Here is a 57671-nt window from a genome sequence, read left to right as displayed (position 1 = left end):
GGATGCAGAAGAGATGGGACAGGTCTACCGCTTTTTGGGCTTGACTGTTGGAGTTCCCTTGAAACAATCAGAAGACGAAGAATTAGATCCAGAAGTCAAACGGGAGATTTACCGGTCAGATGTCATTTATACGACCAATACCAGTCTAGGCTTTGACTATCTCACAGAGAACTTGACGGCTTCGGCAGATGGCCAGTTTTTGGCAGACTTCAATTACGCCATTGTCGATGAGATTGATTCGGTGCTTCTAGATAGTGCTCAGACTCCCTTGATTATTTCTGGTTCTCCTCGGGTCCAATCCAACCTATATGGGATTATTGATACCCTGATCCAAACCTTCAAAGAGGGGGAAGACTTCAAGTTTGATGAAGAAAAGAAACGGGTTTGGTTGACTCGAAAAGGAGCTCATGCAGCAGAAGCCTTTCTAGCCATTCCCAACCTCTATGATCCCCAATACCGTGACTTGGTCCGCCATATCAGCTTAGCCCTGCAGGCCAATAAAAACTTTATTAAGGATAAGGATTATGTCATCCATCCCAATGTCGAAGGGCAACCGGAGATTGTCTTACTAGACCAGGCGACGGGGCGCTTGATGGAAATGACCCGTTTGCAAGGAGGACTCCACCAGGCGATTGAAGCCAAAGAGGGTCTCAAGCTCACCCAAGAAACACGGGCCATGGCTTCTATTACTTACCAAAACCTCTTTAAGATGTTTCGGAAGTTGGGTGGCATGACTGGGACTGGGAAGGTCGCTGAGGCAGAGTTTCTTGATACCTATGCCATGTCAGTGATCAAGATCCCAACCAATCGCAAGAAGATCCGCAAGGATTTGCCAGATGAAATCTATCAGACCTTGCCAGAGAAAATCGTGGCTTCTCTGGATTATGTGAAGAAGGTCCATGAAAAGGGTAATCCGATTCTGGTCTTTGCCGGATCCGTTGAGATGTCGATTCTTTACTCGAATCTTCTTTTGCGCGAAGGGATTCCTCACAATCTTCTTAATGCCAACAATGCTCCTCGAGAGGCCCAGATCATTAAGGAATCAGGTCGCAAAGGAGCCGTGACGGTTGCGACCTCAATGGCCGGTCGGGGAACCGATATCAAGTTGGGACCAGGAGTCGCTGAGTTAGGTGGCTTGGTGGTTGTTGGGACTGAGCGGATGATGAACCAGCGGATTGACCTTCAAATTCGTGGACGTTCAGGTCGTCAAGGAGATCCCGGTTTGACCAAGTTCTTTGTCTCTTTAGAAGACGATTTGATGAAAAACTGGGGACCAGACTGGATCCAGGATACCTATCAAGACTATGATGTGGATGAGCGGATTGGTTCAGCCAAAGCTCTGACCAAGCGCAAGTATAGAAACTTGGTGGAACGGGCCCAAAATGCTAGTGAAAGTTCTGGTCAGGCCAGTCGTCGGATGACGTTAGAATTTGCGGAAAGCATGAACATTCAGCGTGCCATCGTCTACGAAGAGCGCGACCGCTTGATCAAACAAGAAGGACGCTTGGATGATATCGTTGAAAAAGTGCTTCGTTCCGTCTTTTCAAGTGTAGCCCATAAAAAAGAATACAAGGAACCGGTAGCTTTTTATCGCTATATGTTAGACAATGTTAGTTACCAAGTGGATCCGGAAAAGGCCCACCAAACCTTCCGTAGCAAGAAAACCAAAGAGAATTTCTTATGGGAGATTGCTAAAAGCGAGTTGGAAGCTAAGTATGAGATCTTAGGCACCGATGAGGTGATCGCCCAATTCCAACGCATGGCTATCCTAAAAGCTATCGATGAAAACTGGGTAGAGCAGGTAGACTATCTGCAACAATTGCGCATGGCGCTCTCTGGTCAGTACACCAGTCAGAAAAACCCTTTGGTAGAATTTTTCCAAGAAGCCTACCAATCCTTTGAACGAATGAAAGAGGCGGCCAAAGAACAAATGGTCCGCAATCTCTTACTAAGTCGAGTAGAAATCAATAAAAAAGGGGAAATTGTCTTGCATTTCCCATAAAAGAGGACATTATGACAGTATACAATATCAACCTTGGAATCGGTTGGGCCAGCAGTGGTGTTGAGTATGCCCAGGCCTATCGTGCCCAGTTGTTACGCAATATCCATCAACCAGCCAAGTTTGTCTTTATGGATATGATCCTAGCCGATAATATCCAGCATTTAACAGAAAATATCGGTTTTAAAAATGATGAAATCATCTGGCTCTATAGCCATTTTACAGATATAAAAATTGCGCCAACGACCTATACCATTGATCAGGTCTTAGCAGGATTTGCCGGAAAACCGACTCGGGAAGAAGTCGATGGTAAGATCAAACGCTTCTTTTATGAGGACCAGGACAACTTTTTGACCTGCTACCTGCGCGCAGAAAACAGTCCCTATGTTGAACGTTGCGAGTACGTGTCTAGAGGGATTTTGGTGAGAAAGGATTATTTCTCCTATACCCGCTATTGTACCGAGTATTTCATTCCTAAGAACAACCAAGCCAACTTGATTGAGCGCCGCTTTTACAATGAAGACGGGACGGTTGCCTACAGCATGCAGATGGCAGATGGCCGCGAAATTTATCGTTTCCCAGATCGCTACCTAGTTGGTCGCCAAGAATTGATCCGCTACTTCATGCAGACCCTTCAATTGACCAAACAAGATCTGGTGATTTTGGATCGGGAAACCAATATTGGTCAGCCTATCTTTGAAGAAGCGCAAAAAGCCCGTCTGGGTGTGGTCGTCCATGCCGAGCACTTCAGTGCCAATAATGTCGATGATCAGTATATCCTGTGGAATAACTACTACGAGTACCAATTTACCAATGCAGACAAGGTGGACTTCTTTATTGTTGCGACTGATCGCCAAAAAGAAATCTTGGCCGAGCAGTTTGCTAAATACACCAACCATCAGCCAGCTATCTATACCATTCCAGTTGGGAGTCTTGCAAGCTTGCCACAAAACGAAAATCGCACTCCATTTTCTATGATTACTGCCTCTCGTTTGGCGACAGAAAAGCATATTGACTGGTTGGTGCGAGCAGTGGTTCGGGCCAAAAAAGAATTACCAGAATTGTCCTTTGACATCTATGGAAAAGGTGGAGAAGAAGGGAAGCTTCGTTCTCTGATTGATGAATTGGGGGCGGCAGACTATATCTACCTCAAAGGGCATGCCAATCTGGAGGAAATTTATAAGAACTATGAAGTATACCTGTCAGCGTCAACCAGTGAAGGCTTTGGTTTGACCTTGATGGAGGCGATTGGTTCGGGTCTTCCCATTATCGGTTTTGACGTTCCTTATGGCAATCAAACCTTTGTCACAGAAGGTAAAAATGGCTACCTCATTCCACCTTCAGCAGATCAAGTGGTCGACCAGATTGCTTCTGCCTTTGCGGAGAAAATCATCCAGCTATACAAAAAGGATGATCTAGCCAGCATGCGTCAAGCATCTTATGCGCGTGCAGAAGACTTTTTGACCAGCCGAGTAGAAGAAGCTTGGGCACAATTGATAGAAGAGGTGACACATGCTGAACGTATTTGATAGTTATTCTCGTGAAAGCCAAGACTTGCTCCACTCCATGAAAGAGTCTGGCTTTGACCACCCGACCGTTGTTTTGGAGCCAAATGGTTTCTTACCAGACGGTGTCGAATCTCCCTTTATCTATTTCTTAGGACAAGCAAAAGGAGAGAAGCGCGGACGCTACTTTAATGAAGTTCCAGTGCCTGATTTCTGGGAAGTTTCTGGGGATAACAGTTCGGGAAAAGTGACCTACTATGGTCAGGAAAAGGCTCGAATTGTGTACCACGCTGCTTCCTATAAACGCATCGTTGAGCGCTTAGAGTGGTTAGATGATAAGGGACAAGTGGTCATGATTGAGCACTACGACCAACATGGTCGTAAGATTGCTGTAACGACTTGTGGCGATCAAGGTCAGCATTTGGTGACCACTTATTTTGAAGGGGATACCGAGCGCTTGACAGAGAATCACCAAACAGGGGATTTGATCTTGACCTTGGACCATCAACCCATGCGGATTTTCAAGAATCGCTTAGATTACTTTGTCTTTTATCTAGAGTATCGTGGTTTTGATTTAGATGGTTTGGTCTACAATACGCTGGCTACCTCCTTTAGCATTAGTCTCCAGTTGGGCAATAAAGGCATCAAAGGACGCGATGTCTTGGTGTGGCAAGAGCCTCTTCACGACAGCCTTCCGGGCAATATGCAGTTGATTCTAAAGAGCCCAGAAATCCGGACCAAGAAGATCTTGATTCCGCAAAACGCGACCTATCATCGTGCTTTGCAGTTGACCTCGCAAGACCAGCATAGCTATTTTGGTCCCCTTGGCTACCTGTATGATTTCAAGGTGAAAGACGATATCCGTAAAGACGCTTTTGTTTTGACCAATTCGGATCAGATCGAAGCCTTGACCTACCTAGTAGAGAACTTGCCGAACGTGACCTTCCGTGTAGCAGCTTTGACGGAGATGTCTGCGAGCCTCTTGTCTATGGTCCGCTATCCAAATGTAGTCTTGTACCAAAATATCAGTCAAGAGCGGATCAAAGAGTTGCTTAAGGTCTCTAGTATTTATCTGGATATCAACCACTATGCAGAGGTGCAAGGTATTGTTCGCAAGGCCTTCGAACACCAGCAAGTCATCCTTACCTTTAGCCATACCCTGCATGACCGCCACTTCCTCGCACAAGCCAATATCTTTGATCAAGGAAAAGAAGCAGATATGGTGGCCCGTATCCAGGAAATCTACCAATCTGTGGATAACTACAGAGAAGCCGTCGCACAACAAATTGCCCAATCAAGTAGCGTTGAGCCAGCTGTTTTCAAAGCTCGCTTGCAAGAAGGGATAGGTGGACACAGTGAGTGATCGTAAGAAAGATTTATTTTACAAAGAAGTAGAAGGACGGATGGAGTCTCTCAAACGCCGTCCTGCCGAAAAAGAAAAGACGACACGTTCTGAAAAGATCAATGTTACTTTTAATGTGATCATTGGTTTGGTGATTCTGCTGGGAGTTATTTTTACCCTCTTCAGAGTGTTAGGAGGATCCTAAGATGGAAATGGTATTTGCAATCGGGATCTCGATCTTATCCCTCGCTCTTGTGGTTCTGATCACCCTGCAGCCTCGCCAACAACAATCGCTTTCAACAGATGCGACCAGTAACCTAGGAAAACCAAGTTACTGGCGGTCTCACCGTGGACTCAAGCTAGCGACTCTTGTTGTTAGTATCGTCTTTCTCGTATCCTTATTTCTTTATATGATGGTCGTACAGGCCTAATTTCTAATAGAATGGATAAAAAGAAGTTGGAGAATACCAACTTCTTTCAAATTGTAGATAGAGTCATCTTAGAAACTTTCCTTAGGTGAGTACGGACGTCAGCGAACTTCGAGGAAGTTCCATGACTTAGTTTTGGACCTAAGGTTCCAAAACTCCCGAGTGCTAGAAACAAGAATGTTTCTAGCACTTATCTCACGGCGGAAAGTTTCAGTAGATGTCTGAGTGAGTCTAATAGTTGATATCTTTTTATTTTTTTTTAAGTATCATTTTTAGGTTGCATAATGTAAGAAACAGGTGGATTACATTCTAAAAGAAGTTGGGATTCTCCAACTTCTTTTTATCCTGCTTCCTTCTATTTTGTGGTATACTGAAATCGACAAAATGATTGGAGCTCCCGATGAAAAAGATCCCCTTAGTATTTTCAGGCTGTCTGTTAGGACTGGTTGGTGCTGGAAACCTTCTTGCAGACTCGCTACCCTTCCTTGCTCACGCCTTTAGTCTGACAGGTTTGTTCTTCTGGTTTTTCTTTGTCGTTTATCATGCGATTCGCTGGCAAGAAACCAAGATAGAACTCCAACAACCAGCCCTTTTATCTGGGATGGCGACCTTTCCCATGGCAGGGATGATTCTTTCCACCTATCTTTTGCGCCTCTTTCCCGCCTTTGGAGGTCTATCACAGTTGGTCTGGTGGTCTGCCTTTCTCTTGGATCTGGGCTTAATTCTCTATTTTACCAAGACCCATGTCCTAGGGCGACCAAGAGCCAATGCCACTCCCAGTTGGACCGTTCTCTATGTAGGCATTGCAGTAGCAGCTTTGACCTATCCTGTTGTGGGAATAAGAGAGATTGCTTATCTCGCTTTAGTGATTGGTTTTGGTTTGACCTTTCTTCTTTATCCCCTTATCTATCATGATTTGAAGCAGTCCCCTTTACCCAGTCATCTATTGGGCCAAGAAGGCATCTATTGTGCTCCCTTTTCCCTTCTTTTAGCAGCCCTGGTTCGTGTGGGTGGAGCAAGCCTTCCTGTCTGGTTCTTACTGATCATGGTGTTGGCCTCGCAAGGTTTTTATTTCTTTGTTTTGACGCGCCTACCGAGAATGATCACAGAAGGTTTTCAACCTGCTTTTTCAGCTCTGACCTTTCCAACAGTTATCACAGCGACCTCTTTGAAAATGGCCCAAGGCTTGTTGCAACTACCTTTCTTGACAGCTCTCGTATGGCTGGAAACTCTTCTTTGTCTCTTGATTTTAGTCGCTGTCCTAGGTGGTTATGTGGCCTATCTCAGAGAGTAGAAAGGCATCCTTTTTCATTGAAACCTTGTCACGATTATGGTAAGATGCACTATACGATTTGTCATACTTTATAGGAAAGGTATCTATGAAATTTATCAAAGGAAAGCTCTCACTGCTTTATCCCCTCTTTCTGCTCTTGTTTTATTTTTATGTTCGGCCTCAATTTCGCCCTTTGGCCCAGTATGTCTCCAATAGTGTAGCAAGCGCCAATAGCTATTATTGGACCTTATTTGGCCTAGAAGGCCTCTATGCAGTCTTTACAGGATTTTTGGTCTACCGTTTTTCTAAAAAAGCGCAGTTTAAGCTGGGGAAGAACCCCCTTCAAGCTCTGATAGAAGCCGTTTTTGCGGCCTGTTTGGTTTACTGGTTGGACTACTTCATTAGTGGTTTTGTCCAAGGACGAGCAGCCGTTTTGAGTCTCTTTCCACGGGAAATTAGCCCCACAGGAGTGCTTATCCTGGTGATCGCAATGGTCGTCATCCGGCCAGTGACAGAAGAGCTGATCTTTCGTGGAGCCTTGGTGAATGCCTACTTCAAAGGCTGGAAACTCTATGCTGAGATTTGGCTTCCAGCCCTCATCTACAGTGGCCTACATTTTCTCCACAATCCCTTTTCGCTGGGAGCTTCTATCATCTATCTCCTGCCAAGTGTGATTTTTGGAATCCTGTATTATCGGAGTAAGACGCTCCTTTCTCCTATTTTGGCTCATATCTTGCTCAATCTCTACTACACCTTGCCTTTACTTTTATCTGTATTTAAGTAGCAACCGATTTCCTGAGTGAGATTGGTTTTTTTTGAAAATATGGTATAATAGAATAAATTTAAAAGAGGGAGTTGAGGTTTGAAAAAAAGCTACCGCGTCAAACGTGACAAAGATTTTAATGCTATTTTTAAAAGTGGTCAAAATGTTGCCAATCGGAAATTCGTTGTTTACCGCTTGCGCAAAGACCAACCGCATTTTCGAGTCGGCCTGTCTGTTAGTAAGAAACTGGGAAATGCTGTGACCAGAAATCGCATCAAACGTTTGATTCGCCATGTTTTGATCAAACACCAAGCCTTCCTTACGACCGATGATTTTGTTGTCATTGCTCGTAAAGGAGTGGAGGAGCTCGACTTTCATCAAGTAGAGAAAAATCTTGTACATGTCTTAAAATTAGCGCATGTCTACCAAGAAAGGGAATAATGTGAAAAAGAAACTGAAGTTAACTGGATTATTAGGTGCGGCCTTATTGGTCTTGACAGCTTGTGGAACCTCTCAAGTGACAGCTCAGTCGACAGGTGGTTGGGAACGCTTCGTCTACTTCTTTGCAGAAGCCATCCGCTTCTTGTCCTTTGGCGGAAGTATCGGTGTAGGGATTATCGTCTTTACCATTGTGATCCGGACGGTCCTCTTGCCTCTCTTCCAATATCAAATGAATTCAACCCGCAAAATGCAGGAAATTCAACCCCTCCTCAAGGAATTGCAAGCTAAGTATCCTGGGAAGGATCTTGATAGCCGGACCAAGCTTTCCGAAGAGATGCGGGCCCTATACAAGGAAAAAGGTGTCAAAACGTCTTCAGCCTTCCTTCCTCTCTTAATCCAGATGCCGGTCTTGATGGCCTTGTTCCAAGCGCTGAGCCGTGTCGAATTCCTTAAAGTCGGTCACTTCCTCTGGTTGGACCTTGGCGCGATCGACCCGACTTATATCTTGCCGGTTCTTGCAGCACTCTTCACATTTTTCAGCAGTTGGTTGACCAATAAAGCCATGCCAGAGCGCAATGGTAGTGCGACAACCATGATGTATGTGATGCCTGTGATGATCTTCTTCTTTGCCTTGTTCTCAGCCAGCGGGGTCGCACTATACTGGGTGACTTCCAATGCTTACCAAGTCGGGCAAACCTATCTCTTGAACAACCCCTTCAAGATTATCGCAGAGCGTGAAGCAAAAGAGCAAGCTTCACGCGACATGGAAAAACAAAAACGCCGTGCCCTAAACAAAGCACAGAAAAAGAAAAAATAAGAAAGAGGTGGACATATGGTCCTATATACTGGAGCAACTGTTGAAGAAGCGATTCAAAAAGGTCTGAACGATTTAGATATTCCTCGTATGAAGGCACATATTACGGTTGTAGCGCGTGAAAAGAAAGGTTTTCTTGGCTTGTTTGGGAAAAAACCAGCCCAAGTAGAGATTGAGCCCATTGCAGAAACAACTGTTGTAAAAGCCAATCAAAAAGCTGTCAAAGGTGTCCCAGATGAGATCAATGCGCAAAATGAACCGGTTAAGACTGTGAGCGAAGCAACGGTCGATCTCGGACGTGTCGTTGCAGCGATCAAAAAGGTCGAAGAAGAAGGAGAAGTTGTCTCTGAAGAAATCAAGACAGAAATCCTGAAACATGACAAAGAAGCAGATACCGTTCTTGAAGAAAAAGGGCATGAACATATCCTTGAAAAAGTCAAAGAACCAGCGGCAAAAGAATCAAGCGAGTCTGATTTCTCAAACCTTGGTATCGAGGTAGAGGAAAACTACAACATCGAAGAAGTCGTAGATGATGTGACAGCCTATGTTCAAACAGTGGTCGATGAAATGGATGTGGATGCGACCATCTCAAGCAGTCACAACCGCCGTACGGTCAATATGCAAATTGATACCAATGAGCCAGGACGTGTCATTGGTTACCACGGAAAAGTCTTGAAGGCTCTTCAACTATTGGCACAAAATTACCTCTATAATCGCTACTCAAAGAATTTTTACATTACCATTAATGTCAATGACTATGTAGAACACCGGGCAGAAGTTCTTCAAAGCTATGCTCAGAAGTTGGCAACACGTGCCCTCGAAGATGGGCAAGCCCAACAGACAGATCCGATGTCAAACAGTGAACGCAAAATCATTCACCGGATCGTCTCTAAGATGGAAGGAGTCACTAGCTACTCTGAAGGGGAAGAACCAAACCGTTATGTAGTTGTCGACATCGAAGGATAATCTAGCTATTATTTCCCATAAGGGAGAGACGGGATTGAGCCGATCTCTCCTTTTTTAGGTTTAGAAAGGAAGCAGATGGCATTTACAGCGATTCGAGAGTTTTTAAAGTTTCAAGGAATCCACTACCAGGCCCCAGCAAAGGCAGGGGTGCTAGCCTCGGAGATGGAGCAGTATCGTGCCCTAGCTCAGGCGGCTCGTAAGGAATTCACTGATTTAGTCTCAGCCTTTCAGAAGCGTCACCCCTATTTGGAGCAAGATCGGACTAGCCAATGGATGAACCAGGCTCAGGTCTTGCGGCCTCATTTTTGGGCCTATCTAAAAGGAGAAGGGACGATGGCAGAGCCCATGTTTGCCTTGAGACTTTATGGGGATGCAGTTGATTTTGGAGTTTCCTTAGAGGTGAGTTTTATCGAGCGAAAAAAAGATGAGCAGAGCCTTCAAAAGCAACACATGGTTCTCACCCTTCCTATCTCTCAGCCAGTTTATTATTTCGCCCAGAAAAATGGGGAGAGTCAAAGGGTAGAAGGAACAGAAAAGAATCGCCATGATCTGTTACAAGCAGTAGCAGAAGGGGCGGTTCGTAAGGTCCTCGTCAAATACGATGTTTCTCTAGTTGAGGAAGGTTCTCTTGAGGATATCCTGGATCAGTTGCAAGAGGCGCTGGTGGCGCTGGAACCCTATTACTTGGCAACCCGTCAGGTGTAGAAAAGTTTTCTCCGACCTGTATTTGCAACAATTTTGCCATAGCTATTGACAAATAGAGTCGAATCCGATAGAATAGTAAAGTATGTTTAGTAACTGATCACAACTAGCCGGCTAAACGAATACAAAATCTATGAGGAGGTATTCATCGTGAAACGTACTTATCAACCAAGTAAACTTCGTCGTGCGCGCAAACATGGTTTCCGTCACCGTATGGCAACTAAAAACGGTCGTCGCGTATTGGCAGCTCGTCGTCGTAAAGGACGCAAAGTTTTGGCTGCCTAATTCAGATAAAAACCTAAAAACCAGTAGAAACTCGAGACTACTGGTTTTTGTTTTGTCCGAAAGTGAATTTAGAGTCGCTTTCTGCTATAATAGAAAGAAGAAAAACTCGGAAGAAAAGGAAGATCATGCAGATTTTTGATACCCACACCCATCTCAATGTGGAAGAATTCGCAGGAAAAGAACAAGAAGAGCTCGACTTGGCCAAGGAAATGGGTGTTGTAGCCCACAATATCGTTGGTTTTGACAAACCGACGATTGAGCGAGGAATAGCCTTGGCAGACCAGTACCCAGAACTCTATCTCACGCTTGGTTGGCACCCCACTGAGGCAGGCGATTATACTCCTGAAGTGGAGGCCTATTTACTTGAACAGCTAAAACATCCCAAAGTCGTCGCACTCGGAGAAATCGGTCTCGATTACCACTGGATGACGGCACCGAAAGACGTCCAAGAAAAGGTTTTTCGTCGTCAGATTCAATTGTCTAAAGACTTGGACCTCCCCTTTGTGGTGCACACACGCGATGCTTTAGAAGATACTTATGCCATCATCAAGAGTGAAGGAGTCGGTTCTCGCGGTGGGATCATGCATTCTTTCTCAGGAAGTTTAGAAGAAGCGAAACGCTTCATGGATCTGGGGATGATGATTTCCTTTTCTGGAGTGGTCACTTTTAAGAAAGCCACAGATGTCCAAGAAGCGGCAGCTGGCCTTCCGTTAGACAAGATCTTGGTTGAAACAGATGCTCCTTACCTGGCACCAGTTCCCAAACGTGGTCGAGAAAATAAAACAGCCTACACTCGTTATGTGGTAGATTTTATTGCAGAACTACGTGGCTTAACAACAGAAGAAGTGGCTCAGGCAACCTATGACAATGCAAGAAAGGTATTTGGCCTTGACTGAGAAAAGAAAAATACCGGAAGTGATTATCGTGGAGGGCAAGGATGACACAGCCAATCTCCGTCGTTTTTATGAGGTGGATACCTATGAAACGCGAGGCTCTGCGATCGATCAAGATGACTTGGAACGAATTGCTACCTTGCAAGAGTTGCGTGGGGTCATTGTCTTTACCGATCCAGACTATAATGGTGAGCGAATTCGCAAGATCATTATGCAAGAGGTGCCCCAGGCCAAACATGCCTTTTTAAATCGTGGTGAAGCAGTCCCCAAATCCAAGACCAAGGGGCGTTCTCTTGGAGTAGAACATGCCAGCTTTGAAGACTTAGAAAAAGCCCTAGCTGGACTGGTCGGGTCTTACGAAGATGAAAATTTCTTTGATATCACAAAGACTGACTTGATGCGGCTTGGACTTTTGATGGGAAGCGATAGTCGCAAACGGCGGGAATATCTAGGAGAAGCCTTGCGCATCGGCTACTGCAATGGCAAGCAATTGATCAAACGCTTGGAATTGTTTGGAATTAGTTTGGCCCAAGTCGAAGAGGCGATGGCTAGTTATTAAGACGGAAGTAGAGGGGATTCTTTACCTCTAAACTGATTAGAAAAGAGAAAAAATGAGAATTGCAGATTATAGCGTGACCAAGGCAGTGCTGGAGCGTCACGGTTTTACCTTTAAAAAATCCTTCGGTCAGAACTTCTTGACCGATACCAACATCCTTCAAAAAATTGTGGATACGGCTGAGATTGATAAGCAGGTCAATGTCATCGAAATCGGTCCAGGAATTGGAGCTCTCACTGAGTTTTTGGCGGAAAATGCGGCAGAAGTCATGGCCTTTGAGATCGATGACCGCTTGGTTCCTATTTTGGCGGATACCTTACGGGATTTTGACAATGTAACGGTTGTCAACCAAGACATCCTCAAGGTAGACCTCAACCAGTACATCGCAGAGTTTAAAAACCCAGACCTTCCGATTAAGGTAGTGGCTAACCTTCCTTACTACATTACGACTCCCATCCTCATGCACTTGATCGAATCCAAGATTCCTTTCCAAGAATTTGTGGTCATGATGCAAAAAGAGGTGGCAGACCGCATCTCAGCTGAGCCCAACACCAAAGCTTATGGTTCGTTATCCATTGCTGTCCAATACTATATGACTGCTAAGGTAGCCTTTATTGTACCTCGCACCGTCTTTGTGCCAGCACCAAACGTCGACTCTGCCATCCTCAAGATGGTCCGTCGCGAAGAGCCAGCAGTAACCGTCAAGGATGAAGATTTCTTCTTCTCTGTCAGCAAGGCTAGCTTTGTCCACCGCCGCAAAACACTTTGGAACAACTTGACTAGTCGCTTCGGCAAGACCGAAGAAATCAAAGCCAAGCTGGAAGCAGGAATCCAAACTGCAGGCCTGCAACCTTCTGTACGAGGAGAAGCTCTGAGCTTAGAAGACTTCGCCCGCCTAGCAGATGGCCTTCTAGATGCGGGAATAAAATAACAGAAAAGACATGAGCTTCATAGCTCATGTCTTGTTTGTTGTAGAAGGAAAGGACGGGATTTGAACCCGCGCGTGAATAAAAATCCACTTGCCGGATTTCGAGTCCGGTGCCGTACCGAGCTGGGCCACCTTTCCAAGATGCGGAGAAAGGGATTTGAACCCTCACGCCCGAAGGGGCACATGCGCCTGAAGCATGCGTGTCTGCCGTTCCACCACCTCCGCATAGTTCTATTATACACTTTTTAGGAAAAATGCCAAGGAAAAAAAGGAAGGTGCCCTTTCCCGAATTCTGCTAAAAGACAAGTCATAACAGATACTCCGTCTTCTGTTTCTATCCATTTAAAAAACGAACCTATTCGTTTCTAAAAGCGTCCGGAGAGGTTCACTTTTCGTTTTTTCTTATTGAGCAATCCAGCCTTATTTCTCATTTTTTGGTATAATAGGAGTATTAATCTCAAAGGAGTGCGATTTGCAAGGAACAATCGTCAAGGCCTTGGCTGGCTTCTACTACGTGGAGTCAGATGGTCACATTTACCAGACACGGGCTCGTGGAAATTTTAGAAAAAAAGGACAGACTCCTTATGTGGGGGATCAGGTGGAGTTTTCTGCTGAAGAGAATTCAGAAGGCTACATCTTGAGCATTGCCCCTCGTAAAAATAGCCTCGTACGCCCTCCTATTGTCAATATTGATCAGGCAGTAGTGATTATGTCAGCTAAGGAGCCAGATTTCAACGCCAATCTTTTAGACCGTTTTCTGGTTCTTTTGGAGCATAAGGGGATTCATCCCATTGTCTATATTTCAAAACTGGACTTGTTAGAAGATATGGAAGACATCCACTACTACCAAGGAATCTACCAGGTTATTGGCTATGATTTTGTCTTGTCGATTGAGGAACTCTTGCCCCTTTTGACCAATCAAACCACGGTCTTTATGGGGCAGACTGGTGTAGGAAAATCGACCTTGCTCAATAAAATCGCTCCGGATCTGGAGCTTGAAACGGGTGAGATTTCAGATAGTCTGGGGCGCGGTCGACACACGACCCGAGCTGTCAGCTTTTACCATTTAAATGGAGGAAAGATCGCAGATACGCCTGGCTTCTCCTCCCTTGATTATGAAGTGACAACCAGTGAAGATTTAAATCAAGCCTTCCCAGAGATCGCCGATGTGAGCCACTCTTGTAAATTTCGTACCTGTACCCACACGCATGAGCCAGCTTGTGCGGTGAAACCAGCCGTTGAAAGAGAGGAAATTGCACCTTTCCGTTATGAGGATTACTTGCAATTTCTAAGTGAGATTGAAAACCGTCGCGAAACCTATAAAAAAGTTTCGAAAAAAATGCCAAAATAGGAGACACTACAACGATGAAAACAATGAAAATTGCACCCTCAATTTTGAGTGCCGATTATGCCAATTTTGAAAGTGAATTGAAACACTTAGAAGCAGCAGGAGCTGACTATGCCCATATCGATGTCATGGATGGCCATTTTGTGCCCAATATCAGCTTTGGAGCTGGTGTCGTAGAGAGCATGCGTCCACATAGCAAGTTGGTCTTTGATTGCCACTTGATGGTCACCAATCCTGAACACCATATCGAAGAATTTGCCCGTGCAGGTGCTGACATCATCAGCATCCATGTGGAAGCTACTCCCCATATTCACGGAGCTCTTCAAAAAATTCGTCAAGCGGGTGTGAAGGCGAGTGTTGTGATCAATCCAGGGACTCCAGTAGACAGTATCAAACATGTCTTGAACTTGGTGGATCAAGTCTTGGTTATGACCGTTAATCCAGGATTCGGTGGCCAAGCCTTCTTGCCTGAAACCATGGACAAGGTGCGCGAATTAGCCGCTCTTCGTGAAGAAAAAGGCTTAGACTTTGATATCGAAGTGGATGGAGGAATTGATGGCCAAACTATTTCCCAAGCCAAAGAAGCTGGGGCCAATGTCTTTGTAGCAGGCTCTTATGTCTTTAATGGGGATGTCAATGAGCGCGTTCAAACGCTCCGAGATGCTGTAAATGGTTAAGATTGCAATACTGGCAGGAGGTGACAGCACGCTCTTGCCAAGAAATCATGACGTTTATGTAGGCGTTGATGGTGGCTGTTTGAAGTTACTGGAACAAGGTCTGCCTTTAGATATAGCTGTGGGGGATTTCGATTCCGTCTCTGAGACCGATTTGAATGAGATCCGAACCCAAGCCAAGCAGGTTGTTCAGTCCGTTCCTGAAAAGAATGATACGGATTTGGAATTGGCCTTGAAAGCAGTCTTTGAAGCCTATCCAGAGGCTGCGGTCACTGTTTACGGTGCCTTTGGTGGTCGCTTGGATCACTTTTTGTCCAATATCTTTTTGCCGACCGATCCAGACCTAGCTCCCTACATGGAGCAGATCCAATTAGTCGATGGTCAAAATCGCTTGATCTACAGACCAGCTGGTCATCACGAGATTCAGCCAGATCCAGCCATGTCTTATGTTGGTTTTATGCCTGTCGGAGAAGGTCGCTTAGAGATCACAGGAGCCAAGTATCCGCTCCATCAGGAGAATTATTTTTTGAAGGCCATGTATGGCTCCAATGAATTTTTGGATCAACCGATTCAAGTGAGTCTTGACCGTGGCTATCTTGTCATTGTTTATAGTAAAGACAGAGGTTAATATGAATATCATTCTGCTTCTGATTGGTCTGCTCAATCTGGGCCTCCTCATCTATTCCTTGCAACGGTCAGATGACACAAGACCGGCTTTACGAGAGATGCTGGAAGACCACGAGGATCATTTGACAGACCAGTTGGACTATCGTTTTGAAAAAGAAAGACAAGCAAGCCAGATTGCCAATCAGCAGTTAGAGATCGCCCTGACAGATCGCTTAACCGAGATGCGAGTGGAGATCCACCAGCAGACGACGGCTCTGCGCGCTGAGATGAATGAGCACTTTACTAAAAATCGGGACAAAACAGATGAGCGTATGCGCCAGATCCAAGAGTCCAATGAAGTGCGGCTAGAACAGATGCGCCAAACGGTAGAAGAAAAATTGGAGAAAACCTTGCAGCACCGCTTGCAGACCTCCTTTGAGACGGTTTCAAAACAATTGGAGTCGGTCAACAAAGGGCTGGGAGAAATGCAGACAGTGGCGCGGGATGTCGGAACTCTTAATAAAGTTCTCTCCAATACCAAGACGCGTGGGATTATGGGCGAATTGCAGCTGGGCCAAATTATTGAAGATATCTTGACCCCAGCCCAGTATGAGCGGGAGTTTGTCACCGTTCCTCAATCCAGTGAGCGCGTGGAATATGCTATTAAGCTTCCAGGACAAGGAGAGGAGCCAGTCTATCTGCCAATTGACTCTAAATTCCCACTGGAAGACTACTATCGTCTGGAAGAAGCTTATGAATCAGGAGAGAAAGAGGAGATCGAGCGTTACCGCAAGGCCCTTCTTGCTAGTATCAAGCGTTTTGCTAAGGATATCCAACAAAAATACCTCTTTCCACCAGCGACGACTAATTTCGGAATTCTCTTTTTGCCAACTGAAGGCCTCTATTCCGAAGTGGTTCGCAATCCAGAATTCTTCGATTGCTTGCGTCGGGACGAACAAATTTTAGTGGCTGGTCCAAGTACGCTATCAGCCCTCTTGAACTCCTTGTCTGTTGGCTTTAAAACGCTCAACATCCAAAAGAGTGCAGATGACATTAGCAAGGTGTTGGGATCGGTCAAATCAGAATTCCATAAGTTTGGAGGGATTCTGGCCAAGACTCAGCGCCATTTAAAGAATGCTTCCAATAATATTGATGATTTGCTAACCAGACGGACCAGTGCCATCGAGCGGACACTCCGCCAAATCGAAAGCGATGAGGACCTGCTGGGACTAGATGTATATATAGAAGATGGAGAAGATGATGGTCAAAATTAACCAAATGAAAAAAGATGAATTGTTCGAAGGATTCTATTTGATCAAGTCAGCAGAAGTGCGTCAAACGCGGGCCGGGAAAAACTACCTCGCCTTTGTCTTCCAGGATGAGACCGGTACAATCGAAGGTAAACTATGGGATGCCCAACCTCACAATGTAGAGAGCTTTACAGCTGGGCGCGTGGTCCATATGGCTGGTCGTCGGGAGGTCTACAATAATACTCCGCAAGTTAATCAATTGAATATGCGCTTGCCACAAGCAGGAGAGCCCAACAATCCAGCAGACTTCAAGGAAAAACCACCAGTAGATCCCAAGGAATTGCATGAATACCTGTCAAACATGATTTTCAAAATTGAAAATCCAGTTTGGCAACGGATTGTCCGTGCCCTCTATGAGAAATATGAGAAAGAGTTTTATAGCTATCCAGCTGCTAAAACCAACCATCATGCCTTTGAAGCAGGTCTCGCTTATCATACAGCGACCATGGTCCGCTTGGCAGATAGTATCGGCGATATCTATCCTCAGTTGAATAAGAGCTTGCTCTTTGCAGGGATTATGTTACACGATTTGGCCAAAGTGATTGAGTTGACGGGACCTGAAAATACAGAATACACTGTTCGAGGCAACCTCATCGGCCACATTGCACTGATCGATGAAGAAATCACCAAGGTCTTGCAAGACTTGAAGATTGATGATCAAAAAGAAGAAGTGATCGTCCTTCGCCATGTGATCTTGAGTCACCATGGCTTGCTCGAATACGGTAGTCCCGTTCGTCCAAAAATCATGGAAGCAGAGATTATTCATATGATCGATAATTTGGATGCGGAAATGATGATGATGACAACAGCACTTGGCTTAATTGGTCCTGGCGAGATGACCAATAAAATCTTCGCTATGGAAAATCGTTCCTTCTATAAACCGAATCTCGACTAGTAAAAACAGAGATAAATACGGGAATGATTCTGCCAAAAATAAAATAATCAGGAAAAAACGGCCTTCTGTAAATCAGAATGTTCGTTTTTTTCGCTTCTTATGGTATAATGATAGAAAAAACTACATGGTGAGAAAATGAAATTAAGAAGAAGTGAACGGATGGTCGTAATTTCTAATTACTTGATCAACCATCCCTATGAATTGACTAGCCTCAATACGTTTGCGGAAAAGTATGAGTCTGCCAAGTCTTCCATCTCAGAAGATATCGTGATTATTAAGCGGGCTTTTGAAGAGATGGAAATCGGAAATATTGAGACCATTACAGGAGCTGGTGGAGGCGTGATCTTTACACCGTCTATCTCAGATCAAGAATCCAAAGAAATCGTTGAGGATCTTTGCAAGCAACTGTCTGAAAGTGATCGTATCCTTCCTGGTGGCTACATTTACTTGTCTGATCTTTTGAGCAATCCGAAGATTTTGAATCGGATCGGACGCATCATTGCCAAAGCCTTCCGAGATAAGAAGATTGATGCTGTCATGACCGTAGCGACCAAGGGAGTTCCACTAGCCAATGCAGTAGCTAATGTCTTGAATGTTCCATTCGTCATTGTCCGTCGTGATTTGAAAATCACAGAAGGGTCAACCGTTAGTGTCAACTATGTTTCAGGCTCAAGTGGGGATCGCATTGAGAAAATGTTCCTTTCAAAACGGAGCCTAAAAGCAGGAAGCCGGGTCTTGATTGTCGATGACTTCCTTAAAGGTGGCGGAACGATTAACGGGATGGTCAGCCTCTTGTCTGAATTTGATTCTGAATTAGCAGGAGTAGCTGTCTTTGCGGATAATGCTGCAACCGACCGTGAATTCTTTGAACACAAATCCTTATTGCGCGTTACCAACATCGATGTAAAAGAAAATAAATTGAGTGTCGAAGTTGGGAATATCTTTGATTAAGAGCAGCAAAGGAGGATCAAAAAGTGAAAAGAATTTTAGATCGATTTGATAATAGCCCTTTGTGGATTCGCTTGGTGACAGTTCTGTCTCTATCCTTTATATTGGTAGCTGGTTTGTATACCGTTAAAAAGAATACGGCTGCCCAGGTAACGACAGAAATTCAACCTGCTAAAAAAACAGGTTCCCTTCCAGTGAAAAAGGAAACAAAGGAAGAAAAAGAAAAGAAGGAAGAAAAGAAAAATACAGAAGCTGCTGAAAAAGCAGTCGTTCAAATGGAAACAACCCCAAGTCAAGATTCTGTGAACGCTGCCCAAGCTGCTGTGAAGAAAGTCAAAGATGCGACTCAAAAGCAATCGCTTGATGCCCGTATCCAATACATCGCTAACTATTATGGACTGACCTATGAGAGTGACACAGCGGCAACGCAGCAGACTCAAACAGACGCTAATGCCAACGCTGGAGTAGCTGAAGCCAATGCGACAGTTCAACCACAACAGCAACAACAGTATGCTCCGGCTGCAGATGCAGGGGCAGAAGTACCTGCTGAACCTGGTCAATAATGAACTTTTTCGACTTCTTTAAAAAATAAAAAAACATCTTGCAATCAAAGTGCCGTCATGTTATAATAATAGACGGTACTTTTTACTTTTGGTCTCTCAAGAGTGTACAGGGACGTGCTGACAAATGTTGCAAAAGTACACACAGATGGTAGCTGTCACCAAGTGTACCATCACCAAAAATAAAAAATTTCACAGGAGAATGTAGATGCCTACAATTAACCAATTGGTTCGCAAACCGCGTAAATCAAAAGTAGAAAAATCTAAATCACCAGCTTTGAACGTTGGTTACAACAGTCATAAAAAAGTTCAAACAAACGTTTCTTCACCACAAAAACGTGGTGTTGCAACTCGTGTTGGAACAATGACACCTAAAAAACCTAACTCTGCCCTTCGTAAATTTGCCCGTGTACGTTTGAGCAACTTGATCGAAGTAACTGCTTATATCCCAGGTATCGGACACAACTTGCAAGAACACAGCGTGGTTCTTCTTCGTGGTGGACGTGTAAAAGACCTTCCAGGGGTACGTTACCATATCGTCCGTGGAGCACTTGATACTGCAGGTGTAAACGATCGTAAACAAGGCCGTTCTAAATACGGTACTAAAAAACCAAAAGCATAAGGAAAGGGGATAAAGAAAAATGAGTCGTAAAAACCGTGCGCCTAAACGCGATGTATTGCCAGATCCGCTTTACAATTCACAATTAGTTACTCGTCTTATCAACCGCGTTATGCTTGATGGTAAACGTGGTACAGCTGCTTCAATCGTTTACGGAGCTTTCGAACAAATTAAAGAAGCTACTGGAAACGATGCTCTTGAAGTATTCGAAACAGCTATGGAAAACATCATGCCTGTACTTGAAGTACGTGCTCGCCGTGTCGGTGGTTCTAACTACCAAGTCCCAGTTGAAGTTCGTCCAGAACGTCGTACAACACTTGGACTTCGTTGGTTGGTAACAATCGCTCGTCAACGTGGTGAACACACAATGGTTGATCGTCTTGCAAAAGAAATCTTGGATGCAGCGAACAACACTGGTGCAGCTGTTAAGAAACGTGAAGATACTCACCGTATGGCTGAAGCTAACCGTGCATTCGCACACTTCCGCTGGTAAGATCATGATGCTAGGAACGGCAAGGATGCAAAGTGAAAATAGGAAACTGACGCAGTATTCGATGAATACAAGGAAGTTTATCTTTTTCACACAGCATCCCGTTCCGGCTCAAATCGGCTAACTAACTTTAGCCCGAGTTCAATTAAGCTTCGTCAGCTCTTGAACCCAATTCAACTCTTCTTACAAGTTGGAACCAAAACTTAGCATGAAAACACTGAGAACGGGTAGGTCCTGCCTATCCGTTTTTATTAAATCATGTTATAATAGAATATAGAAATAAAAAATATAGGAGAAACAAACCTCATGGCACGCGAATTTTCACTTGAAAAAACTCGTAATATCGGTATCATGGCTCACGTCGATGCTGGTAAAACAACTACAACTGAGCGTATCCTTTACTACACTGGTAAGATTCACAAAATCGGTGAAACTCACGAAGGTGCGTCACAAATGGACTGGATGGAGCAAGAACAAGAACGTGGTATCACTATCACATCTGCCGCTACAACAGCTCAATGGAAAGACACTCGTGTAAACATCATCGACACACCAGGACACGTGGACTTCACTATCGAAGTTCAACGTTCACTCCGCGTTTTGGACGGTGCTGTAACCGTTCTTGACTCACAATCAGGTGTTGAGCCTCAAACTGAAACAGTTTGGCGTCAAGCAACTGAATACGGAGTTCCACGTATCGTATTCGCTAACAAGATGGATAAAATCGGTGCTGACTTCCTTTACTCAGTAAGCACACTTCATGACCGTCTTCAAGCAAACGCTCACCCAATTCAATTGCCAATCGGTGCTGAAGATGACTTCCGCGGAATCATTGACTTGATTAAGATGAAAGCTGAAATCTATACTAACGACCTTGGTACAGATATCCTTGAAGAAGATATTCCAGCTGAATACCTTGAACAAGCTCAAGAATACCGTGAAAAATTGGTTGAAGCAGTTGCTGAAACTGATGAAGACTTGATGATGAAATACCTTGAAGGGGAAGAAATCACTAACGAAGAATTGAAAGCTGGTATCCGTAAAGCTACAATCAACGTTGAGTTCTACCCAGTACTTTGTGGTTCTGCCTTCAAGAACAAAGGGGTTCAATTGATGTTGGATGCGGTCCTTGACTACCTTCCAAGCCCACTTGATATCCCTGCAATCAAGGGTGTAAACCCAGATACAGACGAAGAAGAAGAACGTCCAGCATCTGATGAAGAGCCATTTGCAGCTCTTGCCTTCAAGATCATGACTGACCCATTCGTAGGTCGTTTGACATTCTTCCGTGTTTACTCAGGTGTCTTGAACTCAGGTTCATATGTATTGAACACTTCTAAAGGTAAACGTGAACGTATCGGACGTATCCTTCAAATGCATGCCAACACTCGTAAAGAAATCGAAACAGTTTACTCTGGGGATATCGCTGCTGCCGTTGGTTTGAAAGATACTACAACTGGTGACTCATTGACAGATGAAAAAGCAAAAATCATCCTTGAATCAATCGAAGTTCCAGAACCAGTTATCCAATTGATGGTTGAGCCTAAATCTAAAGCAGACCAAGACAAGATGGGTATCGCCCTTCAAAAATTGGCTGAAGAAGATCCAACATTCCGCGTTGAAACAAACCCTGAAACTGGTGAAACAGTTATCTCTGGTATGGGTGAGTTGCACTTGGATGTCCTTGTTGACCGTATGAAACGTGAATTCAAGGTTGAAGCTAACGTTGGTGCTCCTCAAGTATCTTACCGTGAAACATTCCGCGCTTCTACACAAGCACGTGGATTCTTCAAACGTCAATCTGGTGGTAAAGGTCAGTTTGGTGATGTTTGGATCGAATTTACTCCAAACGAAGAAGGTAAAGGATTCGAGTTCGAAAATGCTATCGTCGGTGGTGTGGTTCCACGTGAATTCATCCCTGCAGTAGAAAAAGGACTTCAAGAATCTATGGCAAACGGTGTTCTTGCTGGTTACCCAATGGTTGACGTGAAAGCTAAGCTTTACGATGGTTCATACCACGATGTCGACTCATCTGAAACTGCCTTCAAGATCGCTGCATCTCTTGCGCTTAAAGAAGCTGCTAAGACTGCACAACCAGCTATCCTTGAACCAATGATGCTTGTAACCATCACAGTTCCTGAAGAAAACCTTGGGGATGTTATGGGTCACGTAACTGCTCGTCGTGGACGTGTAGATGGTATGGAAGCACACGGTGCAAGCCAAATCGTTCGTGCTTATGTACCACTTGCTGAAATGTTCGGTTACGCTACTGTCCTTCGTTCTGCAACTCAAGGACGTGGTACTTTCATGATGGTATTTGACCACTACGAAGATGTACCAAAATCAGTACAAGAAGAAATCATTAAAAAAGCTAAAGGTGAAGCTTAATTTACCAATGCTTAAAAACTCTTCCCACTTTGGGAAGAGTTTTTCTTTGTTCCAAAAGTGAGTACAAGTAAAATAGCGCTTTTCCTATCGATCAAGACTTTGTGAAAAACTTTAATAAAAGAGGTGGTGATCTATGATAAATCTTGCTTTTCGTTGGGAAATAGTTGCTTTTTAATGCAATAAAGTATATAATAGAGACTGTTAAAAGATGTTTGGCGCTGTGTCAAGTTACTCTTTTCACAAAAAATTTTTTTGATTTTCATAAGGAGGAAATCACGAATGGTAGTTAAAGTTGGTATTAACGGTTTCGGTCGTATCGGACGTCTTGCTTTCCGTCGTATCCAAAACGTAGAAGGTGTTGAAGTTACACGCATCAACGACCTTACAGATCCAGTTATGCTTGCACACTTGTTGAAATACGATACAACTCAAGGTCGTTTCGACGGTACTGTGGAAGTTAAAGAAGGTGGATTCGAAGTTAACGGTAAATTCGTTAAAGTTTCTGCTGAACGCGATCCAGAACAAATCGACTGGGCTAACGACGGTGTAGAAATCGTTCTTGAAGCAACTGGTTTCTTTGCTACTAAAGCAGCTGCTGAAAAACACTTGCATGCTGGTGGTGCTAAGAAAGTTGTTATCACTGCTCCTGGTGGATCAGATGTTAAAACAGTCGTATTTAACACTAACCACGATATTCTTGATGGTACTGAAACAGTTATCTCAGGTGCTTCATGTACTACAAACTGCTTGGCTCCAATGGCTAAAGCTCTTCAAGATAACTTCGGTGTTGTTGAAGGATTGATGACTACTATCCACGCTTACACTGGTGACCAAATGATCCTTGACGGTCCACACCGTAAAGGTGACCTTCGTCGTGCACGCGCTGGTGCTGCTAACATCGTTCCTAACTCAACTGGTGCTGCTAAAGCAATCGGTTTGGTTATCCCTGAATTGAACGGTAAATTGGACGGAGCTGCACAACGTGTTCCTGTTCCAACTGGATCAGTTACTGAATTGGTAGTTGTTCTTGACAAGAACGTTACTGTTGATGAAGTGAACGCAGCTATGAAAGCAGCTTCAAACGAATCATACGGTTACACTGAAGATCCAATCGTTTCTTCAGACGTTGTAGGTATGTCTTACGGATCATTGTTTGACGCAACTCAAACTAAAGTTATTGACGTTGACGGTAAACAATTGGTTAAAGTTGTTTCATGGTATGACAACGAAATGTCTTACACTGCACAACTTGTTCGTACTCTTGAATACTTCGCAAAAATTGCTAAATAATTCATGTGTATGATGAGAGGAGGGAAACCTCCTCTTTTTTTGTACTTTTTTTAGGGCTTTCTCATCATATTATAGGAATTGCCAAAATAGATTGACAGTGCTAAATAGATTAGGGTATCCTATTCTTGATTGGAGATTTCTAATACAAGAAAATGAAAGCGATTACAGGTCGTAGAGAAAGGAGCCAATGGAAATCGCTCAAGAAAAAGAAAAATACCATACAAGGAGGTCAAGATGAAGGGTCATCTATTTGAAAAGAAAGAACGATTTAGTATACGAAAATTCAGTGTGGGAGTTTGTTCCGCATTGATTGGGTTAGCATTTTTAGGAACAGGTGCTGTCTCTGCAGATGAGACGGTTTCTACTAGTGAACAACCCTTGGAAAGCTCTTCAGCAACGACCGATGATGTCAATCATTTGGTGAGAGAAGCTGGCGTCTATACTGCAGATGCGGCACTTCCTACGGCTGATCCTGCAAAACCGGCCACAGAAGCGGTCACTCCAGAGGCTAGTCCTACAAGTACAGAAGCTAGCTCGACGACTACAGATCATCCAGCTGTTTCAGAGACTGAAAAACCGAAAGCTGCTGCAGAAAAAGTGGCTGATTTACCAACCAATGAAGAAAAACAATTAAGACCCAAAGAAGTTAAGTTCGATACCTGGGACGATCTCTTGAAGTGGGAACCAGGAAAACGAGTGGATGACGATATGAACAGAGCAAGCGTCCCACTTGCGAGTCGTTTTCAAGGAAAACAAATTAATGAACAAGCCAACCCTGAAGCGAAGATCCAAGCACTGTCAAATATGAACTCCAAAGCAAAGGATCATGCGTCTGTCGGCGGGGATGAGTTTAAAGCCTATGCTTTTGATTACTGGCAATATTTGGACTCCATGGTCTTTTGGGAAGGACTGGTTCCATCAGCAGATGTGATCGATGCTGCCCACCGAAATGGGGTTCCTATTTATGGAACACTCTTTTATAACTGGTCTAGCAGCATCAAGGATCAAGAACATTTTGCAGAAACCTTGAAAGAAGATAGGGAAGGGTCTAAGACCTTCCCGATCGCGCGTAAATTAGTCGAACTTGCCAAGTACTATGGCTTTGATGGTTACTTTATCAACCAAGAAACAACCGGAAATCTTGTAGAACCATTGGGTCCAAAATTGAGAGATTTTCTTCTTTATACCAAGGAATATGCGAAAAGTCTGAACTATCCGATTAAGTATTCCTGGTATGATGCTATGACCTATGAATATGGCCGTTACCATGAGAATGCGCTGGGAGAATACAACTACAATTTCATGCAGCCAGAAAATGGGGAAAATCCAGTTGATACCTTCTTTGCTAACTTTAACTGGGGCAAATCAGAAGTGGATTATTCCATCAGTACAGCTAAATGGATTCATCGGAATCCTTATGATGTTCTAGCTGGACTCGAGCTCCAAAAAGGAGGCTCTTATAAGACTAATGTAGACTGGAATGCCATTTTAGATGAACATGGCAAGTTGCGTCTATCTCTTGGTCTTTATGCACCTGATACCATTACAGGGCTAGGAAAGACTGGAGAAGGTTACCATACCCATGAAGATCTATTCTGGACAGGTTTCCAAGGAGATCCGACTAAAGGAAAACCAGCAGACCAATCTTGGTACGGTATGTCCAATCTAGTAGTGGACAAAACTCCTATTACAAGTGAAAATTTCAATACTTCCTTCAATACTGGACACGGAAAACACTGGTTTGTGGATGGCAAGATTTCTAAAGAAGGGGAGTGGAACTACCGTTCTGTTTCTGGCTACCTTCCAACATGGCGTTGGTGGGTAGAGCATAGTGAGGATAGTGTGCCATTGAAAGGTCGTTATGATTTTGATCAAGCCTACAATGGAGGAAATTCTCTAGCCTTTGAAGGAGATTTAAAAGCCAATAGCAGTCAAAATGTCATGCTCTATTCGACCAAGATTCCTGTGACAGAAACGACAAAATTGAGCGTCAGTCATAAAGGTGGGATCGGAGCAGCTGCCTGGGTAGCTGTTGCCACCAAAGAAGACTACTCTGAATACGAATGGAAAGAATTGACACCGAGTGCAGATTGGTCTACTCAAACCTTTGATTTGGGAAGTTTGGCTGGCAAGACCATTTATGCTGTGAAGATGTTCTTTGACCATGATACGGATGTTAAAGACTACAAATTTAATCTCGGCCAATTGTCGATTACGTCGAACCAAGAGAAACCAGCGACTCCAGCAGAAGTATCCGTTCGGGCAAAACGCCTACAAAATGCGCAAGAAGCAGAAGCAGTCCTCAATTTTAAAGGGGTAGCAGATGCGGATTATTATGAAGTCTATGAAAAAGATGGCGATAACTGGCGTCTCTTAACAGGGTCTTCTGCGACAACCGTCTATCTACCAAAAGTTAGCCGTTCAGCAAGTGCTGAAGGAACCACTCAGGAACTCAAGGTTGTGGCAGTTGGAAAGAATGGTCAACGTTCGGATGCGGGAACTGTAGCCTTTGATTGGGGCATGACCGTGTCAGATACCAGTCTACCAAAAGCTTTAGCGCCAAACGTAGTCATTGGAGCCAAAGTGATCGGTTCGAGCTTCCCAGATGCGGATGGTAGTGAAGGCATTGAAGGTATGTTAAATGGGACCATTACCAGTCTTTCAGATAAATGGTCTTCTGCTCAATTGAGTGGAACCGTCGATATTCGCTTGACACAACCACGGACCATTGTTCGTTGGGTCATGGACCATGCCGGTGCGGGTGGAGAATCTGTCGACGATGGCAAGATGAATACCCGTGACTTTGATCTCTACTACAAGGATGAAGCGGGTGAGTGGAAGCTCGCTAAGGAAGTTCGTGGCAATAAAGCCCATGTATCTGACATTACACTGGATCATCCGATCAAGGCTCAAGACTGGCGTCTCCATGTCATTACAGCAGATAACGGCACCCCATGGCAAGCCATCCGGATTTACAACTGGAAGATGTATGAAAGTCTGGATACGGAAACGGTCAACATCCCAATGAAACATGCTGCAGCGCAAAACTTAGGCAATCATTTTGTCCAAGTCGGCTTCAAAGATGTTCCGGCCAATACTACACTGACTCTTTATGCTGATAAAGAAGCGACCAGTCCAATTGCGACCATGACAGCCGATCAAGCTGGAAATCTCATCTTTAAACCGCTCGCTTTTGAATCAACCCCATCTCTTCTCTACTACCGTGCGCAAGAACCTGGCAAAGATATCAGTAATGTTCTAGCGATCGAAGTTCCAAAGAATGATAAAGAAATTGCGGGACTTCAATTTGAAGATGGTTTGACCAAGAAGGTCTACCGGGAAGGGGATGCTCTTTCCTTGAAAGGAGCAACACTCCGTGTTCATTATAAAGATGGCCAAGCAGATCAACTGGTCAACCTCACCAACTCAGGTGTAGAGATTCATGGATTTGATAGTAGCAAGTTGGGAGAACAACACCTAGAAGTTTCTTACCTTGGTCAGAAATTGGATAAGACTCTCACTGTTTTTGTAGTCAGTGCAGAGGAAGCAGGTGAAAAAGCAGTTGCTGGTCTAGAATTGACCGACAAACCAAAAGTGGAATATATTGTCGGAGAAGCATTGGAGAAAGATGGCGGACGCTTTACAGTTGTCTTTGATGATGAAACAACCGAAACGCACGCCTTGACAGATGAAGGTGTGGAAGTGACTGGCTTTGATACGACTAAGGAAGGTCGCCAAACCATCACTGTCCATTACAAAGGAGCCAGCACAAGCTTTGATGTCCTCGTGAATCCAAAACCAGCTCTCAACGATGAATACCTCAAGCAAAAATTGGCTGAAGCTGAAGCTGCAAAAGCCAAAGTAGACTTTACATTTGCGACTCCAGAAGTCAAAGAAGCCCTGCTGGCTGGAATGGCTGCTTCTGAAAAAGTCTTGAAAGAGCATGATACCAGCACACAAGATCAAGTCAATGAGCAGTTGAACCAATTGACCGCTCTCTTGAAAGCCTTGGATGGTCAAGCCAATCTAACAAAAGAAAAAGAAGCTCTCTCTGCCCTAACAACAGAAGCGACTGCTCTATTAGCAAGCAAGCCAAATCACCCTTCTGGTGAGGCTTTGCAGGCACTGGTTGAGAAAAATAAAGAGCTCCTAGCTTCTTCAGAGCTCACTCCTGAAGCGCTTGAAACAGCTAAGACAGGTCTAGAGACCTTGATTGCGCTCCAGAAAGAAGATAAGCCAGCGGTCTTTGTAGACCCTGCGACTGGAGTCGAAGTTCAATTCTCCAACTTAGAGCCAACCGTTGTCAAAGGACTAAAAGTCGCAAAAGTTGAAGCCAATCAGGCAGAAAAAGAAGAGCTGAAGGGTCGAGAAGGAATCGTCTTTGATATTGAAGGCGTGGATGCCAGCGGTCAAGATATTGATACCCACCATCCATCCCTTGTGAAAATCCCTGTGGATAAGGATAAAGAAGTGGAGCAAGTCCTCTTCTTCCCTGAAGGTCAAGCTCCTCAATCCTTGGCCTTTGAGAGAGTTGGAGATGTGGTCATCTTTACCGCTCCTCACTTTACCCACTATGCGATTGTCTATAAGCCAGCAAAAACGGAAGGACCAGACCAACCGATCCAACCAGAGGAACCGGCTAAACCAGATCAGCCTGTTCAACCAGTTCAACCAAATCAGCCAGTCCAACCAGCTGCCCCAGTGACTTCGGATCCAGCTAATCCATTGAAGCCTACAGAGTCTTCTCAAGTGGATCAGTTGGCCCCAACGACTTCTACTCAAGCGGGTCATCAGGAGGAAGAACACAAGGATATGGTCGATCAAGAGATCCATCAGTTGTTAAGTGCCCACCAAGGAGCGAACTCACAGCCAACAGTTCAGCAAGGAACAAAAGATGCCAGCAAAGAAAGTCAATCGGAACACTTGCCAAATACGGCAAGCCTAGAAGCTTCCTTTGCAGCTGAAGCTGTTCTCCTAGCAGCCTTAGGCGGCTTCCTCTTGGCTGGTAAGAAGAAAGAAGAGTAAGTCTTTTACAGGATTCTTTCGTTCACTTAAAAAGTCACTCTCAAAAAACCTCTCTGGTGAAAACCAGAGAGGTTTGATCTTGTATTTAGAAGTGTCGTTCGGATCCTGTGAATTAGAGTGGAAAAGCATTGGATTTTTCTACCTCTTTTACAGCTTTTGTGATATAATTATCATGTATTAAAAAAAGAAGGAGTCATATCTAATGGCAAAATTGACTGTTAAAGACGTTGACTTGAAAGGGAAAAAAGTTCTCGTTCGTGTTGACTTCAACGTTCCTGTAAAAGATGGCGTGATCACTAACGATAACCGTATCACTGCAGCTCTTCCAACTATCAAGTACATCCTTGAACAAGGTGGACGTGCAATCCTCTTCTCTCACCTTGGACGTGTAAAAGAAGAAGCAGATAAAGAAGGTAAATCACTTGCTCCTGTAGCTGCTGACTTGGCTGCTAAATTGGGTCAAGAAGTGAAATTTATCCCAGGTGTTACACGTGGTGCTGAATTGGAAGCAGCTGTTAACGCTCTTGAAGATGGACAAGTTCTCTTGGTTGAAAACACTCGTTTCGAAGATGTTGATGGCAAGAAAGAATCTAAAAACGATCCTGAACTTGGTAAATACTGGGCATCACTTGGAGATGGTATCTTCGTAAACGATGCATTTGGTACTGCTCACCGTGCACACGCATCTAACGTTGGTATCTCTGCAAACGTTGATAAAGCTGTTGCTGGATTCCTTCTTGAAAACGAAATTGCTTACATCAAAGAAGCAGTTGAAGCTCCAGAACGTCCATTCGTAGCCATCCTTGGTGGATCTAAAGTATCTGACAAGATCGGTGTTATCGAAAACTTGCTTGAAAAAGCTGATAAAGTTCTTATCGGTGGTGGTATGACTTACACATTCTACAAAGCACAAGGTATCGAAATCGGTAACTCACTTGTAGAAGAAGACAAATTGGATGTGGCTAAAGCTCTTCTTGAAAAATCAAACGGCAAATTGATCTTGCCAGTTGACTCAAAAGAAGCGAACGCATTTGCTGACTACACTGAAGTGAAAGACACTGAAGGTGAAGCAGTAGATCCAGGATTCCTTGGTCTTGATATCGGTCCTAAATCAATCGCTAAATTCGACCAAGAATTGACTGGTGCGAAAACAGTTGTATGGAACGGACCTATGGGTGTATTTGAAAACCCTGACTTCCAAGCTGGTACAATCGGTGTGATGGACGCTATCGTGAAACAACCAGGCGTTAAATCAATCATCGGTGGTGGTGACTCAGCTGCTGCTGCGATCAACCTTGGCCGTGCAGACAAATTCTCATGGATCTCTACTGGTGGTGGTGCTTCTATGGAACTCCTTGAAGGGAAAGAACTTCCAGGATTGGCTGCTCTTACAGACAAATAATCTAATGAGAATGAAAGAGGCTGGGACACAAGTCCTAGCCTCTTAATTATTTTTGGATTGTCGAGCAAGACGCAGTGGTTGAGTGGGCTCTACTACGCTGATTTCATCAGCTTTTATAGCCCTACTCGACTGTGAGGAGGTGGGACAACGAAATCGAATTCTAACGAATTACCGATTTCTGTCCCACTCTCTTTTTTTCTTTCTATTGATATCTGTTCTCTCCTTTCTGGAAATATGGTAGAATAATAGAAATAGAAAGATAGGTGACCATGGATTACTTTAAACGACACAAATTTGATTGGTCCAAATTCCGTTTGGGGATGAGAACCTTTAAAACAGGGATTGCCGTTTTTATTGTGCTACTTATTTTTGGAATATTTGGCTGGCGCGGTCTTCAGATCGGGACCTTGACAGCTGTTTTTAGTTTGAGGGAAGACTTTGATAAGAGTGTCCACTTCGGGGCTTCGCGTGTCATGGGCAACAGTATCGGAGGTTTTTATGCTGTATTGTTCTTCCTTTTAAAAACGCTCTTTCATGGGGCGTATTGGGTGACTCTGATTTTTGTACCTATTGCGACCATGTTAACCATTATGACAAATGTCGCTATGAATAATAAAGCAGGAATTATCGGAGGAGTTTCGGCAATGCTGATCATTACCCTCTCGATTCCTAACGGAGAAACCTTCTTGTATGTTTTTGCCCGAATATTTGAGACCTTTATTGGTGTTTTCGTTGCGATTTTGGTCAATTCGGATGTGGATCGCATTCGCGATTTTCTCAAGAAACACAAAAAAACTATGTAAGATTATATAACATTTAATCTTGACATAGATTTTTTTTTCGATATAATAGAATAGAAAGAGGAATGGTATGAAGGAAAAGGAATTACGACGCTCGCTGGCAGTCTTTCCGATTGGCAGTGTTATGAAGCTGACCGACTTGACAGCTCGCCAGATTCGTTATTATGAAGATCAGGGATTGATTTCTCCTGATCGGACAGAAGGCAATCGCCGCATGTATTCGTTGGACGATATGGACCGCCTACTTGAGATCAAAGATTATATCTCAGATGGCTTCAATATTGCGGATATTAAGAAGAAATATGCGGAAAAAGAGCAAGAGCAAACCAAGGTTGTCAGTCAAGAAGAGATCCGTAAGGCTCTTCATCGTGACATTCTTCAGCAAAGTCGCTTCACATCTTCCCCATCGCCATATGGTCAATTTCGTTGATCATTTCATAAGCTTGTAATCTATTTTAAGGAGACAAAAATGTCAATTACTGCTGCAGATATTCGCCGTGAAGTAAAAGAAAAAAATGTTACTTTTATTCGCTTGATGTTCTCTGATATTTTGGGAACCATGAAGAACGTCGAAATTCCAGCTACCGATGAGCAACTGGACAAGGTTCTTTCAAACAAAGCCATGTTTGATGGTTCTTCTATCGAAGGATTTGTCCGTATCAACGAGTCAGACATGTATCTTTACCCAGATTTAGATACATGGACAGTTTTCCCTTGGGGAGATGAAAATGGTAGCGTAGCTGGCTTGATCTGTGATGTCTATACGACAGAAGGGGAACCATTTGCAGGAGACCCACGTGGCAACTTGAAACGTGCCCTTCGTCATATGGAAAAACTTGGCTTCAAATCCTTTAACCTTGGACCAGAACCAGAATTCTTCCTCTTTAAGTTGGACGAAAATGGAGATCCAACTCTTGAAGTAAACGACAAAGGTGGCTATTTTGACTTGGCTCCAACAGATCTTGCGGATAACACTCGTCGTGAAATCGTGAATGTCTTGACCAAGATGGGCTTTGAAGTAGAAGCCAGTCACCACGAAGTAGCCGTTGGTCAGCATGAAATCGACTTTAAGTATGACGAAGTTCTCCGCGCTTGTGACAAGATCCAAATCTTTAAACTTGTCGTGAAAACTATCGCTCGTAAACACGGCTTGTATGCAACCTTTATGGCCAAACCAAAATTTGGAATTGCCGGATCAGGTATGCACTGTAATATGTCTCTCTTTGACCAGGATGGCAACAATGCCTTCTTTGATCCGGAAGATCCACGTGGAATGCAATTGTCAGAAACAGCTTATCACTTCTTGGGTGGTTTGATCAAGCATGCCTACAACTTTACAGCCGTGACCAACCCGACTGTCAACTCTTATAAACGTTTGGTTCCTGGATATGAAGCTCCCGTTTATATCGCTTGGGCAGGTCGCAACCGTTCCCCATTGGTACGTGTGCCAGCATCACGTGGTATGGGAACTCGTTTGGAATTGCGCTCCGTAGACCCAATGGCCAATCCTTATGTAGCCTTGGCAGTCTTGCTTGAAGTTGGCCTTCACGGGATTGAAAATAAAATCGAAGCACCTGCTCCGATCGAAGAAAATATCTATGTGATGACACCGGAAGAACGTAGAGCAGCTGGAATTACAGATCTCCCTTCTACCCTTCACAATGCCTTGAAAGCCTTGACAGAAGACGAAGTGGTGAAAGCTGCCTTGGGTGAGCACATCTACACCAGCTTCCTTGAAGCCAAACGAATCGAATGGGCAAGCTATGCGACCTTCGTATCTCAATGGGAAGTAGATAACTATTTAGATCTTTATTAAGAAACAAGAGTAAAGAGGCTAGGACAAAAGTCCTAGCCTCTCAATTATTTTTGGATTGTCGAGCAAGACGCAGTGGTTGAGTGGACTCTACTACGCTGATTTCATCAGCTTTTACAGCCCTACTCAATTGTGCGGAGGTGGGACGACGAAATCGAATTCTAACGAATGACCGATTTCTGTGCCACTCTCTTTTTGATCTTCATAAGGTTACTATAAAACCAGTTGAAACAATAGTCTCAACTGGTTGTTTTGTTAATTTTCGTCATCTGGTGTGAGAATCATAGGAATAATGATAGGTTCACGTTCCGTGCTCTCGTATAAGAATGGACGAAGGGCATTGACAATCGCACCATTGACGGTTTGGATATTGGCATCTTTGTTCTTCAAGGCGATACGAATAGCATTGAAGAGAATGCGTTGGCTTTCACGAATCAGATCTCCTGATTCACGCATGTAGATGAAACCACGGCTCAAGATGTCTGGTCCAGCCAGGATCATCTTCGATTTGAAGTCAACAGTCGCAACAGCAAGCACGACACCGTCTTCGGAAAGGTCTCTCCGGTCACGAAGGACAGCAGCCCCGATTTCACCGATACGATTTCCATCGACATAGATGTCTTGAGCATTGAAGCTTCCTGCGATCCGAGCAGAGTTGGCTGTTAGAGCGAGGACATCACCATTACTCATGATGAAGATATTGTCTTTTTCAACTCCGCAATCACGCGCAAGTCCTGCGTGGATCTTCTGCATTCGGTATTCACCATGGACAGGCATGAAGTATTTTGGTTTGATCAAGCGGAGCATAAGTTTTTGTTCTTGTTGCCCCCCGTGTCCAGAAGTATGGATGTTGTTGATCTTCCCGTGGATGACATCGACACCCGCTTCTGAAATAGTATTGATCAATTTATTCACACTGGTTGTATTACCAGGAATCGGACTAGAAGAGAAGATCACGGTATCTCCTGGTTGGAGTTGTACTTGGCGGTGCGTTCCGTTGGCAATCCGAGAGAGGGCTGCCATTGGCTCTCCTTGGCTTCCTGTACACATGATCAGGATTTCATTGGCCGCATAGTCTTTGATCTCATTTGGCTCGATAATGGTTCCAGCAGGGACCTTGATATAGCCAAGCTCGATTCCATTGACGATGGCTTTTTCCATCGAGCGTCCAAAGACGACGATCTTGCGGCCGGTCTTGACAGCTGCCTCAGCTGCTTGTTGGAGACGGAAGATATTCGAAGCAAAGGAAGCAAAGATGATGCGCCCGTGGATGCCTTCAATGATCTTCATGATGGATTGGCCAACTACTTTTTCAGAGTTGGTAAAGGTTGGGACTTCCGCGTTAGTTGAGTCCGAGAGCAGGCAGAGAACGCCTTCTTCCCCAAGGGCCGCCATACGATGGAGGTCAGCCGGTTCCCCAACAGGTGTGAAGTCAAATTTGAAGTCTCCGGTACAAACAATCTTTCCTTGAGGGGTGTGAATCACAATCCCTAAAGGTTCTGGAATCGAGTGAGTCGTACGGAAGAAGGTTGCTTTAAGATTTTTAAATTGAAGCTCAGTGTTTTGGTTGATTTCGTAGAGTTTGGCATCACGAAGAAGGCCGTGCTCTTCTAATTTTCCACGGATCAAGGCAAGCGCCAAAGGTCCAGCGTAGATAGGGACATTGGCTTGCTTCAAAAGAAAGGGAATCCCACCGATGTGGTCTTCGTGCCCGTGGGTAATGAGGACCGCTTTGACGCGATCGATATTGTCAACGATATAAGAGTAATCCGGGATTACATAGTCGATCCCAAGGAGGTCATCTTCTGGAAATTTGATCCCGGCATCGACAATGATGATTTCATCTTGGTATTCGATCCCGTAGGTATTTTTCCCGATTTCTCCAAGTCCACCAATGGCAAATACACCAACTTCTTCAGGTTTTAAGGTATAAGCCATGGATTAGTACTCCGTTAGTTCAAAAGCACCTGACTCTTTCTCGTAAGCAAGGTGTTGCTCAGAAAGTGGTGTGATAAATTCAATGTTGAAATCTGTGTTTGCTTCAACCAATTGACGAGCTTGGATGCGTCCTTCGCGCTCATTCGGTGCATCAATATCGAGATAAAGTGCATGCGTGGTTTCACGACGAGGGTTGCGGTCTTTTGTTTCCTGATAAAAAACTTTGTAAATCATGAAGTAATTTTCCTTTCATTATTTCGGTCTATTTGTTAGCTGCGAAGGAGTGCAATCACTAGAGTTTCCTACTCGCAACTAGTGGACCTGATTCGATACAATTAATTATCATTATATCATAAATTCGCCTGTAAGTAAAAGATAGACTGGAAAAGTCAGAGAGGCAAAGACCTATAATAGAGAAGTTTTTGAGCGGTTTTGGATAGGAAAATTCTGCGCTCTAGAGGAGAGTTTCGCTGGGATTTGAAGGGAATTTGTAGTATAATATAATCCAGTTCAAGAGGAGTAGGAAATGAAATTATTAGCATTTGATACCTCGAGTAAGGCTCTTTCTGTAGCGATTTTAGAAGATGAGGCTCTACTTGCAGAAACAACATTAACTATTAAAAAAAATCATAGTATCACCTTGATGCCGGTCATCGATTTTTTGATGCAACAAATCGACTTGACACCCAAGGACTTGGATCGCATCGTGGTGGCAGAAGGGCCTGGGAGCTACACTGGGCTGCGCATTGCGGTCGCAACCGCAAAGACCTTGGCTCATACCTTAGGGATTGAATTGGTCGGGGTTTCTAGCCTCTTAGCTCTAGTGCCAGATGATCTAGAAGGTTTGGTAGTGCCTGTCATGGATGCCCGTCGAAACAACGTCTATGTAGGTTTTTACCAAGAAGATCAGCTGGTTGCACCAGAAGGGCATTTTCCATTTGAGGAAGTTATAGAACGTGCAGCGACGAGTGAGCAGGTCACCTTTGTCGGAGAAGTCACGGCCTTTAAGGAGCAGATCGCCTCTAGTCTGCCAAGTGCTACTTACTATGAAACCTTGCCAGATGCAGTGAAAATCGGACGTCTCGGTCTCAAACAAGCGCCTGCCAGCCTCCATGATTTTGTCCCTCATTATCTCAAACGGGTCGAAGCAGAGGAAAATTGGCTCAAAGACCACACAGAAACAACGACCTCTTACATCAAGCGCCTATGATGAAAGGAACAATCAGGAACGGGAGTAGCCAAGATGCGGCTGCTATTCTCGCTGTCATGGAAGATGTCTATGAAGCTAATCCCTGGAAGTTGGAGCAGATCCAAGCTGATTTAGAGCAGGAATCGATTTTCTATTTCCTAGCTGTGGATGAAGGACAAGTCCTTGGGTTTGTTGCCATTCAAGAGACTCTTTATGAAGCAGAGGTCTTACAGATTGCGGTCAAGCGCGCCTTTCAAGGCCAAGGCCTAGCTCAGCAGTTACTCGCGCAGTTGCCGGACCAAAAAGAGATTTTCTTAGAAGTGCGCGTGTCCAATCAACCGGCCCAAGGCCTATACAAAAAAATGCATTTTGAAGAAATTGCACGGAGGAAAAACTACTATCACGATCCCATAGAGGATGCTGTGATCATGAAGAGGAACCCAAATGAAAGATAGATATATTTTGGCTTTTGAGACATCTTGTGATGAGACCAGTGTGGCTGTCTTGAAAAATGACGACCAACTCTTGTCCAATGTCATTGCCAGTCAAATCGAAAGTCACAAGCGTTTTGGTGGGGTGGTGCCTGAGGTAGCCTCTCGTCACCATGTGGAAGTCATCACCGCTTGTATTGAAGAAGCCCTGGAAGAAGCTGGCATCACAGAAGCCGATGTCACAGCTGTAGCTGTCACCTACGGTCCAGGCCTGGTTGGAGCTCTCTTGGTCGGCCTAGCAGCAGCCAAGGCCTTTGCCTGGGCGCATGGACTTCCTTTGATTCCTGTCAATCATATGGCAGGGCACTTGATGGCCGCTCAAAGCGTCGAGCCCTTAGAATTTCCACTTTTGGCCTTGCTGGTGAGTGGAGGACATACAGAACTAGTCTACGTCAGTGAAGCGGGTGATTATAAGATCGTCGGAGAGACCCGTGATGATGCTGTCGGAGAGGCTTATGACAAGGTCGGGCGCGTGATGGGCTTGACCTATCCAGCAGGACGTGAAATTGATCAACTAGCCCACCAAGGGGCTGATATCTACGATTTCCCACGGGCCATGATCAAGGAAGACAATCTGGAATTCTCTTTTTCAGGGCTCAAATCGGCCTTTATCAATCTGCACCATAATGCGCAGCAAAAAGGAGAAAGTCTCTCAAACGCAGACCTGTCAGCAAGCTTTCAGGCTGCCGTATTAGACATTCTCATGGCTAAGACCAAGAAGGCTTTGGAGAAATATCCGGTCAAAACCCTAGTCGTTGCTGGTGGGGTCGCAGCCAACCAAGGTCTCCGTGAACGCCTGGCTTCTGACATCACCGATGTCAAGGTCATCATTCCACCACTGCGCCTCTGCGGGGACAATGCAGGGATGATCGCCTATGCCAGTGTCAGTGAGTGGAACAAAGAAAACTTCGCAGGCTGGGATCTTAATGCCAAACCAAGTCTAGCTTTTGAAGGAATTGAATAAGAAAAAAGAGCCAATTGGATGTGCGATTCCAATGGCTTTTTTGCTGGGATCTCACCAACTAGTAGCGGATTTGCGAGTCGAAAGAAAATTCGGTATGATAGAAGGAATGAAAGATTGGTGAGGGAGAGAATAGATATGAAGAAAGAGAAGAGCTCTAAATATAGAATTGGTACGATGCTTGTCTTTGCGGTCTGTTTGCTACTGGTTGCAGGATGCGAATCGCAAAAGAAAATTGAAAAAAGTGATAAGAGTAAAGAGTCCTATGAATTTTCAGTCTATAATGCGAAATCCGACATTAAAGACTTTCGATTTATCCATGCTAAAAATGGGCTTGTGGTAGAATGGAAGTTTGATGAAAAAGAACGGAAGAAATCTTTGAAGTCTCCCGATTCATCAGATTGGGTTAGGGTGAACTCTAATTATTTGGTTAGGCAAAGAAACAGAGTAAGAGATATTATTCCATCGAAAAAAATGAAGTCAGATGAATACGCCCATTTAGAAATCTATGATTTAACAGGGAGTAAGGCGAAACGAAAGGAAGTTGATCTTTGGAAGATGATGGTGGAGTATGTAAAAAATGATGATTTTGTGCTCTATGGTCCTTTCCCGACTCTTCGAAAAATGAATGGGAATGACTACGCTATCATTAAAATTATGAAGCGAACTCAGCCACGTTATTTCTTGCTTAATCTTAAAACCCTTAAAATTGATAAAGAAACAACGGAAGAAGAATTAAATGAGAAGAATAGAGTGTATCTCTCCATTTCTATCCGTAAAGGCTACGCTGATGGAGTTTATCCCTTTGATAATGGTTTTTGGAAGGATGAATCTTACAAAGGTAATATCAATTTAAAAGCATCCTATCCGTCTGCTTTTAAACTCTTTTCAAAACAAGAAGGTTTTGCGTATAAAGTGATCAATTCTGAGAATGGTGCCATTACGAATGGAAAAGAACTGATAGATCTTGAATCAGAATTTCTTACATTAGGTTCCTCTGTGTACGATTATGCCTATCTGCCTAAAGAACTGAGTATAGAAAATAAGGATACGAAAATCTCTCAGTTCGACGAGATTCAACAGTATTATAACGGTAAATCTTTTTCATATTGATACTGAGAGAATTTTTAGAAAACATACAAGGAGAGTGAAAAAGAGGTTGTTATGCAAACAATGATTAATTTAGGGATATGGGAGAACAAGAATTACCATTTTGATTGGGAGGAAAAAATCTTACTAGAAGAGACATCTTCTCCTAACTACTGGTCTTATGTACTGCTCCCTATTACATTATTTATTATCAACAAAATTTCGGATGGATTAGCGGAAGCTGGAATATTTGACAATCAGTTGGTACGACTTGGAACGATTCCGATTTTAGGTGTTATCTCCTACTTTCTTGCTGCTTGGATCATTCGATATTACCATGCAAGCCTGAAATTACAGACATCTAAGTTGGATGAGGATCAGTGCAAGAAGTTAATCAAGGCATTAAAGAGAAGGAAGGTGTACTTTACATTTCTGGTCAATCTTTTTAGGTGCCTAACTGTAGCCGCTATTCTTTTGTTTGTTATCGGAAATGAAACCATTGCAGCACTCTTTTTGATGATTAGTTTTATAGTGATGTTTATGTTCAAATTTGATTACCAATTATCCAAATGGCCCGATATGATAGAGATCATATCTCAAGAAGTGGAAAACGGTAATTAAGGAAATCTCTGATGGGCATGAGGCCTTTGAAAAAGTAGGTGAATGTATTGAAAAAATTTTTAAGTTTGAAACTGGTTTGTCTAGCAATTATTGTAGTCGGTTTAGTATTCTATTTTAAACCTTCAGAGACTAAGAAAAATCCTATCGAAAAGGGACCTAGCTCAACAAAAGTCATTCATGAAGGGAATCTCAAGGATGTTCAGCTATTTGGTGAGAAAAATCAATTTGTTTTGAGTAAGGATCTGACCTTGGTTGATGGGAAGTATCTGGTTGGTTTTGACTATGTAAAAACCGATGACAGAATAAAATGGGAGTATGTCGGATTCCGATATTACGAGATTGACAATCAATTTAAAGAAACAACCGTAAATGCTTTAGATGAGATTCGAAAGACAGCACCAAAAGCCTTTATTTATGATTATCAAATAAACGTTAATAGCGGAGTGAGTGTTGTGGATATGGGATATTATGTGTCTCGTAGTGCAATGGAACGTAATATTGGAGATGGGAAAAATATTTATTACAAGTTGGATGAACAGAAATACTATAGCAAGTATGCCATCCCAGAGGGCAGTGCAGTTAAGGAAAAAATTATAGACTATACAAATTTAATGGAATTAATCGATAAGAATACCGGTTTTGACCTTCAAGCAGGATTTAAATTTCAGAAACAGGCTAAGAATGTAAATACAAATATCAATTTATTTGTACATTATCCGGAGTTCAAAGAGAAAATGTTGAGTGGTAAGTACTGGATTGAACCTAGATTACAGTTGTTAAGTAGTAAGGAATGGTTTGATACTCTTCTTCATTGGTTTGCACCTAAAGGACAGGACACCTTACCTGGTGTAAAAATTGAAGCTCGGTACTCAATAGATGGTCAAGAACATGAAATTCGTTCTTATGATGAGTTTAAACAATACTACAATGGAAAAGGTGGTGAATTGGCTGAGTAAAGCTTCATCTGGAACATTAGGAGAAGAAAGTTGGATTTGATCAGGTTGGTACCGTCCAGGATGCTATGTTGAAAGCATATAGGAAGTAAGTAGAATGTTAGAATATAAAGAAACAAGTATTTTCTGTCACCAATTGGTAGAATACGATGGTAAACATTTTATTTTGGATGCTAGTACTATGAAGCCCAAGCTCTATTATTGGGGGTTGCCAACGGAAGAGATCACTGTTGAGATGATGGAAGTAGATAAAAAGGTTACAATTCCAGGCACACCCATCAATAAAATAAAAGGAGGGACAGCAGCCATTATAGTCCAGCCATTTGTTGGAGTGGTTTATAGACTCTTACAAAATCTATTCAGTGAGTATGATATTAGTCAGCAAATTTTTCTAAAGATGGTCTTATTCATGGTTGCCATGCTTATATCTTTTGCGTTCTTTCGATTTTCTATAGCAAAGGCTCGTAAAAAAGTTAAGAATCTATTTCCTACAGCGACTAAGAGATACAGGGTGACTTTCAAGCCGATACCAGAAAGAAAGCAAATTTTTGATGCCCATCTATTAAATGTTGTCTTACTGGCCTGTTTAGCCATGTATTTATTCAACAATAATGGACAAGAGGGGATCTTTTTGGTGATAGGCGGTATTCTTACGGCTTTTCTATTGACCTTTGAATTTGGTAAAGTTCCAGTTCTTTTAGGAGCTAAAACAGGGAATTTAAGGCTTGATAGTGTAGAAGAGATAATCATTGAAAAAAGTAATTAGAATTGAATGGATAAGAAAAAAAGAGTAGAAACGATGAAAAAAACGATCGTTTTGATTGTAGCGCTTCTATCATTAACAGCATGCGCCCAGTCTCGACAGGAATCAAAAGATTCTTCGCCAAGCAAAACGGAGCAGATCTCAAAAGAGTCTTCAACTGTTAAAAATGAAAAAGGCTTGCAGTTTGTGGTGGGACCACAGTATGAAGGAAAAGAATCAAATGTAATTGAATTAGGGAAGAAATTAACCAAGGAACATCCAGAACTTGGAAATCAAGGAAGCCTATCGATCAACTTTACTGGAGCAACTTTTTCATCAAATCAACAAGAATATGCTGTTTTTCTATTGATTAACAAAGCTGGATTTCAAATTGATAAGGATTTTGAGTTTTCATTGAATTGGAAATATGATGGGTAATTCATATATCAACATCAACGGATTGGCTATAAAATTAGTGACAGTGGAGCATTGCCGGATCAATCTGCTACGATTTTGACCTTGCCAATATCAAGCGAGCAAAAACAAATTGTCGAGACCATGACACAAGAAGAAAAGATGTCATTAGAGATATCAGATTTAAAAGTAAATAAGTAGGTAGAGATAGGAGTATAATGAGGGGTTATCCTTTCTATACCAGATCTCCTTTTTCAACCTTTTTTCTTGTGTTATAATAGAGGTCAATGATTTAGAAAGGAGTGAGAGAGTGGAAAAAGATTTTTGGCAGGGGGTGAGGGACGCGCTACCGACGGCTTTGGGCTATATCAGTATTGGCCTGGCTTGTGGTGTGGTGGCGTCTCCCTATCTTTCTCCTTTGGAGATGGCCTTGATGAGTGTATTGGTCTATGCTGGGGCGGCCCAGTTTGCGATGATCTCTCTGATTGCGGCTCATTCTTCGATATTGAATATGGCCTTGACGGTGTGTTTGATCAATCTCCGTAATATGTTGATGAGTCTGCATACGTCGTCTGACTTTAAGGATGCTAGTCTCGCTCACACCATTGGGATTGGAAGCCTCCTGACTGATGAGAGTTATGGGGTCTACTTGAGCGAGAAGTTAAAGACGGATACCATTACAGTTCCTTGGATGCATGGGAACAATCTAGTAGGCTATGTGGCCTGGATCAGTGCGACGGTTATCGGAACAGCTCTAGGATCTCTCCTACCTGATCCAAAGGCTTTTGGACTTGATTTTGCTTTAGTGGCTATGTTTATTGGGATTTTTGCAGCCCAGTTTCAAGGAATGCAACTGACAGAAAAGACCAAGACCATGCTCTTGGTGCTATTAGCAGTAGCAGTGAGTTTCTTTCTCTTACTCTTTTTTGTTTCGCAACCGCTAGCAGTGCTAGCTGCGACCTTGATCGGCTGTTTTGTGGGGATGGTCTGTGATGCGCGTGAATAGTTATATCTTCATGGCCATTCTGGCCTCAGCCCTCGTTACCTGGATTCCTCGGATCTTGCCCTTCCTCTTAGTCAAATACAAGGGACTGCCGGCTCCTGTAACCCGCTTTCTCAAATACCTGCCCATTTCCATTATCTTTGCCTTGGTTTTATCAAGCTTAGTAGATGGAAAAATTGGAAGCCTCCCGCAGTTTCACTGGTTGGACCTAGTAGTGACCATTCCCAGTCTCTTTGTAGCCTTTCGTTACAAAAATCTTATGGGAACCGTCTTGTTTGGAATTGTCTTGATTGCCCTGTTACGGTTGGCATTCTAGGTAAAAAATTACAAAAATATTACAATTATTACAAAAATACTTGATTTTTGTAATAATTGAGGTATAATGGGAGTCAGAAAGATAAAGAGGTAATCGTATGAAAAAATCAATCTTCCGTTGGAGTGCCGCTGTTCTGGTGGCTGCTTCACTTGGTCTAGCTCTCGGTGGTTGTGGTGCAAAGGATAAAAAGACAGCATCCTCATCCGCAAAAGCATCTACCAGCAAGGTAGAGAAAAAAGCCAAAACTAATAGCAAAAAGAGTGCAACATCTTCCTCTCAGGCAAACGATACAGCTAGCTCTTCGACTCAAGCAAGTAGCGCGACAGCTTCAAAAGACTCTGGTAAGACTGAGAATGAATCTACTCCGACGCAAGCTACTGTCCCTGCAGAATTGGTGGGAACTTGGGTAGGATCTAGCCCACAAGCAGATGCGATTAAAATGACAGTGGATGCCAATGGAAATGTGACAACAGTGGTTAGCTTCAAAAATGATAGCGAACCGACTCGGACAGCGACCTATACAGCAAGAGCCGTCCAAGCAACAGGCAATATCTACTATTGGGAGTCAGAAGGATTGGATGGAGCTGATGCCTTGCTTCCTGGGATCACAGGGCTAGGTGTAGCCAACTTCCGACTGGAGCCAGGTTTTGTCTTAGAAGAAGGACACTATACCCCGATTGTTTTCACAGCGCCTGTCAATACAGAATTTGACTACACCAAATACAATGATTTCCGTTTTTCATTAACCAAAGAACAATAAAAAGACGAACTCGATGGAAAATCGAGTTCGTTTTTTAGTAATGAGGGCTCCCTGCTACCCAACCGGTGCAGAGGGCGGATGTGATATTAAAACCGCCTGTATGGGCATTGATATCGAGGACTTCTCCTGCAAAGTGGAGCCCAGGAACGAGCTTACTTTCTAGGGTTTTAGGATTGATTTCTTTAAGGCTGACACCACCCTTGGTCACAAAGGACTTAGCTAGTGACATCTTCCCAGTGACGGGGATAGGTAGCTCTTTGATCTTTTGGATGAGCTCTTCTGTCTGAGGAGGAGTGAGTTGCTTGGCTTTTTCAGGGAATCCTTGCGCCAAGAAATCAGCTAATCGTTCAGGAAGCAGGGCTTTGAGGCTATTTTTAATCGCCTTTTCTCGATGCTCTTTTAGAAAGTCTTTTAACTCTTGAGAAGAGGTAGTCGGAAGGAGGTCCAGAGATAAGATTTCGCCGCCTTTAACAAAGCTGGACATCCGAAGGGCTGCAGGGCCAGAAAGTCCAAAATGGGTAAAGAGAAGGTCGTGTGTGATGATGTGTTTGCCGTAGCTGAGGGTCACATCTGTCAGAGAGATGCCTTGGAGGGCCTTGTGTGGGAAATCTGTCAAAAGAGGGCTTTCTGCCGCTTCTAGATCCGTAATGTTATGTTTGAAGTGACGGGCAATTTCGTGTCCGTAGCCAGTAGAGCCGGTAGAAGGGTAGGATTTGCCTCCAGTCGTAACGATCAGCTTATCAGCTGTCCAAGTGTTTTCAGCTGATTTGACGATGAAGACGTCTTCTGGCTTGGTGACAGAGACCACTTCACAGTTGGTGGCAATGCTAGCACTAAGCTCAAGAATCTTATTTTCTAAGGCTTGAATAATGGTGCGAGATTGATCACTAACAGGAAAGACCCGGCCATGGTCTTCGACTTTTAACTTGACGCCATTATCGGTAAAAAATTGGATGATATCATGATTATCAAATTGGGAAAACACACTGTAAAGGAAACGGCCATTTCCAGGGATACCGGCCATCAAATCGTCTAAGGTCCCGTTGTTTGTGACATTACAGCGCCCCCCTCCGGTACCTGCAAGTTTCTTACCCAGCTTTTTATTTTTTTCGATCAGTAGCGTAGGTTGGCCATAAGAGGCGCTGGCAATGGTCGCCATCATACCTGCTGGGCCACCGCCGATGACAATGGTGTGAAAATGAGTCATGTCGTTCTTCCTTCTTTTGTTTCTTTCATGATTTGCTTTGTCCATTATATCATTTTATGGACGGCTTCGGAAAACGAAGGAATCAAAAAAACAAGCACCCTTCGATGCTTGCTTTTGAATGATTCTTCGATCAACTCATTACATGATTCCAAGGAAGTAACGGATGAAGAAGAAGGCAAGGACAGCACCAACAAATGGAGCAGTACCTGGTACAAGAAGACCATATTGCCAGTCGTTGTTTACTTTATCTTTGATTGGCAAGATTTGGTAAGCGAAACGAGGTCCAAGGTCACGCGCTTGGTTCATCGCGAAACCTGTAGTACCACCAAGACCCATACCGATAGCCCAAACGATCAAACCAACAGTGAATGGAAGCATTGCTTCGTTGGCATGTTCAGCAGCCATGATAGATGTCAAGAAGATAAATGTTGCGAACGCTTCGACGAAGTAGTTACGTGGAAGGTTACGGCAGTTAGGGTTAGTTGAGAAGATGTTACGGATAGCAACACCATCAATTTGACCTTCAGAAATCTTGAAGTGGTCAGCATACATAAAGTAAGCAATCAAAGCTCCAAGGAAGGCACCGATCATTTCAGCGATTGCAATTGGGAAGAATTGAGCGATTGTCAATTTACCAAGAAGGACTTTCAACAAAGCCATAGCAGGGTTCATTGAAACGCCGCCAAAGACGAACAAGCAGACAGTGATACCGAATGCCCATGTAGTGATCGCGAATAAGTGTCCAGTTCCAGCATATTTTGTTTTCTTCAAAACGTCGTCACAGTGTACGCCAACCCCGAAGATAATCATCAAAGCTGTACTCATAACTTCTGCAAGTAATTGATGTGTCATGTTAATTAATGTCTCCTAAATTAATAAATGTATTTTTGTAATTGGTGATAAACTTCTTGAATCGGCAACTGCATCTCCGTAGCAATACGCTGACAGTCTTCGTATTCAAGTGTTTTTTTAGTGGTAGATCCGTACTGGTTAATTTTTACCGTAACGGGTCCAAATTCTGTATCGATTTGTTCAAATCGACGTTGCATGACCTTTCGGTCGACTTGTTGGTATCGAAAACCAATGGTACTGGTTTCTTTGAACAAGAGGGCTGAAAAATCTTCCAACTGACTTCCTTGAATCAAGAGAATCAACTCAAAGCCAGGGCGATTCTTTTTCATAACGACGCTACGATAGTAGACATCTAAAGCTCCAGTATCCAGGAAACGGTGGATAATATAACCGAGTTGCTCTGGTGTTTGATCATCAATCGTAGTGGTGATCTCAATAATTTGATCTTCCGTGCGATGAACAACAGTGGTGCTGTGAGAGGCGTCTTCTTTCAATAGCGAACCGCGTAAAGCATTGAATTTTCCAGTCTCTCTTTTACCAAATCCATAGCCCACACTTTCGATGGAAAGGTGAGAGGGGATTGGTTCAAAGATTGGGGACAATGCTTTAAGGAGGGCTAACCCTGTCGGAGTAATCAACTCCGTTTTAACTGTGAAGTCTTGAGTAATCGGAATAGTCGTTCCTTTTCTCAACTGCATCACAGCGGGAACCGGAACAGGCATTTCTCCATGGGCGACTGAAATAGTCCCACTTCCCTCAGTGAGAGGAGTAGAGTAAACTGTATCGATACCGAGCGATTCCACTAGGATGAAAAAGCTAACGATGTCGACGATGGAGTCAATTGCACCAATTTCATGGAAATGAATCTGTTCGACAGGCATGTTATGCACAGCTGCTTCTGCCTTTGCGATATCAAGAAAGACTTCAAGACTTTTTTGTTTCACAAAAGGACTCAACTGTGAAGCGGCAATCAGATCGTGGATATCCGCATAACTGCGAGCATCCGCGTGGGAATGGTGATGATGGTGTTCATGATCGTGATGGTGTTCATGATCGTGATGATGTTCGTGATCGTGATGATGTTCGTGATCGTGATGATGTTCGTGATCGTGATGATGTTCGTGATCATGATGATGTTCATGATCGTGATCAAAATCACCTTTAATCCCCGTATCTTTCTCCCCGTGGTGAAGGTGAACATCGAAATCAGTTCCCCAAATTGCGCTTTTTGCGACGCGATGAACGTGGAGGTGGAAACCATCCACTCCCAGTTTCTCGAGTTCTGTGTGAAGAAGCTCGACATCTGCCCCAAGGTCCACAAGAAGACCATTGAGCATATCGCCACTTATTCCAGAAAAAGGTTCTAAAAATAGACTGGTCATCAGTTTTCCTTTCGATTGTGGTTGAGTCGATTGATCATACATGCTGAATAAGCTGCACCAAATCCGTTATCAATGTTGACGACCGTTACGCCAGAAGCGCAAGAGGTCAACATACTCATCAGGGTCGTTAGCCCTTGAAGGTTGCTTCCGTATCCAATACTAGTCGGAACGGCAATAACGGGGACATCCACAAGGCCTCCTACGACACTGACAAGAGCTCCTTCCATACCAGCAATCACGATGATCACACTGGCTTTTTGGATCTCTTCTAAGCGATTGAAGAGGCGATGGATGCCGGCGACTCCCACATCATAGATTCGGCGAACCGAATGGCCAAAGGTTTCTGCAGTGACTGCAGCTTCTTCTGCAACAGGAACATCACTTGTCCCTGCTGTGACGACCGCAATGTAGTGTTCAGGATCGGCTTCTTCCTTTTTAGAGTTGAGAACGAAGCAGCGGGCTTCTGGATAATAGTGGCCAGTCGGAAAGCGCTGAGAAAGAGCCTCTCCCTTTTGGAGAGAGACTCTTGTTGTGAGGATCGGCAATTCTTTTTGTGAAAGAAATTGCAGGATTCCTTCAATTTGCTCAACTGTCTTTCCTTCGCCGTATACGACTTCAGGGAAGCCGTTGCGACGTTGCCGGTCAGTATCAATTGCTGCATACCCTAGTTCTTTAACCCCGTTGATTTGCTCCAGCGCATCCTCAACGGAGAGATGACCTGCTTGCAAAGAACGGAGTGTTTGTTCTAGATTGGGTTGAAAATCCATGGTAGATTCTATTCAACAACGACAGAAAGTCCGTCGCGGATAACTGTTACTTTAGCATCTTTTCCTTCACGAGCAAAGGCTTTTTCAAGCGCTTCGTCAAATGAAGTTGCAAGTTCCATATGCATACCTTTGATCAATTCAGGATCTACAAGGTCAGATACAAAGATAACATGGTGGTGTACCAAAATACGTGCCAAGATTTGAGAAGTCCATTGGTCTGGGACAGTCTCTAAACGAGGTGTATTGATGGCTTGTTCCAAGAATTCTTTTGGATCTTCTACGTCAGCAAGGTTGCGATAGAAACCTTCTCCACCGTGACCATCTGCACATCCAGCCACCATGATGATTGTTCCGCCTTCTTTGTTAGAAGCTTCGGCTGCAGTCATCCCTTTAACAGCTTGGTAGATGTTTTGGTCAAGTGGGAAACCACCGTTTGTTGAAATTGTGATGTCGCTTTCGATCTTAGACACATGTGCCAAGTCTGCAACGAAGTCACAACCAACTTTGTGGGCTTCAACCATGTCCCCAGCGAAAGATCCGATGATGTGTTTTTCGCCGTCCAATACAACGTTGACGATGAAGGCCAAGTTTGCAGTACGAGCAGCGTAAAGCATATCTTCGTGGATTGGGTTGTGGTCAAGGTTACCAGTACGTGCCTTATCAGAATTGATGAAGTCACCTGAGTGGTTCGCCATGATAGTTTTGTATGATGCGATACCTGGAAGGACTGATTTACGTCCACCTGAGAATCCAGCGAAGAAGTGAGATTCGATGAATCCTTCTGCTATCAACAAGTCAGCTTCAGCAGCGATTTTGTTGATGATACAGTCACCACCTGAAGGGAGTTGTCCAATTTTAACCATGTCATCGTCGTTTGTTGAAATGTGCATAACGATTTCTTCATTGTCAACGATTTCTTGGCCGTATTTATTGATCAATTCTTCACGAGTTGAAGGACGGTGGAAACCAGTAGCAACCAAGATACGCACGCGTGCATCAGGGTTAACTGAGCGAATACGACGCAAAATGATTGGAGTGATGATGTGAGAAGGAACGGGACGAGTGTGGTCAGAACTGATCAACACGATGTCTTTTTTGCCTTTAGCAAGTTCTTCCAAAGTAGGGCTGCCGATAGGGTTGTCCATTGAACGTTCAACAGTTTCTTCTTCAGACAGTGGGTTATGGAAGTTTTCCGCCTTAGACTCTAACAATCCTGCAAAGTTTTCATCTGGAATCTTTGCAACAATCGATTTTTTGTCGTACGGTAATTTAATTTCTACCATTATTTGCGATCTCCTTTATTAATACTGATACTTATAGTATAATTCTTTTTAAAAAGAGGTGTGCACCAATTGATGTCAACAAATGTTAACTATATTGTTTAAGAACAGGTGTATCATTAGTGTGACTTCTATGAAGAGCCAAAACAGGAGGAAAAACGCGCGTGGATTCAGCATTTTTAGTGAAATTCTTGGAAGAGAGGCGAACGCCTATTATCAAGAAAAAATACCACAGCTACCTCTCTTATCGCGGGATTAAAGAGGACTATATCTATATTTTAAAAGAAGGGGTTGTCAAGACCAGTGTCATCATGCGTGATGGTCGAGAATTTAACTTTTCCTATTTAAAAGCGACTGATATTGTATCCTTGTTACGGGATGAGGTATCCAATTATACGGACTCGCCTTTTAACGTGCGCGTCGAGACAGCTGAGGCTAGTTTTTACCGGATTCCTCGGGTCAAGTTCTGGACCTTTGTCAAAGAAAAAAAGGAACTGCAAGATTACGTACGGGATTATTATCGCAATAAACTGTCTGAGAGTATGGAATCCCAGCAGTACATGATGATGAATGGGAAAAAAGGCGCAGTTTGTTTTCACCTACAAAAGCTATGCAGCTTATTTGGGGTAGAGCAGGACGATGGTATCTTGATTGATTTCAACATTACCAATGAAGATATTGCCGGTTTTTGTGGGATTTCGACGCGAAACAGTGTCAATCGCATTCTCAATGAATTAAAACGAGAAGGTGTTTTAGACATTCGACAGCAAAAGATCGTTATTTTGGACATCGAACGAATTGAAGAATTTATTGGAAGGGAAACATTCTAACATGGCAACAGAAGCACAAATCAGAAAAGAAAAAGAAGAAAAATTACAAGATATTTTACGAAAAATCGGAAAGGTAGCCGTTACCTATTCAGGTGGGATTGACAGTTCTTATCTCTTGAAGGTGGCCTTAGATACCTTGGGACCTGACAATGTTATTGCGGCCGTCGTGAACTCTGAGATGTTTTCAAATGAAGAGTTCGATCTAGCGCTCGACTTGGCTGATCAGCTAGGAGCACCTGTGCTTGGTCTGGAAATGAGAGAATTGAGTGATCCACGGATTGCTGCCAATACGCCCAATATTTGGTATTACACCAAACAATTGATGTACCAAACTATTAAGGATTCAGTTACAGAACTGGGCTTTAAGCAATTGGTGGACGGCAATATTATGGATGATATCGACGATTTTCGCCCTGGTATCAAGGCTCGGGACGAAGCGGGTGTCCGCAGTGTCTTGCAAGAAGCCGGCCTCTATAAGACAGAAATTCGTCAATTGGCCAAGGAAAGAGGGGTCTCCAATTGGAATAAGGTGCCATCTTGTAGCGTTGCCTCACGCTTCCCATACGGAGTGAAAATCACTTCAGAAAATGTACAACGGGTTTTTGAAGGGGAAGAGTTCCTTGTAGGACTTGGCTTTGAGCAAGCCCGTGTGCGTGTGCATGGAGACTTGGCGCGCATCGAAGTGGAAAAAGACCACCTGCTTAAAGCCATCCAACTGCATGACAAGATCAATGACTACATGAAAAAAATCGGATTTACCTATGTAGCCTTGGATTTGGCTGGATATAAGTACGGCCGGATGAATGATGCATTGGATGAAAAAACAAAAGAAAAAATTATGGCAGGTTAAGCAATGAAGGAAGTGATAAGGTTCTGGTTCGAAGAGTTGAAGCCAGAGGATTGGTTCAAAAAATCAGAAGCACTGGATCAAGAAATGCGGGAGCGCTTTGAGGAACTTTATTGGAAGGCCAGTCGTGGGGAATTGTTTCACTGGCGGGCTACGGCAGAAGGGCGTTTAGCAGAGATTTTGCTCTTGGACCAAATTCCTCGCAATATTTTTCGAGGGACTGCCCAAGCTTTTGCGACAGATTCCCTGGCCTTGGTCTTGGCCCAAGAAGGCCTAACACAAGCTCAAGAATTACCAGTTGTACAAAGAGGCTTTTTCTACATGCCCTTTATGCATTCGGAATCTTTAACCATTCATGAAGAAGCTCTGCGCCTATTTGATCAACCGGGCTTAGAAAAGCGTTTGAAGTATGAGAAGATGCACATGGACATTCTTCAACAATTTGGGCGTTATCCACATCGGAATGCCATCTTAGGACGGCCTTCGACCAAGGAAGAAGAGGAGTATTTGAAAGAACATTCTGGCTTTTAAGGGAAGATGAGGCCCACAGATTTCAAAACTCTTTTCTCTCTTCATGAAATTGCCTGAAACAGCAGGCATGATGTCAGAGTTCCCTCACCTAGGCTTTTCCAAGCGTCTAAAAAATGGTATAATGAACTGTAAATTTCAGAAGTTGGAAGGAATGTCATTACTATGATGAATATGCAAGACTTAATTTAAGATTCTTAAAGTCTTGTTATTTATCAAAATACTGATTTTAAGCGATTTTGCATTCGATAAAATCAACAATTTTTAGATGTATTACACTATATTGGACAGTAAATGGACAGTGACAGAGTGTTTGAAGGAGAGAAGAAGAGGCCTAAGGGTCTCTTTTATGTAATTACTTTCAGTATTCTAAATAATAATAAATCAATTTCAGAAATTATTGAACGTAATATAGTCAGAGTCTATAAAATGAATCTTTCTAAGTTTTTAAAAACTAGTTTTTGTATATTACATAACTTTTTGTTTGATTATCATTTTATTGAATTATATTTTGATATAATTAATGAAATAAGATAAAAAAAGGTAGAAAATATGCAGAAGATAAAAGAGAATACTGCTTTTGAAAAAATTCCTGAGATTTCTAAACAAATAGAAGAAGTAAAAATAACTTGTTTTTACATGCTTAGTACTGATTTATATAAAATAGAAAATAACAAATTAACAGAAATAATCACTAAGAAATTTGAGAATCATCCTGCTACAATTATGGAATTAATAGGTACGGAAGAAAACGACCTTTTTATAAAAAGATACGAGTCATGGACAATTCCGAAAGAATTGAATCGGTTAAAAAGCAAAATAGATGAGAAAACTAACAATTATCTAGATTTATATTTTGTAAAATTAGAAAAAGGAAAACAAAATTGTCTTTTTAGTTCTAAATCTAATCAATTTGTTAAATTTATTTTTGCTCCTTTAATAGAAGTGGATAGTGAGGAAGAATTACATTTTTTCTTTGTGACACTCACTGTTTTTCAAAACGGATCAATAGTCATAGAATTATTTGAAGATTTAAGATCATCATTCTATAGATTTGACTTTTTTCATCCGATTACAATGATGAGATGGCAAATATTTCCTGATTTTGAAAAGAGTGATAGAGAGTATTCTTTAAATACTAAACATCAACTTGATGATATATTGAAGTATATAAAAAAAGAACTTTCCTCCATAAACGGAGGATTGAAGTTAACTGAGAGTATATTTTATTTACATTTTGTTACAAATATGAAGCAGATGAATAAAATGGATTTTTTAAAAAATAAAAAACTGTATACATGGATGATAAATGCTCCCTATAGTGTTAACAATGTATCTTCAGAAATTAAATCAAAAAACTATTTAACCAACTATTATAATTTAGGTAGCATTAATTATATAAATAAAGGAGCAAATTATATAGTATGGAGTGAGGATGATTCTGACAAATTTGAATCAAATTTTTTAAGACAAGCCAGTTTCTTTTTATCTTCAGCCACTCCATTCTTTCAGTTAGTGTGTCTAGATGAGACTATTATGGATGGGCTGGAAAAATTCCAACTTTCAAATGATAAACAACTAATAAAATTTAACGAGTGGGTTCACGGTTATAAACGATCTTTTCTATATATCTATCGAATAAATCATATTGCTATTTTTGATTTATTTAATCATTTAAAAGAAAGTTCTTATTTCAAGCATGATGAATATATAGAAAAAATTAAGCAGGAGGAATACGATTTGTTAAAGGATAGAAATCAATTTAATGAGTCACAGAAGAATAGAGTTATGGAAATTATACTTTTCTTCGTTAGTTTGGTCTCTGTTTTACAAGTTGTAGATATATTTACTAAAAGTAAAATAATATTATTGATGAGTGCTCTACTTACTATAATTTTGTCGGTTAGTATGCTTATTTACAGAAACCGTAAATGATATTTAAAATTTGATAAAATAAATGTAAATGGCATCCGAACAGATGACTCTTTAAAGTTGATTGGATTTGTATAGGGAAATCAAGTTATATCAACTTATCTACCTTGTAGTAGAGGTGGTTAATTGACTTTGAAAAATATAGTATATACGAAAACATTATCACTGACTTTAACCATTCGAAGAAAACTATTAAATTATATTAAAATTTCACTTGACAATCTGTGGGAGTTATATTACAATAGCAAAAAAAAGGGGGAGATTTTTATATGTCAAAAACCCCAGATAAACCTACATCAATTTTTATTGGCTCTACTTTAAACGGGAATAATCAGGGTAAATCTACCTACGGTATTACAACAAGTTCAAAAAAACGTGGAGGTAACTCGGGAGGGAACAACGATAATAGTGGAGGTACCAATATTAATATTGGACTTTATTGCTGTTGTTGTTCAAGAGGAGGAGGAAGTGCAAGTTTAACGATGGCTGAGTACATTGAAGAAGAAATTGTGTTATAAATAGGTTCTACCGTAAATGAATAAGTCATATAATCATGGAAGTCAGTTACTTTTAATATTATTCCTCTATACTGTATCTTGGGTTAACTTTAACTTTGTTCATATGTATATTGTAGGTGTGGCAACGAGTATCTTTCTTTATAGTGTATCCCTTGATTATTCTTTAAAGATTGAACCTATAAAAAAAAATAAGCTGCCTGTTAGTGTTTTATTGGAGACAGCATATATTATATTTGCGATTCTTTTAAATTTAGCGTTGGTCAGATTGAACAGTCTGTTTTTTGAAAATAATATAAATTTAAAGTTAAATGAATATGGTTTAGAACTTGTACGAGAGAACTTTTTAAATTTATTACTAATAGTATTTGCAGCACCTCTTCTCGAGGAGATTATATTTCGTAAAATCTTGTTGAGTTATATTTTTGAAAAGGTAAAGTCAGGTTATTCCCTTAAAATAATAATTGCAGTATTTTTATCTTCTGTAATCTTTGCTCTTAGTCACGCCATAGATTATAGTTTAGTTAATTTGCTTAATAGGTTAGTATTTGGTATTTTAGCTTCTTTATTATTTTTAAGGACGGGTAGATTACGAAGCTCTGTAGTTTTTCATGGTTTACTTAATCTTGTAGCACTACTCTGATAAATGACCATTTTACTTTAAATTGGTAAAAATAGATGTTGCGGTATTATTGATCGCTAAGTTTTTAGCTCCTGGTCTTTATGATTAAGGAGCTGTTTTGTTAATTGGATGTTTATAGATTAATAATTAAATTTGATTTAAACTTATAAATTGATTCTAAAATAATATTTTTCAAACTGAAGTGAAGTAGGGGTTCAATACGAATCAATACATAAGAAAAACGCTGATTTCAAGCGTTTTTTCTTTTTGCCAAATGCGATATATTGCACTGTATTTCAATTCAAACTCTACCTTTTTCTCTACCTTTTTTCTTAAGACCTGGTTTGGAAAGTATGGGTTTCAGTTGGACTAAAAACAGGGGAATATTTTTAGTTCTGTAAGTATTAATCTATATGCTTACATATATCTTTTGGTCTCTATCCTTTAGGTGAAAATACCGATTTTATGGTATAATAAGGATAACTCTATATAAGGAGGTGTGCCATGACTCTTGATGTAAATAAAGAAGAATTAACAATTTTAGGGATTCCCTTTGATAACTTTTCGGATTTTGATACTGTCTGGTATGCTATTGGGTCATCAATGATTGAAAATTATGAACCTACTGTTCAAGATGTGATTGATTTAAAAACTTATGTTATCAACAGACGAAAGGAATTGAATATTGGTTAAAAATCAATACGAAGGATATGAGTACATTGACCCCAATCACCAATATACCTATCCAAATTCCACAGTCTTAATCAATAAACAAAATGTTACAAATATTGAAGAAGCCTATCGAAATGAACACTTATTCGTTACTAAAAGACTTGCAGACTTGCGCTTGAAAGCCATTGAAGTCTATTCCATGAGTAATATTTTAGCCATTCATAACTATTTGTTTCAGGATGTTTATGCCTGGTCAGGACAATATCGCAAGGTGAATATCTCTAAAAGTGGTAATCCTTTTATGTCGATACAGTCGTTTAATGCTGCTGAAACTTATATAAATCATCTCATTCATTCCTATCATCAAACTACCAACTCAAAAGATGAAATCATTAAACATTTAGCAAAAATTCTTGATAATCTTAATTATTTCCATCCCTTTCGAGAAGGAAATGGACGAACTCAACGAGAAGTTATTCGTTCCTTAGCACTATCAAAAGGATATTCTGCACAAATACGAGTGGAACAAGATGATGAAGTTTACAACCTTTATATGGACGGAACTGTCTATGGAGACTTAGGGAAGCTAGAAGAATTATTTGGTAAAATATTAAAAGAAATATAGATTGTAATACTTGATAATTACAGAGGTGAAATAGGGGTTCACTACACGTCAATAGACGTTAAAAACCTTGATTTAAAGCGATTTTTGAAATTCTAAATTTCACTACATTGCAATAGAAATCAACCGAATCACTACCTTTTTCACTACCTTTTTTGAAATAAGAATAATGATTCGGATATTTAAAAGCAGAGGAACTTTAGTATGAAGCTCCTCTTTTTTATTTGTTCTTTTACTTACAAATTGTGAGACCTGGTTTGAACACCTCGTATTTGAATGAATTTCAATATATGCTTAATATCAATGTTTCCCCATGTTTTTAAGAAAGAAATATTTCATCTAATTTGAATAACTTTCAATTGAATGGTGTGAATTTTACCCTAAAAATAAACGAATTGAGCTAGATTTTACCAAAAAGTTCACACCATTTGAATTGTTACTGTTTTGTACTTTTTTATAGATTTAGAATTCTTTGTTTTCAAACAGTTTAATAGCAATGTAAAAAATTACGATTGAATAAATAACAGTTAAAAGTAGTTGAATGGTGTAGCTAATTATCGAAATATTCTTTGAAACAGGGTTTAAAATATTCAATACTCCTAATGGGCTAAAAGATAATAACAAGTTATTTTGGTCTAATAAACTTCTTGAAATCAGTTCTCCTAAACCACTAACAAAATGATCAAACAAGAATTTAGATTTAGAAACTTTTCAAACTTTAAGAAGCACGCTTTCATGTCCCCGACATCAAAAAAGAAAGGACAAACATATCCTTCCTTGTTGTTAAAATTTTCGTCCCCCACTACAGTTAACAAACATATTAAGATTAGTAGTGAGGAAGTTTCCGACTGGAGAGAGTACTCACTACTTTATCTTATCATGAAAATAATTCAATTTTTTCTTAGTTCAATGACTTGATCGTATCGACTTTCATAATCAATATGGTGAGCGATTTCTAACACCATCATCGGTAGTGAGAAAATCAAGTCTCGAACCATCTGGCTATTTTCTACGTCAAGAGCTGCAGTTACCTCATCTGCTAATAAAATATCCTTTTTACGAAGAAGGAAGCGGGCTAGTTCAATCCGGACTCGTTGTCCGCCTGAAATATTTTCTCCGTTATTAGTGATTACAAAATCAAGTCCATCAGTTAGTTCATGGTCGAGTTTGACCTGTCTCAAAACAGTCTCCAATTCTTGATCTGAAAACTCTTGTCCCAAACTAAGATTGTAGCGAACAGTATCATTAAAGAGGAAAGGATGCTGACTGATGATACCTACCTGACGAATAAAATAACTTGTTTTTGCTCCATCCCTTGTCCGACAAGTAATCGTCCCATCATCCGCCTTTTCTTCCCCTGTGATCATTCGAAAGAGGGTTGATTTCCCACAGCCACTTGGCCCTTTGATGAGGACTTTTTCGCCTTGTTGAATGGCTAGATTAAGATCGCGTATAATCTCTCTACCGTTATAAGATTTACTTAAATGAGAAATTTCTAGTTCTTCTACTTGTGAGATTGAATGATTGTCCGATTCACTATCATCTGCTCGATTTAAAATTCCGAAAATCTTTTCTGCCGTTGTTTTGGCTCCTTGTACTTCAACCACATCATACATGATATTTTGTAGAGGACCTACCAGTTGACCAGCGGCAATATACATTGCAACCAGGCTAGCCACTGAAACTTGATGACCATGCATGGCAAGGAAGAACCCCAATACCAAGGGGAGTACTTGGCTAAGAAAGACCATGAAACCATTACAAAAGAAAACAATGTTATGGGTAAAAGCAAACTTTTGAATGGCTCGTTGATAACGAAGATTGATATTCCAGACGCGCTGAGAATTTTCAGGCAAGGCTTGATTCATCCGCAAGGTTTGAGCCCCTCGAATACTATCAGAGATTTGGTTATGAACGGCTGTTCTTCCCTGAGACATTTCATCCCCTGAATTCTTTAGCTTATTATTCATTAAGAATTGTGGAATGGGACGTAAGATTGTGAAGAAAACAAAGATAGAACCCAATAAAACATTTTGGGCAATGATATAGATCGCCGTAATCAGCGCTCCAAATCC

At 42.2% G+C, this 57671-nt stretch carries 57 protein-coding genes, 2 tRNA genes and 1 pseudogene (1 of these 60 running past the window's edge); 50 read left to right on the top strand and 10 right to left on the bottom strand.

Annotated elements, in window-relative coordinates; genetic code table 11:
* The 15 genes from secA2 to rsmA all read left to right on the top strand — a co-directional run.
* Positions 1-2002 carry the 3' portion of an accessory Sec system translocase SecA2 gene (gene secA2, locus GMC92_RS08310; protein ID WP_080934963.1) on the top strand. Its footprint begins 383 nt before the window's first position, so the window shows 2002 of its 2385 coding nt (coding positions 384-2385); its start codon lies beyond the left edge, outside the window; it ends in the stop codon at positions 2000-2002.
* An 11-nt stretch (positions 2003-2013) separates the two neighbouring features.
* Positions 2014-3528, top strand: coding sequence for an accessory Sec system glycosyltransferase GtfA (gtfA, locus tag GMC92_RS08305; protein WP_155200146.1), 1515 nt, complete (start codon positions 2014-2016; stop codon positions 3526-3528).
* Positions 3512-4867: an accessory Sec system glycosylation chaperone GtfB gene (gene gtfB, locus GMC92_RS08300; RefSeq protein ID WP_155200145.1), complete on the top strand. Its 1356-nt coding sequence runs from the start codon at positions 3512-3514 to the stop codon at positions 4865-4867. Before gtfA ends, gtfB begins: the two co-directional genes overlap by 17 nt.
* Complete coding sequence (gene asp4, locus GMC92_RS08295) at positions 4860-5051, top strand: accessory Sec system protein Asp4 (protein ID WP_003003066.1); 192 nt, start codon at positions 4860-4862, stop codon at positions 5049-5051. Before gtfB ends, asp4 begins: the two co-directional genes overlap by 8 nt.
* A gap of 1 nt (position 5052) precedes the next feature.
* The gene (gene asp5, locus GMC92_RS08290; RefSeq protein WP_003003038.1) at positions 5053-5277 is read left to right on the top strand and encodes an accessory Sec system protein Asp5; all 225 of its coding nucleotides are present in this window, start codon (positions 5053-5055) and stop codon (positions 5275-5277) included.
* A gap of 397 nt (positions 5278-5674) precedes the next feature.
* Complete coding sequence (locus GMC92_RS08285; RefSeq protein WP_155200144.1) at positions 5675-6568, top strand: TDT family transporter; 894 nt, start codon at positions 5675-5677, stop codon at positions 6566-6568.
* An 85-nt stretch (positions 6569-6653) separates the two neighbouring features.
* Positions 6654-7331, top strand: a complete 678-nt coding sequence (locus GMC92_RS08280; RefSeq protein WP_031573875.1) for a CPBP family intramembrane glutamic endopeptidase — start codon at positions 6654-6656, stop codon at positions 7329-7331.
* A 78-nt stretch (positions 7332-7409) separates the two neighbouring features.
* Positions 7410-7751 carry a ribonuclease P protein component gene (rnpA, locus tag GMC92_RS08275; protein WP_003002960.1) on the top strand — a complete coding sequence of 114 codons (342 nt, stop codon included), beginning with the start codon at positions 7410-7412 and terminating at the stop codon, positions 7749-7751.
* A gap of 1 nt (position 7752) precedes the next feature.
* Entirely contained in the window at positions 7753-8568 is an 816-nt protein-coding gene (locus GMC92_RS08270; RefSeq protein WP_003015944.1) for a YidC/Oxa1 family membrane protein insertase, read from the top strand.
* 15 nt (positions 8569-8583) lie between these two features.
* Positions 8584-9531 carry an RNA-binding cell elongation regulator Jag/EloR gene (gene jag, locus GMC92_RS08265; RefSeq protein ID WP_049483648.1) on the top strand — a complete coding sequence of 316 codons (948 nt, stop codon included), beginning with the start codon at positions 8584-8586 and terminating at the stop codon, positions 9529-9531.
* Between the two features lie 75 nt (positions 9532-9606).
* A complete protein-coding gene (locus tag GMC92_RS08260; protein ID WP_070665669.1) occupies positions 9607-10236 on the top strand; it encodes a ribonuclease P in 630 nt (209 codons plus the stop codon).
* Between the two features lie 147 nt (positions 10237-10383).
* Positions 10384-10518, top strand: coding sequence for a 50S ribosomal protein L34 (gene rpmH / locus GMC92_RS08255; protein WP_003003086.1), 135 nt, complete (start codon positions 10384-10386; stop codon positions 10516-10518).
* Between the two features lie 125 nt (positions 10519-10643).
* Complete coding sequence (locus GMC92_RS08250) at positions 10644-11414, top strand: TatD family hydrolase (protein ID WP_023919238.1); 771 nt, start codon at positions 10644-10646, stop codon at positions 11412-11414.
* Positions 11386-11970 carry a ribonuclease M5 gene (rnmV, locus tag GMC92_RS08245; RefSeq protein ID WP_173019414.1) on the top strand — a complete coding sequence of 195 codons (585 nt, stop codon included), beginning with the start codon at positions 11386-11388 and terminating at the stop codon, positions 11968-11970. The genes GMC92_RS08250 and rnmV overlap by 29 nt, the downstream gene beginning before the upstream one ends.
* 52 nt (positions 11971-12022) lie before the next feature.
* Positions 12023-12898 (top strand): 16S rRNA (adenine(1518)-N(6)/adenine(1519)-N(6))-dimethyltransferase RsmA, encoded by an 876-nt coding sequence (rsmA, locus tag GMC92_RS08240; protein WP_070665666.1) that lies wholly within the window; start codon positions 12023-12025, stop codon positions 12896-12898.
* Between the two features lie 45 nt (positions 12899-12943).
* Here the strand turns inward: rsmA and GMC92_RS08235 are convergent.
* Together GMC92_RS08235 and GMC92_RS08230 are read right to left on the bottom strand one after the other, a co-directional pair.
* Positions 12944-13033, bottom strand: a tRNA-Ser gene (locus GMC92_RS08235).
* A 4-nt stretch (positions 13034-13037) separates the two neighbouring features.
* A tRNA-Leu gene (locus GMC92_RS08230) sits at positions 13038-13120 on the bottom strand.
* 247 nt (positions 13121-13367) lie between these two features.
* On the opposite strand from GMC92_RS08230, the gene rsgA reads away from it, so the two are divergent.
* The 16 genes from rsgA to glnA all read left to right on the top strand — a co-directional run bounded on the left by rsgA (position 13368) and on the right by glnA (position 33066).
* Positions 13368-14246 (top strand): ribosome small subunit-dependent GTPase A, encoded by an 879-nt coding sequence (gene rsgA / locus GMC92_RS08225; protein WP_049474638.1) that lies wholly within the window; start codon positions 13368-13370, stop codon positions 14244-14246.
* Between the two features lie 14 nt (positions 14247-14260).
* Entirely contained in the window at positions 14261-14920 is a 660-nt protein-coding gene (rpe, locus tag GMC92_RS08220; protein WP_155200142.1) for a ribulose-phosphate 3-epimerase, read from the top strand.
* Positions 14913-15545, top strand: coding sequence for a thiamine diphosphokinase (locus tag GMC92_RS08215; RefSeq protein WP_155200141.1), 633 nt, complete (start codon positions 14913-14915; stop codon positions 15543-15545). The genes rpe and GMC92_RS08215 overlap by 8 nt, the downstream gene beginning before the upstream one ends.
* Before the next feature lies 1 nt (position 15546).
* Positions 15547-16797 (top strand): DNA recombination protein RmuC, encoded by a 1251-nt coding sequence (locus GMC92_RS08210; protein WP_155200140.1) that lies wholly within the window; start codon positions 15547-15549, stop codon positions 16795-16797.
* Complete coding sequence (locus tag GMC92_RS08205; RefSeq protein WP_023919226.1) at positions 16784-17728, top strand: 3'-5' exoribonuclease YhaM family protein; 945 nt, start codon at positions 16784-16786, stop codon at positions 17726-17728. Before GMC92_RS08210 ends, GMC92_RS08205 begins: the two co-directional genes overlap by 14 nt.
* A 135-nt stretch (positions 17729-17863) precedes the next feature.
* Entirely contained in the window at positions 17864-18679 is an 816-nt protein-coding gene (purR, locus tag GMC92_RS08200) for a pur operon repressor (protein ID WP_037599408.1), read from the top strand.
* A gap of 23 nt (positions 18680-18702) precedes the next feature.
* On the top strand, positions 18703-19239 hold the full coding sequence (locus GMC92_RS08195; RefSeq protein WP_023919222.1) for a hypothetical protein: 537 nt from the start codon (positions 18703-18705) through the stop codon (positions 19237-19239).
* Between the two features lie 205 nt (positions 19240-19444).
* Positions 19445-19858 carry a 30S ribosomal protein S12 gene (gene rpsL / locus GMC92_RS08185; protein ID WP_003003125.1) on the top strand — a complete coding sequence of 138 codons (414 nt, stop codon included), beginning with the start codon at positions 19445-19447 and terminating at the stop codon, positions 19856-19858.
* A 19-nt stretch (positions 19859-19877) separates the two neighbouring features.
* On the top strand, positions 19878-20348 hold the full coding sequence (gene rpsG, locus GMC92_RS08180; protein WP_003003105.1) for a 30S ribosomal protein S7: 471 nt from the start codon (positions 19878-19880) through the stop codon (positions 20346-20348).
* 303 nt (positions 20349-20651) lie between these two features.
* Positions 20652-22733, top strand: a complete 2082-nt coding sequence (gene fusA, locus GMC92_RS08175) for an elongation factor G (RefSeq protein WP_003003071.1) — start codon at positions 20652-20654, stop codon at positions 22731-22733.
* A gap of 279 nt (positions 22734-23012) precedes the next feature.
* Entirely contained in the window at positions 23013-24023 is a 1011-nt protein-coding gene (gene gap / locus GMC92_RS08170; protein WP_003003093.1) for a type I glyceraldehyde-3-phosphate dehydrogenase, read from the top strand.
* A 234-nt stretch (positions 24024-24257) separates the two neighbouring features.
* Entirely contained in the window at positions 24258-29048 is a 4791-nt protein-coding gene (locus GMC92_RS08165; RefSeq protein WP_155200139.1) for an endo-beta-N-acetylglucosaminidase, read from the top strand.
* A gap of 202 nt (positions 29049-29250) precedes the next feature.
* A complete protein-coding gene (locus GMC92_RS08160; RefSeq protein ID WP_003008876.1) occupies positions 29251-30450 on the top strand; it encodes a phosphoglycerate kinase in 1200 nt (399 codons plus the stop codon).
* Between the two features lie 269 nt (positions 30451-30719).
* Positions 30720-31253, top strand: coding sequence for an FUSC family protein (locus GMC92_RS08150; protein ID WP_070466639.1), 534 nt, complete (start codon positions 30720-30722; stop codon positions 31251-31253).
* 67 nt (positions 31254-31320) lie between these two features.
* A complete protein-coding gene (locus tag GMC92_RS08145) occupies positions 31321-31680 on the top strand; it encodes a MerR family transcriptional regulator (RefSeq protein ID WP_003008872.1) in 360 nt (119 codons plus the stop codon).
* Positions 31681-31719: 39 nt separating this feature from the next.
* Positions 31720-33066 carry a type I glutamate--ammonia ligase gene (gene glnA / locus GMC92_RS08140; protein WP_023919214.1) on the top strand — a complete coding sequence of 449 codons (1347 nt, stop codon included), beginning with the start codon at positions 31720-31722 and terminating at the stop codon, positions 33064-33066.
* Positions 33067-33318: 252 nt separating this feature from the next.
* Here glnA and rnjA read toward each other — a convergent pair whose 3' ends face one another.
* The gene (gene rnjA / locus GMC92_RS08130) at positions 33319-35001 is read right to left on the bottom strand and encodes a ribonuclease J1 (protein WP_003008868.1); all 1683 of its coding nucleotides are present in this window, start codon (positions 34999-35001) and stop codon (positions 33319-33321) included.
* Positions 35002-35004: 3 nt separating this feature from the next.
* Positions 35005-35235 (bottom strand): DNA-directed RNA polymerase subunit epsilon, encoded by a 231-nt coding sequence (locus GMC92_RS08125; RefSeq protein WP_003008866.1) that lies wholly within the window; start codon positions 35233-35235, stop codon positions 35005-35007.
* A gap of 292 nt (positions 35236-35527) precedes the next feature.
* Here GMC92_RS08125 and tsaB point away from each other — a divergent pair, with 292 nt between their 5' ends.
* The 11 genes and pseudogenes from tsaB to GMC92_RS08070 all read left to right on the top strand — a co-directional run bounded on the left by tsaB (position 35528) and on the right by GMC92_RS08070 (position 43540).
* Positions 35528-36211 carry a tRNA (adenosine(37)-N6)-threonylcarbamoyltransferase complex dimerization subunit type 1 TsaB gene (tsaB, locus tag GMC92_RS08120; RefSeq protein ID WP_155200137.1) on the top strand — a complete coding sequence of 228 codons (684 nt, stop codon included), beginning with the start codon at positions 35528-35530 and terminating at the stop codon, positions 36209-36211.
* A complete protein-coding gene (rimI, locus tag GMC92_RS08115; RefSeq protein WP_155200136.1) occupies positions 36208-36645 on the top strand; it encodes a ribosomal protein S18-alanine N-acetyltransferase in 438 nt (145 codons plus the stop codon). The genes tsaB and rimI overlap by 4 nt, the downstream gene beginning before the upstream one ends.
* Positions 36635-37645 carry a tRNA (adenosine(37)-N6)-threonylcarbamoyltransferase complex transferase subunit TsaD gene (gene tsaD / locus GMC92_RS08110; RefSeq protein WP_155200135.1) on the top strand — a complete coding sequence of 337 codons (1011 nt, stop codon included), beginning with the start codon at positions 36635-36637 and terminating at the stop codon, positions 37643-37645. The genes rimI and tsaD overlap by 11 nt, the downstream gene beginning before the upstream one ends.
* A gap of 135 nt (positions 37646-37780) precedes the next feature.
* Complete coding sequence (locus tag GMC92_RS08105; RefSeq protein WP_155200134.1) at positions 37781-38755, top strand: hypothetical protein; 975 nt, start codon at positions 37781-37783, stop codon at positions 38753-38755.
* A gap of 51 nt (positions 38756-38806) precedes the next feature.
* A complete protein-coding gene (locus GMC92_RS08100) occupies positions 38807-39352 on the top strand; it encodes a hypothetical protein (RefSeq protein WP_155200133.1) in 546 nt (181 codons plus the stop codon).
* Between the two features lie 38 nt (positions 39353-39390).
* Entirely contained in the window at positions 39391-40308 is a 918-nt protein-coding gene (locus GMC92_RS08095; protein ID WP_298614892.1) for a hypothetical protein, read from the top strand.
* 94 nt (positions 40309-40402) lie between these two features.
* Complete coding sequence (locus GMC92_RS08090; RefSeq protein WP_155200132.1) at positions 40403-41071, top strand: DUF443 domain-containing protein; 669 nt, start codon at positions 40403-40405, stop codon at positions 41069-41071.
* 6 nt (positions 41072-41077) lie between these two features.
* Positions 41078-41662 (top strand): annotated as a pseudogene (locus tag GMC92_RS08085) (hypothetical protein).
* Between the two features lie 109 nt (positions 41663-41771).
* On the top strand, positions 41772-42467 hold the full coding sequence (locus GMC92_RS08080) for an AzlC family ABC transporter permease (protein ID WP_338324051.1): 696 nt from the start codon (positions 41772-41774) through the stop codon (positions 42465-42467).
* Entirely contained in the window at positions 42454-42780 is a 327-nt protein-coding gene (locus GMC92_RS08075) for an AzlD domain-containing protein (protein ID WP_173019413.1), read from the top strand. The genes GMC92_RS08080 and GMC92_RS08075 overlap by 14 nt, the downstream gene beginning before the upstream one ends.
* Before the next feature lie 97 nt (positions 42781-42877).
* Entirely contained in the window at positions 42878-43540 is a 663-nt protein-coding gene (locus tag GMC92_RS08070; RefSeq protein WP_155200131.1) for a hypothetical protein, read from the top strand.
* 34 nt (positions 43541-43574) lie between these two features.
* Here the strand turns inward: GMC92_RS08070 and aao are convergent, their stop codons facing one another.
* The 5 genes from aao to larA all read right to left on the bottom strand — a co-directional run bounded on the left by aao (position 43575) and on the right by larA (position 49031).
* Positions 43575-44747 (bottom strand): aminoacetone oxidase, encoded by a 1173-nt coding sequence (aao, locus tag GMC92_RS08065; RefSeq protein WP_155200130.1) that lies wholly within the window; start codon positions 44745-44747, stop codon positions 43575-43577.
* Between the two features lie 138 nt (positions 44748-44885).
* Complete coding sequence (gene larD / locus GMC92_RS08060; protein WP_024056458.1) at positions 44886-45599, bottom strand: D/L-lactic acid transporter LarD; 714 nt, start codon at positions 45597-45599, stop codon at positions 44886-44888.
* 20 nt (positions 45600-45619) lie between these two features.
* Positions 45620-46981, bottom strand: coding sequence for a nickel pincer cofactor biosynthesis protein LarC (larC, locus tag GMC92_RS08055; RefSeq protein WP_155200129.1), 1362 nt, complete (start codon positions 46979-46981; stop codon positions 45620-45622).
* Positions 46981-47748, bottom strand: coding sequence for a nickel pincer cofactor biosynthesis protein LarB (gene larB, locus GMC92_RS08050; RefSeq protein ID WP_023919185.1), 768 nt, complete (start codon positions 47746-47748; stop codon positions 46981-46983). Before larB ends, larC begins: the two co-directional genes overlap by 1 nt.
* An 8-nt stretch (positions 47749-47756) precedes the next feature.
* On the bottom strand, positions 47757-49031 hold the full coding sequence (gene larA, locus GMC92_RS08045) for a nickel-dependent lactate racemase (protein WP_049471958.1): 1275 nt from the start codon (positions 49029-49031) through the stop codon (positions 47757-47759).
* A 161-nt stretch (positions 49032-49192) separates the two neighbouring features.
* Between larA and GMC92_RS08040 the strand changes: the two genes are divergently transcribed.
* The 8 genes from GMC92_RS08040 to GMC92_RS08005 all read left to right on the top strand — a co-directional run bounded on the left by GMC92_RS08040 (position 49193) and on the right by GMC92_RS08005 (position 55599).
* A complete protein-coding gene (locus tag GMC92_RS08040) occupies positions 49193-49858 on the top strand; it encodes a Crp/Fnr family transcriptional regulator (RefSeq protein ID WP_070594487.1) in 666 nt (221 codons plus the stop codon).
* Position 49859: 1 nt separating this feature from the next.
* A complete protein-coding gene (gene larE / locus GMC92_RS08035) occupies positions 49860-50708 on the top strand; it encodes an ATP-dependent sacrificial sulfur transferase LarE (protein ID WP_155200128.1) in 849 nt (282 codons plus the stop codon).
* Positions 50709-50711: 3 nt separating this feature from the next.
* Positions 50712-51236 (top strand): DUF924 family protein, encoded by a 525-nt coding sequence (locus GMC92_RS08030; RefSeq protein WP_049471959.1) that lies wholly within the window; start codon positions 50712-50714, stop codon positions 51234-51236.
* Positions 51237-51785: 549 nt separating this feature from the next.
* Complete coding sequence (locus GMC92_RS08025; protein WP_155200127.1) at positions 51786-53168, top strand: hypothetical protein; 1383 nt, start codon at positions 51786-51788, stop codon at positions 53166-53168.
* Between the two features lie 266 nt (positions 53169-53434).
* Positions 53435-53683, top strand: coding sequence for a hypothetical protein (locus tag GMC92_RS08020; protein ID WP_155200126.1), 249 nt, complete (start codon positions 53435-53437; stop codon positions 53681-53683).
* A 16-nt stretch (positions 53684-53699) separates the two neighbouring features.
* Positions 53700-54323 (top strand): CPBP family intramembrane glutamic endopeptidase, encoded by a 624-nt coding sequence (locus GMC92_RS08015; RefSeq protein ID WP_155200125.1) that lies wholly within the window; start codon positions 53700-53702, stop codon positions 54321-54323.
* Positions 54324-54806: 483 nt separating this feature from the next.
* Complete coding sequence (locus GMC92_RS08010) at positions 54807-54995, top strand: hypothetical protein (protein ID WP_014713950.1); 189 nt, start codon at positions 54807-54809, stop codon at positions 54993-54995.
* Positions 54988-55599 carry a Fic/DOC family protein gene (locus GMC92_RS08005; RefSeq protein WP_155200124.1) on the top strand — a complete coding sequence of 204 codons (612 nt, stop codon included), beginning with the start codon at positions 54988-54990 and terminating at the stop codon, positions 55597-55599. The genes GMC92_RS08010 and GMC92_RS08005 overlap by 8 nt, the downstream gene beginning before the upstream one ends.
* Before the next feature lie 887 nt (positions 55600-56486).
* On the opposite strand, the gene GMC92_RS07995 is transcribed toward GMC92_RS08005, so the two are convergent.
* On the bottom strand, positions 56487-57671 hold a 1185-nt coding region (locus GMC92_RS07995; RefSeq protein ID WP_155200123.1), incomplete at its 5' end, for an ATP-binding cassette domain-containing protein.

Source organism: Streptococcus parasanguinis (assembly GCF_009717775.1).
Classification (GTDB): domain Bacteria; phylum Bacillota; class Bacilli; order Lactobacillales; family Streptococcaceae; genus Streptococcus; species Streptococcus parasanguinis_AG.
This window is presented reverse-complemented; position numbering and strand designations above follow the sequence as displayed.

Excerpts from the sequence above, each read along its gene's own strand:
- gtfA (WP_155200146.1), top strand. The coding sequence starts at position 2,014 with ATGACAGTATACAATATCAACCTTGGAATCGGTTGGGCCAGCAGTGGT.
- gtfB (WP_155200145.1), top strand. The coding sequence starts at position 3,512 with ATGCTGAACGTATTTGATAGTTATTCTCGTGAAAGCCAAGACTTGCTC.
- asp5 (WP_003003038.1), top strand. The coding sequence starts at position 5,053 with ATGGAAATGGTATTTGCAATCGGGATCTCGATCTTATCCCTCGCTCTT.
- GMC92_RS08285 (WP_155200144.1), top strand. The coding sequence starts at position 5,675 with ATGAAAAAGATCCCCTTAGTATTTTCAGGCTGTCTGTTAGGACTGGTT.
- GMC92_RS08280 (WP_031573875.1), top strand. The coding sequence starts at position 6,654 with ATGAAATTTATCAAAGGAAAGCTCTCACTGCTTTATCCCCTCTTTCTG.
- jag (WP_049483648.1), top strand. The coding sequence starts at position 8,584 with ATGGTCCTATATACTGGAGCAACTGTTGAAGAAGCGATTCAAAAAGGT.
- GMC92_RS08260 (WP_070665669.1), top strand. The coding sequence starts at position 9,607 with ATGGCATTTACAGCGATTCGAGAGTTTTTAAAGTTTCAAGGAATCCAC.
- GMC92_RS08250 (WP_023919238.1), top strand. The coding sequence starts at position 10,644 with ATGCAGATTTTTGATACCCACACCCATCTCAATGTGGAAGAATTCGCA.
- rnmV (WP_173019414.1), top strand. The coding sequence starts at position 11,386 with ATGCAAGAAAGGTATTTGGCCTTGACTGAGAAAAGAAAAATACCGGAA.
- rsmA (WP_070665666.1), top strand. The coding sequence starts at position 12,023 with ATGAGAATTGCAGATTATAGCGTGACCAAGGCAGTGCTGGAGCGTCAC.
- rpe (WP_155200142.1), top strand. The coding sequence starts at position 14,261 with ATGAAAACAATGAAAATTGCACCCTCAATTTTGAGTGCCGATTATGCC.
- GMC92_RS08215 (WP_155200141.1), top strand. The coding sequence starts at position 14,913 with ATGGTTAAGATTGCAATACTGGCAGGAGGTGACAGCACGCTCTTGCCA.
- GMC92_RS08210 (WP_155200140.1), top strand. The coding sequence starts at position 15,547 with ATGAATATCATTCTGCTTCTGATTGGTCTGCTCAATCTGGGCCTCCTC.
- GMC92_RS08205 (WP_023919226.1), top strand. The coding sequence starts at position 16,784 with ATGGTCAAAATTAACCAAATGAAAAAAGATGAATTGTTCGAAGGATTC.
- purR (WP_037599408.1), top strand. The coding sequence starts at position 17,864 with ATGAAATTAAGAAGAAGTGAACGGATGGTCGTAATTTCTAATTACTTG.
- rpsL (WP_003003125.1), top strand. The coding sequence starts at position 19,445 with ATGCCTACAATTAACCAATTGGTTCGCAAACCGCGTAAATCAAAAGTA.
- rpsG (WP_003003105.1), top strand. The coding sequence starts at position 19,878 with ATGAGTCGTAAAAACCGTGCGCCTAAACGCGATGTATTGCCAGATCCG.
- fusA (WP_003003071.1), top strand. The coding sequence starts at position 20,652 with ATGGCACGCGAATTTTCACTTGAAAAAACTCGTAATATCGGTATCATG.
- gap (WP_003003093.1), top strand. The coding sequence starts at position 23,013 with ATGGTAGTTAAAGTTGGTATTAACGGTTTCGGTCGTATCGGACGTCTT.
- GMC92_RS08165 (WP_155200139.1), top strand. The coding sequence starts at position 24,258 with ATGAAGGGTCATCTATTTGAAAAGAAAGAACGATTTAGTATACGAAAA.
- GMC92_RS08160 (WP_003008876.1), top strand. The coding sequence starts at position 29,251 with ATGGCAAAATTGACTGTTAAAGACGTTGACTTGAAAGGGAAAAAAGTT.
- GMC92_RS08150 (WP_070466639.1), top strand. The coding sequence starts at position 30,720 with ATGGATTACTTTAAACGACACAAATTTGATTGGTCCAAATTCCGTTTG.
- GMC92_RS08145 (WP_003008872.1), top strand. The coding sequence starts at position 31,321 with ATGAAGGAAAAGGAATTACGACGCTCGCTGGCAGTCTTTCCGATTGGC.
- glnA (WP_023919214.1), top strand. The coding sequence starts at position 31,720 with ATGTCAATTACTGCTGCAGATATTCGCCGTGAAGTAAAAGAAAAAAAT.
- rnjA (WP_003008868.1), bottom strand. The coding sequence starts at position 35,001 with ATGGCTTATACCTTAAAACCTGAAGAAGTTGGTGTATTTGCCATTGGT.
- GMC92_RS08125 (WP_003008866.1), bottom strand. The coding sequence starts at position 35,235 with ATGATTTACAAAGTTTTTTATCAGGAAACAAAAGACCGCAACCCTCGT.
- tsaB (WP_155200137.1), top strand. The coding sequence starts at position 35,528 with ATGAAATTATTAGCATTTGATACCTCGAGTAAGGCTCTTTCTGTAGCG.
- rimI (WP_155200136.1), top strand. The coding sequence starts at position 36,208 with ATGATGAAAGGAACAATCAGGAACGGGAGTAGCCAAGATGCGGCTGCT.
- tsaD (WP_155200135.1), top strand. The coding sequence starts at position 36,635 with ATGAAAGATAGATATATTTTGGCTTTTGAGACATCTTGTGATGAGACC.
- GMC92_RS08105 (WP_155200134.1), top strand. The coding sequence starts at position 37,781 with ATGAAGAAAGAGAAGAGCTCTAAATATAGAATTGGTACGATGCTTGTC.
- GMC92_RS08100 (WP_155200133.1), top strand. The coding sequence starts at position 38,807 with ATGCAAACAATGATTAATTTAGGGATATGGGAGAACAAGAATTACCAT.
- GMC92_RS08090 (WP_155200132.1), top strand. The coding sequence starts at position 40,403 with ATGTTAGAATATAAAGAAACAAGTATTTTCTGTCACCAATTGGTAGAA.
- GMC92_RS08075 (WP_173019413.1), top strand. The coding sequence starts at position 42,454 with ATGCGCGTGAATAGTTATATCTTCATGGCCATTCTGGCCTCAGCCCTC.
- GMC92_RS08070 (WP_155200131.1), top strand. The coding sequence starts at position 42,878 with ATGAAAAAATCAATCTTCCGTTGGAGTGCCGCTGTTCTGGTGGCTGCT.
- aao (WP_155200130.1), bottom strand. The coding sequence starts at position 44,747 with ATGACTCATTTTCACACCATTGTCATCGGCGGTGGCCCAGCAGGTATG.
- larD (WP_024056458.1), bottom strand. The coding sequence starts at position 45,599 with ATGACACATCAATTACTTGCAGAAGTTATGAGTACAGCTTTGATGATT.
- larC (WP_155200129.1), bottom strand. The coding sequence starts at position 46,981 with ATGACCAGTCTATTTTTAGAACCTTTTTCTGGAATAAGTGGCGATATG.
- larB (WP_023919185.1), bottom strand. The coding sequence starts at position 47,748 with ATGGATTTTCAACCCAATCTAGAACAAACACTCCGTTCTTTGCAAGCA.
- larA (WP_049471958.1), bottom strand. The coding sequence starts at position 49,031 with ATGGTAGAAATTAAATTACCGTACGACAAAAAATCGATTGTTGCAAAG.
- larE (WP_155200128.1), top strand. The coding sequence starts at position 49,860 with ATGGCAACAGAAGCACAAATCAGAAAAGAAAAAGAAGAAAAATTACAA.
- GMC92_RS08030 (WP_049471959.1), top strand. The coding sequence starts at position 50,712 with ATGAAGGAAGTGATAAGGTTCTGGTTCGAAGAGTTGAAGCCAGAGGAT.
- GMC92_RS08025 (WP_155200127.1), top strand. The coding sequence starts at position 51,786 with ATGCAGAAGATAAAAGAGAATACTGCTTTTGAAAAAATTCCTGAGATT.
- GMC92_RS08020 (WP_155200126.1), top strand. The coding sequence starts at position 53,435 with ATGTCAAAAACCCCAGATAAACCTACATCAATTTTTATTGGCTCTACT.
- GMC92_RS08015 (WP_155200125.1), top strand. The coding sequence starts at position 53,700 with ATGAATAAGTCATATAATCATGGAAGTCAGTTACTTTTAATATTATTC.
- GMC92_RS08010 (WP_014713950.1), top strand. The coding sequence starts at position 54,807 with ATGACTCTTGATGTAAATAAAGAAGAATTAACAATTTTAGGGATTCCC.